54 protein-coding genes, 1 tRNA gene and 7 pseudogenes are annotated in these 57,671 nt (G+C 44.0%); 9 read left to right on the top strand and 53 right to left on the bottom strand.

The genetic code is table 11. From position 1 onward, the window contains the following. Positions 1–322: 322 nt before the first annotated feature. Positions 323–395 (top strand) — tRNA-Lys (locus RUMTOR_RS12300). Positions 396–542: 147 nt separating this feature from the next. On the opposite strand, the gene RUMTOR_RS12295 is transcribed toward RUMTOR_RS12300, so the two are convergent. The 10 genes and pseudogenes from RUMTOR_RS12295 to RUMTOR_RS12250 form a co-directional block, all read right to left on the bottom strand. Further along, positions 543–2,483 carry a dockerin type I repeat-containing protein gene (locus tag RUMTOR_RS12295; protein ID WP_009243691.1) on the bottom strand — a complete coding sequence of 647 codons (1,941 nt, stop codon included), beginning with the start codon at positions 2,481–2,483 and terminating at the stop codon, positions 543–545. Positions 2,484–2,684: 201 nt separating this feature from the next. Further along, positions 2,685–5,279, bottom strand: coding sequence for an FAD-dependent oxidoreductase (locus RUMTOR_RS12290; protein ID WP_004848452.1), 2,595 nt, complete (start codon positions 5,277–5,279; stop codon positions 2,685–2,687). Next, the gene (locus RUMTOR_RS12285) at positions 5,276–7,282 is read right to left on the bottom strand and encodes a transglutaminase domain-containing protein (RefSeq protein WP_004848450.1); all 2,007 of its coding nucleotides are present in this window, start codon (positions 7,280–7,282) and stop codon (positions 5,276–5,278) included. Before RUMTOR_RS12285 ends, RUMTOR_RS12290 begins: the two co-directional genes overlap by 4 nt. 334 nt (positions 7,283–7,616) lie before the next feature. Then, on the bottom strand, positions 7,617–8,426 hold the full coding sequence (locus RUMTOR_RS13825; protein ID WP_022003115.1) for a GNAT family N-acetyltransferase: 810 nt from the start codon (positions 8,424–8,426) through the stop codon (positions 7,617–7,619). Positions 8,427–8,484: 58 nt separating this feature from the next. Next, complete coding sequence (locus RUMTOR_RS12275) at positions 8,485–9,051, bottom strand: TMEM175 family protein (protein ID WP_009320141.1); 567 nt, start codon at positions 9,049–9,051, stop codon at positions 8,485–8,487. Positions 9,052–9,074: 23 nt separating this feature from the next. Next, the gene (locus RUMTOR_RS12270; protein WP_004848443.1) at positions 9,075–9,914 is read right to left on the bottom strand and encodes a pirin family protein; all 840 of its coding nucleotides are present in this window, start codon (positions 9,912–9,914) and stop codon (positions 9,075–9,077) included. Continuing rightward, positions 9,914–10,333, bottom strand: coding sequence for a MarR family winged helix-turn-helix transcriptional regulator (locus RUMTOR_RS12265; protein ID WP_009243480.1), 420 nt, complete (start codon positions 10,331–10,333; stop codon positions 9,914–9,916). Before RUMTOR_RS12265 ends, RUMTOR_RS12270 begins: the two co-directional genes overlap by 1 nt. Positions 10,334–10,452: 119 nt before the next feature. Next, complete coding sequence (locus tag RUMTOR_RS13335) at positions 10,453–11,631, bottom strand: hypothetical protein (protein ID WP_004848432.1); 1,179 nt, start codon at positions 11,629–11,631, stop codon at positions 10,453–10,455. A gap of 5 nt (positions 11,632–11,636) precedes the next feature. Then, entirely contained in the window at positions 11,637–11,939 is a 303-nt protein-coding gene (locus RUMTOR_RS12255) for a phage tail family protein (protein ID WP_207634942.1), read from the bottom strand. Further along, positions 11,929–12,156, bottom strand: a pseudogene (locus RUMTOR_RS12250) (phage portal protein); the annotation flags it as partial. The gene RUMTOR_RS12255 and the pseudogene RUMTOR_RS12250, both read right to left, overlap by 11 nt. A gap of 270 nt (positions 12,157–12,426) precedes the next feature. Here RUMTOR_RS12250 and RUMTOR_RS12245 point away from each other — a divergent pair. Next, complete coding sequence (locus tag RUMTOR_RS12245; RefSeq protein ID WP_004848428.1) at positions 12,427–12,948, top strand: type III toxin-antitoxin system ToxN/AbiQ family toxin; 522 nt, start codon at positions 12,427–12,429, stop codon at positions 12,946–12,948. A 50-nt stretch (positions 12,949–12,998) separates the two neighbouring features. On the opposite strand, the pseudogene RUMTOR_RS12840 reads toward RUMTOR_RS12245, so the two are convergent. Next, positions 12,999–13,365 (bottom strand): annotated as a pseudogene (locus tag RUMTOR_RS12840) (terminase TerL endonuclease subunit); the annotation flags it as partial. Between the two features lie 182 nt (positions 13,366–13,547). Here RUMTOR_RS12840 and RUMTOR_RS12240 point away from each other — a divergent pair. After that, a pseudogene (locus RUMTOR_RS12240) lies at positions 13,548–13,832 on the top strand (hypothetical protein); the annotation flags it as partial. Next, complete coding sequence (locus tag RUMTOR_RS14025) at positions 13,756–14,172, top strand: helix-turn-helix domain-containing protein (RefSeq protein WP_082241039.1); 417 nt, start codon at positions 13,756–13,758, stop codon at positions 14,170–14,172. The pseudogene RUMTOR_RS12240 and the gene RUMTOR_RS14025, both read left to right, overlap by 77 nt. A gap of 191 nt (positions 14,173–14,363) precedes the next feature. Here RUMTOR_RS14025 and RUMTOR_RS12235 read toward each other — a convergent pair whose 3' ends face one another. The 3 genes and pseudogenes from RUMTOR_RS12235 to RUMTOR_RS12225 all read right to left on the bottom strand — a co-directional run. Continuing rightward, entirely contained in the window at positions 14,364–15,803 is a 1,440-nt protein-coding gene (locus RUMTOR_RS12235) for a glycoside hydrolase family 1 protein (RefSeq protein ID WP_004848415.1), read from the bottom strand. Positions 15,804–15,807: 4 nt separating this feature from the next. Continuing rightward, positions 15,808–17,613, bottom strand: a complete 1,806-nt coding sequence (locus RUMTOR_RS12230; RefSeq protein WP_004848414.1) for a beta-glucoside-specific PTS transporter subunit IIABC — start codon at positions 17,611–17,613, stop codon at positions 15,808–15,810. A 23-nt stretch (positions 17,614–17,636) separates the two neighbouring features. Then, positions 17,637–18,185, bottom strand: a pseudogene (locus RUMTOR_RS12225) (recombinase family protein); the annotation flags it as partial. Between RUMTOR_RS12225 and RUMTOR_RS12220 the strand changes: the two are divergent. Then, positions 18,182–18,403: pseudogene (locus RUMTOR_RS12220) on the top strand (IS110 family RNA-guided transposase); the annotation flags it as partial. The pseudogenes RUMTOR_RS12225 and RUMTOR_RS12220 sit on opposite strands and share 4 nt — an antisense overlap. A gap of 433 nt (positions 18,404–18,836) precedes the next feature. Here RUMTOR_RS12220 and RUMTOR_RS12215 read toward each other — a convergent pair. From RUMTOR_RS12215 to RUMTOR_RS13655, 15 genes are all read right to left on the bottom strand, one after another. Continuing rightward, the gene (locus RUMTOR_RS12215; protein WP_004848409.1) at positions 18,837–19,358 is read right to left on the bottom strand and encodes a type II toxin-antitoxin system PemK/MazF family toxin; all 522 of its coding nucleotides are present in this window, start codon (positions 19,356–19,358) and stop codon (positions 18,837–18,839) included. 275 nt (positions 19,359–19,633) lie between these two features. Beyond that, positions 19,634–19,855 (bottom strand): UPF0175 family protein, encoded by a 222-nt coding sequence (locus tag RUMTOR_RS12210; protein ID WP_004848407.1) that lies wholly within the window; start codon positions 19,853–19,855, stop codon positions 19,634–19,636. Continuing rightward, positions 19,842–20,039 (bottom strand): hypothetical protein, encoded by a 198-nt coding sequence (locus RUMTOR_RS12205; RefSeq protein WP_044998327.1) that lies wholly within the window; start codon positions 20,037–20,039, stop codon positions 19,842–19,844. Before RUMTOR_RS12205 ends, RUMTOR_RS12210 begins: the two co-directional genes overlap by 14 nt. 542 nt (positions 20,040–20,581) lie before the next feature. Beyond that, positions 20,582–21,370, bottom strand: coding sequence for a class B sortase (locus RUMTOR_RS12195; RefSeq protein WP_004848401.1), 789 nt, complete (start codon positions 21,368–21,370; stop codon positions 20,582–20,584). Beyond that, the gene (locus RUMTOR_RS12190) at positions 21,348–25,730 is read right to left on the bottom strand and encodes a SpaA isopeptide-forming pilin-related protein (RefSeq protein WP_004848400.1); all 4,383 of its coding nucleotides are present in this window, start codon (positions 25,728–25,730) and stop codon (positions 21,348–21,350) included. The genes RUMTOR_RS12195 and RUMTOR_RS12190 overlap by 23 nt, the downstream gene beginning before the upstream one ends. 54 nt (positions 25,731–25,784) lie before the next feature. Next, on the bottom strand, positions 25,785–26,282 hold the full coding sequence (locus tag RUMTOR_RS12185; RefSeq protein ID WP_004848398.1) for a gamma-glutamylcyclotransferase family protein: 498 nt from the start codon (positions 26,280–26,282) through the stop codon (positions 25,785–25,787). Between the two features lie 10 nt (positions 26,283–26,292). Further along, complete coding sequence (locus RUMTOR_RS12180; protein WP_004848397.1) at positions 26,293–27,252, bottom strand: amidoligase family protein; 960 nt, start codon at positions 27,250–27,252, stop codon at positions 26,293–26,295. A gap of 6 nt (positions 27,253–27,258) precedes the next feature. Next, entirely contained in the window at positions 27,259–28,548 is a 1,290-nt protein-coding gene (gene dcm / locus RUMTOR_RS12175) for a DNA (cytosine-5-)-methyltransferase (RefSeq protein ID WP_233434787.1), read from the bottom strand. Positions 28,549–28,628: 80 nt separating this feature from the next. Beyond that, positions 28,629–28,988, bottom strand: coding sequence for a hypothetical protein (locus tag RUMTOR_RS12170; RefSeq protein WP_044998323.1), 360 nt, complete (start codon positions 28,986–28,988; stop codon positions 28,629–28,631). 156 nt (positions 28,989–29,144) lie between these two features. Further along, on the bottom strand, positions 29,145–29,420 hold the full coding sequence (locus tag RUMTOR_RS12165; RefSeq protein WP_018593901.1) for a hypothetical protein: 276 nt from the start codon (positions 29,418–29,420) through the stop codon (positions 29,145–29,147). Beyond that, positions 29,417–30,325 (bottom strand): ParM/StbA family protein, encoded by a 909-nt coding sequence (locus tag RUMTOR_RS12160; protein WP_004848388.1) that lies wholly within the window; start codon positions 30,323–30,325, stop codon positions 29,417–29,419. The genes RUMTOR_RS12165 and RUMTOR_RS12160 overlap by 4 nt, the downstream gene beginning before the upstream one ends. A 116-nt stretch (positions 30,326–30,441) precedes the next feature. After that, positions 30,442–30,753, bottom strand: coding sequence for a DUF5720 family protein (locus RUMTOR_RS12155; RefSeq protein ID WP_044998319.1), 312 nt, complete (start codon positions 30,751–30,753; stop codon positions 30,442–30,444). A gap of 144 nt (positions 30,754–30,897) precedes the next feature. Further along, on the bottom strand, positions 30,898–31,599 hold the full coding sequence (locus tag RUMTOR_RS12150; RefSeq protein ID WP_004848385.1) for a hypothetical protein: 702 nt from the start codon (positions 31,597–31,599) through the stop codon (positions 30,898–30,900). Positions 31,600–31,768: 169 nt separating this feature from the next. Beyond that, positions 31,769–32,035, bottom strand: a complete 267-nt coding sequence (locus RUMTOR_RS12145; protein ID WP_004848384.1) for a hypothetical protein — start codon at positions 32,033–32,035, stop codon at positions 31,769–31,771. 3 nt (positions 32,036–32,038) lie between these two features. Continuing rightward, complete coding sequence (locus tag RUMTOR_RS13655; RefSeq protein ID WP_267897866.1) at positions 32,039–32,170, bottom strand: hypothetical protein; 132 nt, start codon at positions 32,168–32,170, stop codon at positions 32,039–32,041. A 117-nt stretch (positions 32,171–32,287) separates the two neighbouring features. On the opposite strand from RUMTOR_RS13655, the gene RUMTOR_RS12140 reads away from it, so the two are divergent. Beyond that, a complete protein-coding gene (locus tag RUMTOR_RS12140) occupies positions 32,288–32,524 on the top strand; it encodes a helix-turn-helix domain-containing protein (protein ID WP_004848380.1) in 237 nt (78 codons plus the stop codon). A 301-nt stretch (positions 32,525–32,825) separates the two neighbouring features. Here the strand turns inward: RUMTOR_RS12140 and RUMTOR_RS12130 are convergent. From RUMTOR_RS12130 to RUMTOR_RS12030, 23 genes and pseudogenes are all read right to left on the bottom strand, one after another. Beyond that, positions 32,826–33,599, bottom strand: a pseudogene (locus tag RUMTOR_RS12130) (type IV secretory system conjugative DNA transfer family protein); the annotation flags it as partial. Continuing rightward, positions 33,586–33,783 carry a hypothetical protein gene (locus RUMTOR_RS12125; RefSeq protein ID WP_004848373.1) on the bottom strand — a complete coding sequence of 66 codons (198 nt, stop codon included), beginning with the start codon at positions 33,781–33,783 and terminating at the stop codon, positions 33,586–33,588. The pseudogene RUMTOR_RS12130 and the gene RUMTOR_RS12125, both read right to left, overlap by 14 nt. A 15-nt stretch (positions 33,784–33,798) precedes the next feature. After that, on the bottom strand, positions 33,799–34,659 hold the full coding sequence (locus RUMTOR_RS12120) for a hypothetical protein (protein WP_004848371.1): 861 nt from the start codon (positions 34,657–34,659) through the stop codon (positions 33,799–33,801). After that, positions 34,659–35,477, bottom strand: a complete 819-nt coding sequence (locus tag RUMTOR_RS12115; protein ID WP_009320304.1) for a PcfB family protein — start codon at positions 35,475–35,477, stop codon at positions 34,659–34,661. Before RUMTOR_RS12115 ends, RUMTOR_RS12120 begins: the two co-directional genes overlap by 1 nt. Then, positions 35,419–36,894 carry a relaxase/mobilization nuclease domain-containing protein gene (locus tag RUMTOR_RS12110; protein WP_011528013.1) on the bottom strand — a complete coding sequence of 492 codons (1,476 nt, stop codon included), beginning with the start codon at positions 36,892–36,894 and terminating at the stop codon, positions 35,419–35,421. Before RUMTOR_RS12110 ends, RUMTOR_RS12115 begins: the two co-directional genes overlap by 59 nt. After that, positions 36,831–37,163 carry a plasmid mobilization protein gene (locus tag RUMTOR_RS12105; RefSeq protein WP_004848366.1) on the bottom strand — a complete coding sequence of 111 codons (333 nt, stop codon included), beginning with the start codon at positions 37,161–37,163 and terminating at the stop codon, positions 36,831–36,833. The genes RUMTOR_RS12110 and RUMTOR_RS12105 overlap by 64 nt, the downstream gene beginning before the upstream one ends. Next, the gene (locus tag RUMTOR_RS12830) at positions 37,156–37,275 is read right to left on the bottom strand and encodes a DUF3789 domain-containing protein (RefSeq protein WP_004848364.1); all 120 of its coding nucleotides are present in this window, start codon (positions 37,273–37,275) and stop codon (positions 37,156–37,158) included. Before RUMTOR_RS12830 ends, RUMTOR_RS12105 begins: the two co-directional genes overlap by 8 nt. 99 nt (positions 37,276–37,374) lie before the next feature. Further along, a pseudogene (locus RUMTOR_RS12100) lies at positions 37,375–37,947 on the bottom strand (hypothetical protein); the annotation flags it as partial. A gap of 56 nt (positions 37,948–38,003) precedes the next feature. Next, a complete protein-coding gene (locus tag RUMTOR_RS12095; RefSeq protein ID WP_004848360.1) occupies positions 38,004–38,207 on the bottom strand; it encodes a hypothetical protein in 204 nt (67 codons plus the stop codon). Further along, positions 38,200–38,409: a hypothetical protein gene (locus tag RUMTOR_RS12090; RefSeq protein WP_009320319.1), complete on the bottom strand. Its 210-nt coding sequence runs from the start codon at positions 38,407–38,409 to the stop codon at positions 38,200–38,202. Before RUMTOR_RS12090 ends, RUMTOR_RS12095 begins: the two co-directional genes overlap by 8 nt. A 13-nt stretch (positions 38,410–38,422) precedes the next feature. Then, positions 38,423–39,118 (bottom strand): hypothetical protein, encoded by a 696-nt coding sequence (locus RUMTOR_RS12085; protein WP_004848356.1) that lies wholly within the window; start codon positions 39,116–39,118, stop codon positions 38,423–38,425. A gap of 1 nt (position 39,119) precedes the next feature. Beyond that, positions 39,120–39,722: a hypothetical protein gene (locus RUMTOR_RS12080; RefSeq protein WP_004848352.1), complete on the bottom strand. Its 603-nt coding sequence runs from the start codon at positions 39,720–39,722 to the stop codon at positions 39,120–39,122. Further along, positions 39,715–39,864, bottom strand: coding sequence for a hypothetical protein (locus RUMTOR_RS13200; protein WP_167528110.1), 150 nt, complete (start codon positions 39,862–39,864; stop codon positions 39,715–39,717). The genes RUMTOR_RS12080 and RUMTOR_RS13200 overlap by 8 nt, the downstream gene beginning before the upstream one ends. After that, positions 39,848–40,120: a hypothetical protein gene (locus tag RUMTOR_RS12070; RefSeq protein ID WP_004848348.1), complete on the bottom strand. Its 273-nt coding sequence runs from the start codon at positions 40,118–40,120 to the stop codon at positions 39,848–39,850. Before RUMTOR_RS12070 ends, RUMTOR_RS13200 begins: the two co-directional genes overlap by 17 nt. 10 nt (positions 40,121–40,130) lie before the next feature. Then, complete coding sequence (locus RUMTOR_RS12065; protein ID WP_004848347.1) at positions 40,131–40,433, bottom strand: hypothetical protein; 303 nt, start codon at positions 40,431–40,433, stop codon at positions 40,131–40,133. 150 nt (positions 40,434–40,583) lie between these two features. Beyond that, complete coding sequence (locus tag RUMTOR_RS12060; RefSeq protein ID WP_009320320.1) at positions 40,584–44,729, bottom strand: SpaA isopeptide-forming pilin-related protein; 4,146 nt, start codon at positions 44,727–44,729, stop codon at positions 40,584–40,586. A 188-nt stretch (positions 44,730–44,917) separates the two neighbouring features. After that, positions 44,918–45,853, bottom strand: coding sequence for a ParB/RepB/Spo0J family partition protein (locus tag RUMTOR_RS12055; protein WP_009320321.1), 936 nt, complete (start codon positions 45,851–45,853; stop codon positions 44,918–44,920). Further along, the gene (locus tag RUMTOR_RS12050) at positions 45,807–46,634 is read right to left on the bottom strand and encodes a ParA family protein (RefSeq protein ID WP_004848340.1); all 828 of its coding nucleotides are present in this window, start codon (positions 46,632–46,634) and stop codon (positions 45,807–45,809) included. The genes RUMTOR_RS12055 and RUMTOR_RS12050 overlap by 47 nt, the downstream gene beginning before the upstream one ends. Positions 46,635–46,753: 119 nt before the next feature. Continuing rightward, a complete protein-coding gene (locus RUMTOR_RS12045) occupies positions 46,754–47,089 on the bottom strand; it encodes a hypothetical protein (protein ID WP_004848338.1) in 336 nt (111 codons plus the stop codon). Positions 47,090–47,098: 9 nt separating this feature from the next. Beyond that, on the bottom strand, positions 47,099–47,275 hold the full coding sequence (locus RUMTOR_RS13195; RefSeq protein ID WP_009320322.1) for a hypothetical protein: 177 nt from the start codon (positions 47,273–47,275) through the stop codon (positions 47,099–47,101). Positions 47,276–47,604: 329 nt separating this feature from the next. Beyond that, on the bottom strand, positions 47,605–49,107 hold the full coding sequence (gene rlmD, locus RUMTOR_RS12040; RefSeq protein WP_004848335.1) for a 23S rRNA (uracil(1939)-C(5))-methyltransferase RlmD: 1,503 nt from the start codon (positions 49,105–49,107) through the stop codon (positions 47,605–47,607). A gap of 64 nt (positions 49,108–49,171) precedes the next feature. Next, a complete protein-coding gene (locus RUMTOR_RS12035) occupies positions 49,172–50,116 on the bottom strand; it encodes a 3'-5' exoribonuclease YhaM family protein (protein WP_004848334.1) in 945 nt (314 codons plus the stop codon). 170 nt (positions 50,117–50,286) lie between these two features. After that, positions 50,287–51,570 (bottom strand): S1C family serine protease, encoded by a 1,284-nt coding sequence (locus RUMTOR_RS12030; protein WP_004848332.1) that lies wholly within the window; start codon positions 51,568–51,570, stop codon positions 50,287–50,289. A gap of 139 nt (positions 51,571–51,709) precedes the next feature. Between RUMTOR_RS12030 and RUMTOR_RS12025 the strand changes: the two genes are divergently transcribed. From RUMTOR_RS12025 to RUMTOR_RS12015, 3 genes are read left to right on the top strand one after another with little or no spacing between them, the layout of a single operon-like run. Then, positions 51,710–54,085, top strand: coding sequence for an endonuclease MutS2 (locus RUMTOR_RS12025; RefSeq protein ID WP_004848330.1), 2,376 nt, complete (start codon positions 51,710–51,712; stop codon positions 54,083–54,085). Between the two features lie 29 nt (positions 54,086–54,114). Then, positions 54,115–54,816, top strand: a complete 702-nt coding sequence (locus RUMTOR_RS12020) for a response regulator transcription factor (protein WP_004848328.1) — start codon at positions 54,115–54,117, stop codon at positions 54,814–54,816. A 24-nt stretch (positions 54,817–54,840) separates the two neighbouring features. Beyond that, positions 54,841–56,247, top strand: a complete 1,407-nt coding sequence (locus RUMTOR_RS12015; RefSeq protein WP_004848327.1) for a HAMP domain-containing sensor histidine kinase — start codon at positions 54,841–54,843, stop codon at positions 56,245–56,247. Between the two features lie 87 nt (positions 56,248–56,334). On the opposite strand, the gene RUMTOR_RS12010 is transcribed toward RUMTOR_RS12015, so the two are convergent. Further along, on the bottom strand, positions 56,335–57,588 hold the full coding sequence (locus RUMTOR_RS12010) for a substrate-binding domain-containing protein (protein ID WP_004848325.1): 1,254 nt from the start codon (positions 57,586–57,588) through the stop codon (positions 56,335–56,337). Positions 57,589–57,671 lie beyond the last annotated feature (83 nt).

Raw genomic sequence — 57,671 nt, 5'->3', positions numbered from 1 at the left:
GAGACTTAACCGAAAACTTCTTATTATCAAAAATTCTTTTGATGAAGTGTACAAAATCTTAAATTCAGACTTCTGTTCCCGCAAACACTCCTGACAAACAACTTTTTATTCTCATGTACACACAGCCGGTGACAACCGCAAATACAGACAAAAACAATACTATTTTTTAACAAAAGATGAAAAGTAAAAACAAATCGGTAAAATAAAGACGAAAATAAAAGAAAAAATAAAGAAAATCGAATTTTTTTGTTAAAAAGGGTTGATTTTTCATAAATTTTAAATTATAATCTTTCTTGCGTTGTAAAACAACATACTATTGCATGCGCGATTAGCTCAGTTGGTAGAGCACCTGACTCTTAATCAGGGTGTCCAGGGTTCGAACCCCTGATCGCGCATTCTAATCACTGTTTTTGCGGACTTGAGAGCCGCGGGGACGGTGATTTTTTTGTACTTTAAATTCAAATATCCGTCTCTTCCCCATTACAAAAAGCGGACAGCTCAATCACCATCCGCTTTTCTTATCGATTTACTATTTACATCACTTACAGGCTTTCTACTTTTCCGCAAACAACTCTCAGGATTGTTCTCAAGTCTTCGATATCAACAGTTCCGTTTTTGTTTATATCTCCCGCCTGTTTCTGCGTTTCTGTCAGTTGTGTCTTTTTACAAATACTTCTCAAGGCTTCACGGACATCGCCGATTTCAACCTTTCCGTTCAAGTTTACATCCCCTTTGACAACTTCAACTTCATCTTTTACAAACTCGACTTTTACAATGCCTGATGAAGCTGTAATCGCATATTTCATAGTAGTACCAGTATAAACCTGACCGTTTTCTTTGTACACTTCTCCGTTAATCGTCCAGTTTTTCACAGAATAACCTTCGTTCGGAGATGCCATAAATTGAACTTCTGTATTCGGAAGAATCTGCGCTCCATTTGATAAATTTTCTCCTGTTGCCGCATTAACCGCTCTTAAAGAACCGTTTGAACCGGATTCATACTGAAGCGTGATCTTCTGTTCTGTGCTTGAATCACCTTTGACAATAATTTTTACATCTACCGAGCCTTCCAAATAGTGATCTGTAGCTGTCGCATGCACAGTTACAGTCGCTTCACCCGCCTTTTTCGGGATCAGCTTACACGATCTGTCTGCGTACGCCTCTTCCACGTCACAAATGTCAGGGTTGTTCGCTTTAAAAGTCACGATTCCCGGAGCTGCCCCCTGCAGGAATACCTCTTTTGCATTTCCTCCCAGTTCAACTGTCATTACCGGACTTGTCACAGCGATCGGGTGTTTCACTTTCTGATAGTTTACATCAATTACATACTCCCGCTTTTCTTTCTCATTCTTTTCGTAAAGAGACGTCTCGTAATAAACTTTGCCGTCCGCTACATGCAAATACCAGATACTGCCCGAAACATTTTCTTCTAACTCAAAAACTTTTTCCGGCTCTGTATTCTTATCAAAGTTCCATTTCCATACAGCTTTCGGAGTGTTGTAGTAAAGCATCCCGTCATAATATGCAATTTCCATACAACCCTTGCCTTTATTATACTGTGACACCGGCCACTCATCCTCGATCTCAACGACCAGTTCTCCCTTCTGAGTCGGGTCTTCCGAATCATACCTCCATATTCCGCTCTTTATCACTCCGTCTCTGGGGAATGATCCGGCAACATATAAACCGCCTTTATATGCGGCCATTTTTCTGGAAACCCATTTCCACTCTACGTTGTCATAAGTTGTATCGTTACAAATTTCATAGCCTTCTCTGTTCCATGTGTGATCTGAAAATTCCGTCTCACTTTTCAGGAAATATTCATGTTTTACAGGGTGGCTTTTTTCCTCCAACACACAGCTTCCGTCATCCCATGTCGCGTCTACAAAATACCATTTTCCATTAATTTTAATCTGATTCCACGCATGAGGCTGGCCTTTTGAAACTCCACTCACTACTTTACACGGAATATTCAGGCGATTCATGTAATACTTATACGCCAATGCATATCCTTCACACACACATTTTTTCTCAAAAATGGCACCTTCAATATCATGGGCCACAAAAGCGCCCAATGACGCACTGTACTGAATTGTTCTAACCAGATGATCATGCACTACAAGCGCTTTTTCCAGATCAGTCGTACAGTTTTCCGTCATCTCTTCAACCATTTCCCATTCCCGTTCCAATTCTTCCGTACGGTCAAAAGGACTTCCTGTCTCGCCGGAATAATAAGGATAATAAGTTTTCAAAAGTCCTGTTTGCGGATCTGTATCGGTTATATCGTTTCGGATCGTCCAATAATATTCCGGTTCCTCATAGTGGATACCGAAAATCACCTTGTTCAATTCTTCATGCGTTATTTTGTACGCGGTTAAATCAATCGCCGTCTGCTTCTTTGCCCAGCAGTCTTTCAGATATTGATCTAACGGAAGCAGCTTCTCTTTAGAGTTTGCTTCTGCAAGCTGTACTTCTGACTGCACTGCCGCCTGCTACGGGTTTTCCTGTGCTCCTACGACGGACGTCCCCGCAATCAATATTCCGCCGCAAAGCGCCAGTGCGCCCGCTCGTTTTTTCCAACCTCTTTTCCATGCCTCATAGTTTTTGTTCATTTTTCTTTTTCCCCTTTACCTTCAATCTGTCTTATGAGTCGCTATGCTGCACTCTATCGTTTTATAAAATTCTTAACAAGTTGCTCCGCCTTTCAAATGTTTCTGCGCTCTTATGTTTTCATCTTTGCGGGCTAACAGTCCATCTCCCAAAAGCTGTTCCTGAACATTTTCAAATCCGAGTCTTTCAACCGTATCCGCAAATCGCTCTCCCGTGATCCCCTGTTCCCGGAACAAAAGAATTGCTTTTTCCACAATATCAAGCACTTCTTCTTTATCTGTAAACACTTTTTCAAGGTATCTTCCCCGCGCTACTTTCTTGCCCCAGCGTCCGCCTATATATACGCGATACCCCGAAACAAATTCTTCAGTCACACCAAACGGACATTTACTGATGCACCTTCCACAGTGATTACATACATTTTCGTCGATCACAATCTTTCCGTCCACCATTTTTGCCGCATGGATCGGACAATTTTTTTCTACCTGGCAAATCCGGCAGCCACGGCACTTTTCAAGATCGACCCACGGAACTTTCTGACCGATAATTCCAAGATCATTCAGATCCGGTTTTACACAATTATTCGGACATCCTCCTACCGCGATCTTAAATTTATGCGGCAGCTTCACATCGCTGTATCCATGGAAAAATCTTTCATGAATTTCTTCGGACAATGCAAACGTATCGATCAGCCCGTACTGACAAGTCGTTCCCTTGCACGATACAACCGGACGGACTTTTGAGCCGGTTCCTCCCATCTCAAGTCCTGCCTGCATCAGATATTCCCGCAGCGGTTCTATATTGTCATAAGGAACGCCCTGAATCTCCATCGTCAGACGAGAGGTCATTGTCACTTCTCCGCTTCCGTATAACTGCGCCGCCTCGGCAATCGTGTGCGCTTCTTCGGCTGTAATCTTTCCGTTTCTTGTGATCACACGTCCGTTAAATTTATCCGGCGTCCTTTTATCCTTTAAAAATCCAAGCGCTTTTACTCTCGTCTCGTCTTCTTTAGAGACAGCTTCTTCTATATTATTTTTCACTTTTACATCATTGAAAAATGTTGCTCCTTCAAGAACGACTGTATTCGTATAGCCGTAATGACGCAACCGGTTTTGAAGAAAATATCCTCTTTTGCCCTTTGCACAGACAAGAAGCAGTTTCTCCTCTTTTCCAAGTCCTTTGATTTCGCCGTTTACAGCTCCTAAGTTTACATATACCGCTCCTCTGATCGACGGCTCCGGCGCAACATCGACAACCGTATAGCCTTCTGCTTTTCCTGCGGCATACTCCGCAGGAGTCATGCTGACGATCGTACCGTCCAGTTTGTTCATCAATACATAAACAGCCTGCACAAACGGATGGATTGCTGTTGAGAACGGCGGTGCATATGCGAAATCCGCATTTTCAAAATCATCCAGAACCGCGCCCATATTCAATCCCATCACTGCGATATCAACCATCTTATCAACAGAGCCCGGACCAAACACCTGAACGCCAAGCAGTTTTCTTGTACTCCGGTCTGCAATCAGTTTCGTAATGAAAAACGAAGCGTCCGGATAATAATGCGCTTTATCATCCGTCGGAACAAGCGCCGTAACTACATCGTAGCCCGCTTCTTTTGCCTGCGCTTCTGTCAGTCCTGTTCTTCCGGCATTCAGACCCGGAAGCTTCACAACGCCTGTGCCGAGAACTCCCGGATACGACTTCTGCGCTCCGGCAAGTACCTGTGCCAATGTACGTCCTTCCAGATTCGCCGAAGATCCCATCGGTGACCACTGACGTTTTCCCGTCAGACGGTTCTTCACCATCACACAGTCTCCTGCCGCATATACATCATCCAGATTCGTTTTCATCTGATCGTCTGTAAGAATCGTTCCTTTGAACATCTCTATACCGCTGTCATTTAAAAACTCCGTATTCGGACGGATTCCCGCAGCCATGATGATCATTTCACACGGCAGATTTCCGGCAGACGTCTTAATTCCCGCCACACGGCCCTGTGTACCTCTTTCATATATCTGCTCCGCTTTCGTTCCTGTAAGCACGCGGATTCCCTGCCGGATCAGATGTCTTTTCGCATAGAGCGCCATCTCAGGATCAAAAATATTCGGCAGGATCTGATCCGCAAAATCAATGACGGTCACCTGGATTCCTTTTGCCTGTAAATTCTCCGCAGCCTCAAGTCCGATGAAACCAGCTCCGATCACAACCGCTTTTTTCACATTGTTTTGTTCTGCATATGTACGGATTCCTTCTGCATCGTCAGGCGTTCTCATCTTAAATACGCCTGCCAGTTCTTTTCCTTCTATCGGAAGGATCGCGGGAGATGCTCCTACTGCAACTACTAATCTATCGTAGGAACAGACTTCTTTCTCGCCTGTCTGTACATCCTGCACCGTCACTTGCTTTTTTTCTGCGTCGAGTGCAACCGCTTCTTTCCCCGTTCTTACTTCAACCCCGGTCAGCGCGGAATATTTCTGCGGAGTATTCACGATCAGCTCGTCCCTGCCCTCGATCAGTCCGCCCACATAGTACGGCAGACCACATCCCGCATAAGAGATATCTTTATCTTTCGTAATCACAGTCACATCAATATTTCTGTCTTCCCGTTTCAATTTCGCAGCAGTTTTTGTTCCGGCAGCCACTCCGCCGATGATTAATATCTTCATTTTGACGCCCCGCTTTCTTCCATATTCAGTTGATCGATCTTTCCGCAGACAAATCTTAAGATCTTCCTTAAATCTTCTATATCAACGTTTCCGTTTTCATTTACATCCGCCGCCTGCTTCTGAAGCGCTGTCAGTTCTGTCTTTTTGCATATACTTCTCAAGGCTTCACGAACATCGCCGATCTCGACCTTCCCACTTAAATTTACATCGCCCTTCACAAATGCCGGCTCATCTTTTACAAATTCAACTTTCACGCTGTCAGATGAAGCGGTGATCGCGCGCTTTAATTCCATGCCTGTATAAACGATGCCGTTTTCCTTATATACTTCTCCGTTTACAACCCAGTTTTTCACAGAATAACCGGAATTTGGAGACGCCGTAAACTGAACTTCTGCATTCGGTTTGATCTTTGCTCCGTTTTCAAGTATTTTCCCTGTTGCCGCATCAACTGCTGCTATACTTCCTCCGTCTCCGGCTTCATATTGAAGAGTGATCTTTTCTTCAATATCATCCCGCTCTTTAACGATCACTTTTACATCTACCGCACCTTCCGCATAATGATCCGTCGGATCTGCATGAACCGTTACGATCGTCTCCCCGGCTTTTTTAGGAATCAGCTGACAGGACTCGTCTTTCCACACAACTTGAACGTCGCAGATCTCAGGATTCTTCGACGTATATGTTACGTTCCCCGGAGCCGCCGACTGCAGGAACACATTTTCACCGCCCATTACAACTGTCATAACCGGTTTGGTTACTGCGATCGGATGCTTTGCTTTCCGGTAATCTTCGTCAAACACATATTGCCCCTTCTGTCTCTCTCCTTTTTCATAAACGCCTGTCTCGTAATAAATCTTCCCGTTTGCAGCCTCTGCATCCCATATTTCGCCCGGAATACTCTGATCCAGTTCAAATACTTTCTCAGGTTCTGATTCAGGATCGAAATTCCATCTCCATACAGCCCGCGGCGTATTGTAGTAAAGCATTCCGTCATAATAAGAAAGTTGTGAATATCCTCTTACTACATTGACAGAGTTCAGCTGCCACTGATCTGTGATCGGAAGCACTAATTCCGCTTCTTTCTCTATATTTTCCGCATCGATCCGCCATATACCGCTCACTTCTTTTCCGCCGACGATCAACGATTTAGAGCGGTACAGTCCGCCCTGATAAGCGTACATTCCCTGAAGATCATTTTTCCAGTCTAAATTGTCATACGTCGTATCGCTGCAAGTTTCATGCAGTTCGCTTTCCTTGTTCCATACATGATTCGGAAACTTATTCTCACTGCACAAAAAATACTGATGCTTTACGTCATGACTGTTCGCCACATCATCCCATGTCGGATCTACCATGTACCAATTCCCGTTAAGCTGAATCTGATTCCACGCATGAGACTGACCATTTGACGTTCCGCTTACGATCTTGCACGGAATTTCCAAACGATTCATATAATATTTATACGCAAGCGCATATCCCTCGCACACAGCTTCTTTCTCAAAAATTGCGCCTTCAATGTCATGAGCCGCCGCCTGCAGTCTGGAAGAATACACGATTGTATCGCACAAGTGCTCATGTACTACCAGCGCTTTTTCTATATCCGTTTTACAATATTTCGTTTTTTCCTTTACAACTTCCCATTCCCGTTCCAGTTCTTCGCTCCTGTCAAGAGGTTTTCCCGTCGTTCCCTCGTAATATTGATAATACGTTTTTACGAAGCCTGTTTCCTCGTCTTTATTAATAGCAGTGTTGCGCAACACCCAATAATACTCCGGATTTTCATAATGTATCCCGAAGATGACCTTATTCAGTTCTTCTTCATTCAGTTTATACGCGCTTACATCAATCACCTCTTGTTTGTTCTTCCAGCACTCCTTCAAATATTCCTCGATAGAAAGCTGCACCGTTTGCAGCTCCTCCTTTGCCAATCGTATCTCCGTTTGATCCGCCGTAAACTGCGGATGCTCCTGTGCTCCGGCGACAGACGTTCCCGTTATTATCATTCCTGCACAGAGTGCTAGCGCTCCAACCCGCTTTTTCCAGTCCTTTTTCCATAATCCATATTCATTTTTCTTTTTCCCTTTTCTCTACGCTCTTCCGCTTCTGTTTTACAGACCGATATTATACAGACAGGCTAACATTTAGGAATATAATTGTCAACCATATTCCGCATATTTTCACCCTTTTTTCTGACGATTATTTTCCCCTCTTTTATTCCTTTTCTCCTTCGGTTCTCCGAACTGTTTTCCTCGTTTATGACGGTGCAAAAATCCCCCTCTCCGGATGATCCGAAAAGGGGGATTTTATGTTTTTATTTGATTCTATTCTGATGAGCCGCTATCTTAACACGGTTACTCTTTTATCTATATCTTCTTTTTCTTTTTTATCGGGTTCGCTGACTATGCCTCCAAACGGCATCTGAGCTACCAGTTTAAAGTTTTCCGGTATATCAAAAATTTCCTTCACCCGTGCATCTATTACCGGATTATAATGCTGCAGCATCCCGTTTGCCTGATTTGCCCAAACAGGAAAATTATCCGCATATGTACTGAACTGTTCCTGCATTTTCTTAACAGTTGCCTCGTCATATAAAAACAGCACTGTTCCGGCTCCGGCTTTAAACGAATCTATTTTTTCCCGAGGTACTTTTCCCTCAAAAACATTGTAAATTTCATCCCACAGCCGATCGTGTTTTTCACCAAATGCAAGCACGATTCTTGCACTTTTCATATTGAATGCATCCGGCACTAATTCTGTAACTTCCTTTATCTTTTCTTCAATCTCTTTTTCCAAAACCGGCAGATTCTTATCAATGTTATAATATGTTCTTCTGTTTTCTAATGATTTTATGATGCCCATAACTGCCTCCTCCTTTAACAGTACGTCTAAATATTCTTTCTTTAACTTAAATTCCCTTTTTGCGAAAGAACATAAAGGAATAATTTTTATATCGTTTTTTCTCGCTTCTTCAACCAGTTTAGCAACTAATCTGCCTGCGATTCCCTGTCCGCCATAACTTTTTTCCACAAAAGTGTGGTCTATGATCCATACTTTATCCGACTTAGCATATGTGCTTTCTCCAATGAATTTTTCATCATCGTATGCGGCCGCTCTGTTTTCTTTTTGTTCATATATAATTTTTATCACTGTCGATTACCTCCTGCTTATACAATACATTTTTTCATTTACGTTTGCGCCTTTTTCATCATGCTTTTTCCAGCCTGCTGTCCGGTACGATCCAAGTCAAAGCGATCGCAATATATATCAAATACGAAATGACCGGAAAATAAAAAGCAAAAATAATAGCGGCGGCATATGCGATAATAGAAAGCTTTCCTTTTAAATCATTTCCGATATTTCGGAAAATTTGAGAGTCCTTTCCATTAATCTTTATAACTTCAGCCTGGACTATATTGTAAGAGACAGCACACATAAAGAGTATGATTCCATAAAATAAAGCCGGTAAACTTTTATACGGATTTAGTCCCATCCATTCCGTTGCCATCGGGATCAATGACATCCAAAAGATCCAATGTAAATTTTTCCATAACAATCTACCTGATACTGAATCTGTCATATTAATTAAATGATGATGGTTTGCCCAATATATCCCCACATAAATAAAACTTAGAATATATGCTAAAAATGTCGGGAAAACCTCTTTTACCGCATCCAAAGTTAAATCTTTCGGTGCATTAAGCTTTAGCACCATGATTGTTATAACAATCGCTAATACGCCATCACTAAAGGCTTCCATTCTCCCTCTGCTCATTATACTTTTCCTTGTAGTTCGTATTAATACTCTGCTGTTTCTTTGATGAATGTATTGCTTCTAAGTTCTAAAAACGCCTTTTGAAGCTCTTCCTGCGTATTCATTACAATCGGACCGGCCCATGCAACCGGTTCATTCAACGCCCTTGAATTCATATATAAAACTTGAGCCTTCTCATTCCCGTTCTTAATTGTAAGACTGTCTCCTTCCGTTAATTTGACGGCTGTTTTTTCCTCTATGTGCTCGCCGTCAATATAAACGTCTCCTAAAAGTGTAAAGACCATTACCGAATCATCCTCTTCCATCGTAAGTGTAACTTCTGCATCAGCATTTAGATGGATATCGTAATAATCCATAGAGAGATAATCGCCTTTATAGCCTTCATGTTCCCCATATTTTCCGGCTAAAAGTCTTATCTTTCCTCCTTCTATTTCAATCTCCTTTATATCTTCGTTTTTAATACTATTGTAACTTGGCTTACTCATTTTATCTTTTGCCGGTAAATTCAGCCACAACTGTACTCCTAAAAGCCTTTCTGCCGCCGGAACCATCTCCTCATGCATAATTCCGGAACCCGAATTCATCCACTGAACTTCTCCGTCTGAAATACCCGCTTCATTCCCAAGACTGTCTCTATGAACCATCTTACCTCTCGATACATAACTGATCGTTTCGATCCCTCTATGCGGATGCATTGGAAATCCTGCTGTATAATCGTCGGGATTAATGCTATCAAAAGAATCAAGCATTAAAATAGGATCAAACTCTTTTGTTGTCAGATTCCCCAAAACTCTTACTAATTTTACGCCTGCGCCATCTGTTGTTCTGAATCCTTTGACTTTAGTCTTCACTTTTCTTTTCATTATAATTTTCCTCCTATTTTCTTCAAAAGATACAGCAGTTTTTCCTTTTCTTCCTGATCTAAAACTTCCATGCTTTCTGCTATCATCGCTTCATTTCGAGGTACGATTTTACTAATTACATCATATCCTTCTTGCGTCAGATGCAGTATGCACACGCGTCTGTCTTTCTCGTTACACATTCTTTCGACATAGTTCATTTTTACTAAATTGTTCACTATAAGAGGTATCGTTCCTACACTGCTTAAGATTCTTTCCCTTACCTCTCCTACACTCATATCTCCCTTGCTGTAGAGAGCCTCTAAAACCATAAACTGGCTAAAGGTTAAATTGTACTCCGCTGCTATCTTGGATGTCTTTTTATCCAAGGCGTTTACATTTCTGTGAAGTCCGATCAATATCTTCATCTCAGTTCTTCCCAAAAATCATTCACCTCCTTAAGCATTTTATATCTAACTAGATAATATCTATATAGATAGATTATATTATTTTTTCACATTTGTAAATAGCCAATCAGTATTTCTCAAAAACGCCCTTTAGATTAAGGATTATACAGATTACTCCAACAACAAACGCCTGCAAAGAACTCTCGGAAGTTTAACACCGATGGAAAAACGCGAAATTTACTTACAAGCCGCACAAAAAAACTCCTGCCGGAAGATAATCTACCGGCAGGAAAAAATTTTATATTTTTCAGTTGTCTACTTGACAGAGAGCAGTTCCATTCCCACTTCAGCCTTGATTGTGTACCCAAACTATGCTCCATAATAATACCCGGCGTTCCTACCGCATTTGCTCCACGAAGCACACCATAATATTCTCCGTTTGTACCCCGACGTGTTGCGGTTCTTCCATTCTGGGCAGTTCCCATCACTGATTCCACAACCTTCGCCAGCTTCAGCCCAATATCCGTGCTGCTTCCATTTAAAAGGACATATGCAACTGGATAGTCCACACTTTCGTTTACACCATTGCCTACAGCGTTGGAATGGACAGAAATAAAGAGGTTACAGCCTTTGGAAGCTGCACCTCTTTCATACAATGCTCTGTCCGTATTCTGATTTGTCCTTGTTGCCCAGTAGGAAGGGTTCAGTTCCCCGGTAAAAGAACGGATTTCTGTCTGAAACACATCTCCTGTACTTCTGTCACAGACAAGGCTCTGTACGGTCTTTTCTTTCAAATCAATAACCGTTCCACTAAAATACGCACCATTGTTTTGCAGCACCACCTCCATCGGGTCCGGTTCAATAACGTCATAAATCAGCGTACCGGAAGCATCATAAAGCATATTTCGTAATCTTCCTGAACGAAGGGAAATATAAAACAGAGGATTTCCCGGACCGCTTCCGGTACTGAAAATAGGAACAAACGTTGTCCCTACTGAATAAGTAGTTGGGTATATCCACCCTCCTGCCACGATTCTTTTTCCTAATTCAGTGAAGAAATCTCCTGTATTCGTAGCCCTCAGATGTGACTTTTCTGTTTCCGGGTTTACAGTATTGAATCGAAAATATTTTCCAAGTTTTCCGTCACGGGTAGATGCTGTTGTTCCCGACCAACCATTGATGGTAAAATTTCTTGCATGACCGGACGAATCGTGTAGAGTTGTATCATCACCACTCGGTGAATCATTCATTTTCCACTGTGCCTGTGTATTGGCTGTTTTCCGAAATTCGCCAGTGAAATCCTCGGTTGCATTTACAAGCAATTTTAATCCCATTACACTCACCTGCTCCTTCCCCGTATCGTAAGTTCTGTAAAGACTGCACTACTTACAGAAACCAGAACCTCATTGCCTCCTGGATTCAATTCCGGGAACACTAACTCATCAAGCTGTGAAAGACCATTTCTTATAGTTTCTCCCGTATCGGAATCCACCACTTTGGCTGTCAGCTTTGCCGTATCAAGCACAAAGGTTTCTCCTTCCGCAAGTTTTCCTTTTACACGAACCAACTCTCCATTTACTTCGATATCCACATAGGCAGACGTGTTGTCCATGATTGCTTTTAATTCAAATTTCCTCCCCACCGTCTTTGTATCTGTATACATGAATTGGAAACGATGCAACCGCCTCTGACAAAATCCTCACACATGCATAAACTGCAGTAGTCTGCATGGCTGTCATTTCATTGACACTCTTTCCGCTGGTGCTTCGTCCGAAATTGAACGAATACTCACCATTGCTGTAATTCCGTACCGGCTTATCCCTCGCCTGACCGAAACCAAACAAACTTTTTATTCCCATCTGCTATCCCTCTCTTTCCTTTTGTGCCTGTCTGTGATAAAATCAATTCTGTAACATCGAAAAAAATTCATAAAAATTTAGCAATTAAAGGCATTGATTTTTTGCAGTAAATTGCATATACTAAAGACACAGATAGAAATATCTGTGCAGCGGTTAGAGCGTCCAGTTAAAATGCTCGGTTAAAAGCGGTTAGATTGTCCAATTAAAACAATCGGTTAATAGCAGTGGGTGGAGTAATCCACCCGCTTTTTTTACTTTTTAGGAGGCTCTATGGATTGGTACGTTGTCGATAAAAAATACATAAATTACCTGACACAGTTTGATTCCCGTGTCGGATATGTGGAATATGGGGAACGTTTGAAACTCCATGTAGGAATTCTTCTTACTGTCGGAGATTTCCACTACTATGTCCCTATTTCCTCTGCAAAACCAAAACATCAGAAGATGTCCAACAGTCTGGATTTCCACAAACTCCAGGATGAAGCCACTGGATATCTTTATGCTGTATTGAATATCAATAATATGATTCCGGTTCCTGATAACTGCCTTACGCAGTTAAAATATAATCAGGTAGAAAGTTTCCGTTTTTTCAGCAATGAAAAGGAAAAAACTGACTATGTTTACCTTCTTCAGAAAGAAAAAGCACTAATTGACAGTGTTCAGGACACTTTGCAGAACAAAGCCCTGAAATTATATCAGAAATGCATTGCCAAGCCGGATTCTTCCCTTGCCGCAAGATGCTGTAATTCCAAAATGCCGGAAGAAAAATGCAGTTCTTATTCTGATACATAAACACAACCATACTCATTCAAACCTCTCCATCTTCCGGAGAGGTTTTTTTCTTAAAAAACAAGAATTCCCCTGCCATCATATACGCTTCCCTCGCTACCCTGATTACGAATTGCACGGTCAAGCGCCATAACGGTTGCTACTGCTGCATCGATTTTCTCTGTAGATTTTTCTTTATCCATTTTAATATTTCCAGCGGGGTCTTGTCTGACATACACGTTATCCATCATCCAACGGAGAACCTTATGCCCACCGTGGCAATTCGCTCCTCAAGAGTAAGTTTCATAAGTTCCTTTGTTGGCGGACTCATATCCTTATATCCCTGTCCGAAAGGAACAACGGTAAATCCATACCTTCCAAATCCTGTACCATCTGTGTTGCGCCCCAACGATCAAAAACAATTTCTTTTATAGACAACTTATGGAAGTTATGTCACGCCTTGATGCTGTGGAAAAAGACCTTCGTGATGAAAAAACAGAACACAAAGACGATGTTGATCGTTTAAACAAAAAATAGATAGTTTGGAGCAGGAAAATCAGCTGTTACGAGATGATAATGCAAGACTGAAAAGCATCCTAAATAATGATAGCTCTAATACAGCGGAAGGAAACGATAAAACAGTTGCCATCCGCACTGGCTATGAGATCATAGAACGTACCATTGATAAATACGGGCAATTCCTACTGCCATCCGACCTAGAAGTGAACACATGGTGGACTAATACAGGGATGGCAGATTCTGAAGTTATCCAGAATTACCATGCACATGGTGAGTGCGAACAGTTCCACAGTGAAATCAAGACGGATATGGATGTGGAACGGCTTCCGTCAGGGAAATTTGATACCAATGAATTGGTACTTGAACTTACCATATTGGCGTACAGTATTGGTCACCTGTCCCATCCAATCACTTTATCCACATATTTGCAAGCATACTGAACTGAACCAAATCATTTTTGAATTATTGACCGAAAATTATACACAACTTTGCAATCAAATTAAGCGACTGACTATCAACGATAGTGCCAAGCGAGTGGCGGATTATCTAGTCGATTTAACAGAGAATGACCACTCAGAGCTTGGAATTATTAATCATACGCTTCCTTATACTCAAGAAGAATTAGCCATATGTTTGAATCTGCACCGCACCACAGTTTTCAGAGTACTTGCTGATTTTTCCAAAAAAAGGACTTGTTCGATTACAATATCGAAAAATACAGGTCATTAATATAAACGAACTGCGAAATTTGCTATAAAAAAGGCGCCACAACAGCGATAAATAACCGTTATTGTGACAGCCTTATTTAGATTATTTTACTGGATTTCTTGCTTGACGCACAGCTCTTATAGCAGCTTCCAGGATCTGGTTTTCACAATTCACCAGAGTCCCGTCTACATCTAAAAAATGATTTTACTCATTTACAGTTTCTCTCCGTTTGTACGAATCACATTCTGATACCAGTAGAAAGATTTCTTTTTCAGACGGGCAAAATCCCCAGTTCCGTCATCAAAACGACGCACATAAATCATTCCATATCTCTTTGCATATTCGCCGGTAGTTGCAGAAACAAGGTCGATACATCCCCATGGAGTATAGCCCATGAGATCTACTCCATCTTCTACCGCAAGCTTCATCTGTTCAATGTGCTTTCGCAGGTACTCAATTCTGTAATCATCATTGATTGATCCGTCTTCTTCCACTGTATCTTTCGCTCCCAGTCCATTTTCCACAACCATAAGCGGAAGCTGATAGCGGTCACTCAGATCATTCAGTGCATAACGCAGTCCCTTCGGGTCAATCTGCCATCCCCAGTCTGATGCCTCCAGATATGGATTCGGTACACCACCGAGAATATTCCCTTCTCCACTTTTCTGCTCTGGATCTGAGCTCTGGCAGGAAGACATATAGTAAGAGAATGTAATAAAATCTATCGTTCCCTTCTTTAAGATTTCATCATCTCCAGGCTCTTTTACGATTTCAACGCCGATTTCTTTCAAAAGGCTATCTGCATAAGCCGGATATGCTCCACGTGCCTGTACATCTGTACAATAATAATTATACATACGGTTGTATCTCTGATTTAAAACCACATCGTCCGGATTGCAGGTCATCGGATAACTTGCAGAATAGATCATCATATTTCCTACTTTGTATTCCGGATCGATCTCATGCGCCATCTGTACCGCCAGAGCAGAAGCCAGAAACATGTGATGCAGTCCCTGATATCTCTGCTGTGGGATATCCGGCTGCTCCATAAATATCGTCGGATTCTCAAGCTCATTTAAGATTCCCTGATTGAGCAGTGCTCCCATCGGAGCTGCCGAACTGTTGATTTCGTTAAATGTCAGCCAGTATTTTACTTTTCCTTTGTATCTTGTGAAGATTGCACGGCAGTAATTCAGATAATAATCGATCATCTCTCTGCTGACCCATGCATTACATTTCTTTGTCAGACCAAACGGAACTTCATAATGAGAGATTGTAATCAGCGGCTCAATGCCGTATTTCAGACACTCGTCAATAACTTCCTCGTAATGTTTCAGTCCTGCCTCGTTCGGTTCTTTCTCATCCCCATTCGGGAAGATTCTTGTCCAGTTGATGGAGAAACGATAGCATTTAAATCCCATCTCGGCAAACAGGGCAATGTCTTCTTTGAAGCGATAATAATGCTGGATTGCCTCGTGGCTTGGATAAAATGTTCCTTCTTCAATCACCGGCGTGATTCGTTTGCTCTGTCCGAATTTTCCGCCTGTACAGATATCAGATACGGAAATACCTTTTCCATCTACATTCCATGCACCTTCACACTGATTTGCCGCTGTTGCTCCTCCCCATAGGAAATTTTCTTTGAATCCCATCTTCTTAACCTCCAATCACGATTCTATCTTTTTCTACTGTCAGATGCTCATACTTATCTGCATTCGCTACAATAACCGGCGTCTGGATCTCACATCCAGCTTTTAGAATTGCCTCGATATCAAACTCAAGAAGCAGATCTCCTTTTTTGAAATGCTGTCCGTTTTCTACATGAACTGTAAACGGTACTCCCTTTAAGCTCACTGTCTCCAGTCCGACATGGATCAGAAGCTCTACTCCGTTATCAGATATAAGTGCCATTGCATGCAGCGTATCAAAAATACTGTCGCATGTACCGTCAAATGGTGCATATACTTTTCCTTCTGCAGGAACAACTGCGAATCCTTCTCCGAGGATTCCTGTTGCGAACGTCGGGTCTTTTACTTCTGTAAGCGGGATCACCTCTCCTTTAATTGGTGCTGTAATCTCTGTTGGCATTCCTGCTCCCTGTTCTGCAACTTTCTCTGACTCCTGAACTTTTCCTCTGGAAGCTTCTGCCTTCACTGTTTCTAACTGTACATTATTATTCTTTGTCATAATAAAGGAAAGTACAAAAGATAATACTAATGATACAATTAAAACAACTACTGCACAAATCATATTTTTTCCACTATCAGGGGAAATAAACTGAACAATTGCTGTCAGACATGGAGTTGCAAATGCATATGCTTTTAATGACGTAATTCCCATAATCAATCCACCGATACCACTTGCAATACATGCAGCAATCATAGGTTTTCTCAATCTTAATGTAATTCCGTACATTGCTGGCTCTGTAACACCTGCAAGAAGTGCAGAAATACCTGCTGGAATTGCCATTTCTCTAAGTTCTTTATCTTTTGTCTTTGCTGCCACACCAAATGTTGCACCTGCCTGTGCAATATTACTTGTAAGCATTGCTGGAAGAAGCAACAGGTCATATCCCGGATTGGCAAGACCAAGCAGACATGCTGGAACAAATGCCCAGTGCATACCCGTCATAACAATGAACGGCATCGCTGCTGAGAAAAGCATCATTGCAAGCCATGGAGCAAAATTGTAAATTGCATCGATCACAAACTGAAGTCCATTTCCAACCATCAGACCAAGTGGTGCAAGGAGACAGAGTGTGATTGGTGCCGTAATAATTACAATCAGTAATGGTTTCAAGAAGTTCTTGGACCAGTCCGGTACAATCTTATCTACGATAATCTCTACATATTTCAGAAGGATCGTTGCAAGCATTGCTGGGACGATGGAAGAAGAGTAACTTCCATGAACAACCGGAATTATACCAAACAGGTGTGTTGCCTGATCACTTCCAAGCAGTGTAATCACATCTGGATAAATCAAAACAGAGGATACCATAACTGCCAGAAATGAATTACAGTTTAATTTCTTAGATGCTGTAAATGCTACCAGTACAGGCAGGAAATAAAACGGTGCATCACCAAGTGCGTTCATTAAGATATAAGTGTCACTCTCAGAAAACAATACCCCGAGCAGTGTTGGACCAAAGATTACAAGTAATACTTTAATCAGACCACCTGCGATGATTGCTGTGAACAATGGTGTCATGCATCCTGCGATAAAATCAAGTGCAGCTACAATCGGATTCACTTTCTGTTTTTCCTGTTCTACTTTGTAATCTGCAGTTGTATCAGATATTCCGCTCATTGCCACCAGTTCTTTGTACACATTTCCTACAGAGTTTCCGATGATGACCTGATACTGACCTCCGGCGATATTTGTTCCCATAACCCCTTTGATAGATTCCAGTTTCTTCTGATCCGGGACACTCTGATCCTTCAATACAAAACGAAGTCTTGTCATACAGTGTGTCACTGATACAATGTTTGCTCACTGATAATTGCTTCGTGATGGTCACGGATATAAAATTTATCTTCCTCTCCAAAGTTTTCCAACCGCCTTTTAGAAATAGGATCAACCGTAAATGTTTTACCTAACAGCAAATCGCCTTTATATTTTTCATTTTTAATAATACCGATTACTGTGGATTGCACCCATCGTGAGCTTCCATATTTTGTCTTATAGCCAAGATTCTCAAGCTCATTGGCTATCACTGTACACCCCGCCCCTTCTATATACCGATTAAAAATATATCTCACAATTTCAGCTTCTTTTTCGTTGACAGATATGCTTTTTGTGTCTTTATGATAGTCATATCCCAAACATCCTTGAAAACCTACAAGTTCTCCTCTCTGCATTTTCATTTTCAAGCCCTTTTTGACATTGGAAGATATATTCTCAACTTCCTGCTCTGCAACAGAACTGAGTACCACCAAAAGCAGTTCTCCATCCATTGTTAAAGTATTGATATTTTCATCCTCAAAGAAAACAGCAATGCCTTTCTCTTTCAGCATACGAACATATTTCAGAGTATTCTCACATGGAAAAGCGTGGTTCCCGTTACCTCCGCTATGCGCTGTTTAATGCGACAAAATTTGTCTGCATTTGGGATAATCAGTTCTCTGCTTATCTTGCAAAGAAGCGTTCCGAAGGCAAACACTATAATGTTGCCATATCCCATGCTGCCAAGAAACTGGTCAGGGTTATTTACCAACTAGAAAAGTCAGGGCAGCTTTATCATAGAGCAGCATAAAATTTAACTTCATATCTCCTTTTAGAGCACCTGCAAAGATGCTCTTATTGTCATGCAGTTTTCAAGGTTCAAATATATCTGAAAAGCATTTCTGCAATTTACTCAAAAAATCTTCATTTTAACCTTGACTTTTAATAGTTAGACCTTCATGCAAAAAAGGCAGGATACCTTCCTTTTCACGGGAACATATCCTGCCTGATGTTTTGTCTCTATTTTTCTGTTATCACAAATTTTTCCAAAGAAAAACTCCCCAGATAAAACTGGGGAGCCTCCAGAAGCTATACCTTGCGGTCCTACGGCTTCGTTTAAACATTTATAAAGCACCCACTGTATCTTGATTGCTCAAGTGTGGGACTTAATCATAGTATCTCTCTTCTTTTTTATTATATGCAACTACCTTCTCTTTGTCAACAAATTTTTAGCAGTCACATTTTTACAGGTTGTATGCTCTTTTGAATTTTCCTTTTACAAGATTAAAATCTTCCGGTGTTAAAGTACCAATACATCCTCGGTTCGCATCCAGCCTTGACTTACTAACTGCACGTATCTCTTCACATTGAATCATACTGTCTTTATCCAAAAATTCATAAGTATGCATAGACGCGGGTATCGTTCTTCCCGGAATCACTTGTTTTTCTTCATCTTCTGTATCAGAATATAACAAAAACCATGAATCCTGAATTGGTAGACATCGTGCATTTACCTTTCCTTTTGCATCGGTAATACATACCACTACCACTTTTTCGGAATTATTGATTTTATTATTAGACATCACCAATACCGGACGCATTTTATTCTTTTCCGTTCCTACGTTATAGCCTAAATCACAAAACCATATTTGTCCATGTAAAACCTGTCTGTGCTTATTCGTATTAAATTTTGATATCCGATTGTAATTTACTTTATCCTTTGTCCAACTGGCAATATTATAATATTCCTGTGCTTCTTGATTCATTCGTATCACCTACTCATATTTGATAAGATTCATTATAATTCGCCTCATGTGTATCTTCAACTATTTTTTAGACTTTCCAACGAGTTTCCATGCCACAAAAAGTCCTCTCTCATCTATCCCTTAATAACGAAAAGACCCCCGTAGGAGTCTCCCCGGACTACGGGCTTCGCAAGTTTCCGTAGTGCGATCACTAGGCATAGTGTAATCGCTTCTGACACACTTGTCAAGAACAAATGCTTCTGTATTTCACATATCGGCTTTGGCTATCATACAGATTAATGTTTCACTTCTGACAGAAATTCTTCCTCTGTGATACCAACAATCCGAGAACACAATTCCACAGATACTCCATACTCTTTATAAAATCCCAATGCAGTTGCTCTTTTTGCAAAGTCTGTTGCTTGTTCTATTGTTTGCTTTGTATCGTACAATACTTCTTTGGGTATCTCGATGACAACCTGCATGCTCTTCCCCCTTTCACCTTTATCTGACTTCATATCTCTGTCGAAATTCTGTAAAAGCCTCCGATGCTTCCCGCACTCTTCCTCTTTCCATATCCTTATATCCTGCTTCCAGCTTCTGATGAATCTCTTCCACAGTCATGAGATCGGCATTAATAGCACCGTTCATTTTCTGCATTCCATCGAAACCCATACACTCTGTTTTTTCTTTCTGATTCATGGAACACCTCCCTGTCTTTCTGAAATGATTGTAACGCTTTTTCAGACAAATGAACAGAGCTTTTCTATTTTTAAATACTTCTTGAAAATATATTTCAGATAACTGGACGCTACATCCAGATAGCTGCAAAAGTTCCCATCTTTGAACACATTCCGACACTACACCTGTCCACGTTCCGTTGCACATCCCGCAACCTTGAACACTTTTAGGTTATCGTTCTGTCTTTTGCTTGCAGTTGCGTCTCACATTCCGCACTTTTCGGGTACTTTCAAACACTCCCCGGAATATACGGTTCGGGAAAGCCACCAAAGAGCTGGAAAAGCACCTGCCTTTGAACACTTCCCAATATTACAAGATGCCACGACCTGTTGCACATCCCTTAACTTCGAACACTTTTCGTTCCGCATCGCCACTTCCCGTTGCACCTTGTCTCACATTCTGCACTTTTCGGGTACTTTTGAACACTTCCGGCAGGAGAGTGATCCAGAGTACCCCATGATACATCCAGAGAGCTGAAGAAAGTACCCATCTTTGAACACTTTTCACCTTTCAGGTTCTGCTTTTACTGCCACAAGGATGTTCCGGGCCTCCTTCCACTCATAAGAACAGGTTACCAGCGTCAGGGTTGTCTCACAACCTGCACCAGCTACCCCTGTTTCAAACAGCGACAGCGCTTTCGCCTGCGCTACATAAGCCTCCAATTCCTTCGGAATGTGAAAAGATGCCTGCTGGAAGTCGAACATGGACACATCAGCTTTCAATACTGCCGCTATCTGGTACTCTTCCATGCCTTCCGGCGTCTGAAAGAACACCCTGGGATGTGCTTTCCAGTAATCATAGGCGGCGTACCGGTCCAGATTCCCGAACATCGCCCCGCTGTTCATGTTGTGACCGTAAATGGTCAGATTCTTTGATTCTCCCAAAATACAGTCTGCCTGGAGGAACAAACTCCCATTGATGTCGTAGTTTCCCCGGTAATCCCTCCGCAGATAATACTCCGGCTCTTCCCGGCTGCTCTGCATGACCGGATAATCGATCCCAACCTCTGGGATCGTAAGCCAGCCACGAACACCCGGATACCGGCGCTGGAGGGATTGAAGGTCAACGGCAGACACTTCCGGTTCTCTTCCAGCCTGTTCCTCTTTCTCTCCTGGAGAGCCCCCGCCCGGAGGGATGTCCTCCGGGAAGCAGGTTTTTAACTCTTCCACCAGTTCTCGGTTCTGCCGGGGAATCGCCACATAATCATGATAAATTAGTGCCGCACTGAGGATACAGACAGCACACAAGACTGCCTGCAGCATCCACAGCTTATTCTTCTTTTTTCGCTTCATCTGCTTTTTTATGTCTCTTCTTATAGAGCATGGTTGCCATGAGTCCGGCTGCTGATACACCTAAAAGTGCAAACAGAAGGATTGGTTTCCAGTGGTCATCTCCTGTCTGCGGTACACCCGGAGTTTCCGGTGTCCTTGCATCCTTCATTTCCACCTTCTGGACTTCCATGGTATCTTCCAGTGTAAACTTCACATCTTCTGCGATCTCATAGCCTTCCGGCGCTGTGATCTCACGCAGGATCAATTCTTCCCCTACCGGAAGTTTCTCTACCAGATGCGGTTTGCCATCTGTTACCCACTCTTCCAAAACTTCACCATCCTTATTTAAGATCTGAAGCTTGGCTCCTTCCAGTTCCTTTCCGGTGGTGAGGTCTGTTTTGGAGATTTCCACTTTGGAATAGGTATCCTTCATTTCCACCTTGGTCACACTGCCATCTTCCTTTACTTCAAACTCAATATCTTCCGCAGACACATACCCTTCTGCATAAGGCGGCAGTTCTTCATGGAGCGTATATGTTCCCTCTGGCAGTCCATAGACTACGTGCGGTTCTTTTGTGCTGATCCACTCCTCTACAATGTTGCCATCCTGGTCGATGCTCTGAAGCTTCACCCCTTCCAGTTCTTCCCCGGTTGTGGCATCGGTTTTTGTAAACTGGCTTTTCGTTGGCTGATTTTCCACTTCTTTTGTCAGCTTGATTTCTGCAAGGTTCTGGTCTGTGTAAGAGGCATCGATCTCCCAGATTTCCTCATTTGGAAGATACCCCGGCTTTCTCACTTCCTCTTTCACATAATATTTTCCATGATAGAGGTCGCTGTCAAAGGTAAGCTGTCCCTTCTCATCCGTTGCTTTCTTCTCCAGCATCGTGTCCTTTTCTACAAGAACCTCACCCTGCTGGGAGAGGATATCTTCTTTTGCATACAATCCAAAGATCACGCCTTCCAGCTTCTCTTCTGTGACTGCATCCTTCTTTTCTACAGAAATGGAAATCTTCTGTCGCTCATTTTTATAAGCAACCCCTTCATAAACCACTGCCTGAGTATCATCCTCTGCGGTCAGGGTAAATTCTTTCTGTTCCGGGTTCAATACGAAATGGTCGCCTGCTATGGTTTCTTTCAGATAATAAGAGCCCAATGGAAGATTGTTCACCACTGCTTTTCCTTCCTTATCTGTGACCAAAGTTGCCACCAGATCGTCTTTTTCATAACGGATGACCGGATTGCCCTGCTCATCCTTTGCTCCGTCCGGGGAATAAATGGTGTCCTTGGCATACAGTTCAAAGGTTGCCCCTTCCACACCGGATTCTTCATAGACAAAATCATGGAACACTCCGGTATCGGTATCCTCTCCGGTCACTGCATCTTTGATCTTTCCTGCCAGTCTCTTTGCCTTTACAAGCAGGGAATCCCCCTTCACTTCCACTGGCTGTTCTCCGGTTTTGGTCAGTGTCAGGCTGCCCACCTGCTCATCGTTTGGCTGCTCGACTTCCACGATGACTGCCCCGGTATCCGGATCGATCTGATGGGCGGTATTGGAAGAAACCGTGATCACAATTCCCTCTTTTGGGTTCTCTTTGTAACTGCCTTTTCCGGTCACTTCCAATGGAGAAATTATTGTTTCCCCTTCATACAAGGAACTCTCATATCCCTGTCTTACAAACCCTTCCGGTGCTTTTACTTCTTCAATCCGGTAAGTAGAACATTTCAATTCTTCCGGTGTTACCAGATAGCCTTCCTCATTGGTCTTAAAAACGCTGATGGTCTCTTTCTTCGGATAGAATACCGTCTGCTCTACATATTCCTCTTTTTCCATGTCAAAGATTTTATAGGAAGCGCCTGCTTTTAAAACCGGATTGCCTGTCTGTGCATCCTTTTTCACGATCTTTAACAAAAACTCAAATGGACGGTCATCGAAGATCCTCCATACCATCGGTTCTCTGCTGTCCTCATCAACCTTCACCAAAAACGGATCGATGGCTTTCAAGTTCTCCGGTACAGTGCTTTCCTCTACCACATAAAGACCATACGGAAGCTCCGGACTGAGGGCATATCCTTTTTTATCTGTAATAAGCTCCGGTACCGGGACAGCCTTGCCATCCACATAGGTCACTGCCACCTCTTCCTTACTGAAATCATAACCTCGGAAATCTTCCGCAGTAAGCTGCTCGCCATTGGATGGCTGTAGTTCCCCACTCTTTACTTTGGACAGGTTGCTGACTAAATACACTTTAAATCCTGCCCCTTCCACAAGGTCTGTTTCTGTCTGGTCTCCATCTTCGCTGATCTTGATCAGCTGGAACGCCTGCTTTTTCACCTGTTCCTGTACCGTCAGGTCCCTGGTTACCTCTGCCACTTCCTGTCCTTCGTAAGCAAGGTCCACCTCATACTCTATTGGATCTACCGTATAGCCTTCCGGCGGAGTGATCTCTTTCACATACATTTTTCCCAGATACAATTCGGAAAAATCTAAGGTACCATCCTCCTTGATCACGCCCTGTGCGATGAGGCTGTCTTTTTTGAACAGAACCCTCGTCTTTCCATCCGGGTGGACGATATCCTCTCTGGCATACAGACCATACACAGCCCCGGCAAGGGAACTATCCCCCTGGGGAAGAAAGGCCTGTGTCTCCTTATCGAACTTTTGGATATGGACAGCGCCTCGTACCCTCTCATCAGTTGCTGAGATGGTGACCGTCTTTCCGGCTTCCACATCCACCTTATGGATCACATCACTCTGTGCATACTTGTCCGGAGCCTTGATCTCTTTCACATATACTGTTTTGATGGCTACCTCAAAATAATCACTGACTGCTTTTCCCTCTTCCCCAGTGACTGGCATTTCCATCAAAAGATGCTCACACTTGCTGTCTGTATAAATGCCATACACTGCACCGTCTAAAGGATTCTTGGTATCCGCATCCTGTTTGAAAAGCTCGATCCTTGTCATCTCCAGCCAGTCTACCGTAAAACTTACTGGATTGGCTTTCTCCGATTCAAAGACTCCAATGTCCTGATTGCTGTTTCCTGTGGATAATATCAGTGTTCTCCAGGTTTCCCCTACAGAACCATGCAGCTCCCCGGAGGAATATTTTCCGGTATGAAGCATTGGGGCAGTCAAATAAAAGGTATCCCCGCCATAGATCTTCAGCGCACCATTCTCTGCGGAAGTTCCCTTTGTCTTGTTATAAATGGTGATGTCTTTTGGTACATGGACTGAAATGTAGTTTCGGTGATCCCCGGACAATGTGATATCCGGTGTTTTCTGTACATTTCCATTTCGGACTGCTTTTACAGAAGTCTTGGAAAGAGAAATTTCTCCCTTCGGCGGCTCTTCCATAGCAAACAGGTGGTCAATATAGGCGATCACGCCTGCGTTTACCAGGTCTTCATACTTACATCCTGTAAATCCTGCCTCACCTGCATAGGCATAGCTGGCTGCGATGTGGGTATATACATATTTCTCTTCTGCACTTTTCCCGGACAGATAACTACCTGTAATATCCCCGGCACCGCCATAACCATAATACAGCACCTTCTGCAAGTTCTTATTGCTGTCCAGTACCTGTGCCACATAGTCACCACTCGGCGGTGAGAAACGATGGGATTCCAGACAGTAAGCGATCTTTCCATTGACCGTAAACCAGCAGGTTAAGTAATTTCCAATATAACTTGGATAGTAGATGGTCTCTCCTTTTTCCAGATGTACGGTTTCCCTTGCTCGGAAAGTATTTTCCGCACCGGAAAGCATCATCACTTCCCCATCCTCAATCTTTTCTTCCAGTTCCCTTGCTGCCTGTGCATCCGCATCTTCCCCGGATACCGTCACTTCCACATCCGGGATTTCCTGCACAGGCGTCTCCGAATCTTCTTCAGAATTCGTATCCTCCTTCTGTTTCTGACCGCCATTTTCTTCTGTATGAGCCTGCCCTTCCGTATCCGTCAGGATGATCTTTCTGCTCACAGAATAGCTGTCACGCGCATCCTTTGGCACAACCCAGTAGGTTGCGATATAAGTTCCTTCCTGGTCAGGATGGTAGCTCCCTCCATCTTCCGCTTCAATACGCTCTAACGTAACATCCTCTTTTTCCGGATTGTAATGGATGCCTTCCATACAAGTCTCTACCATAAAATCCTTGTCGGAAATATCTTTCGTGATATCTTCTGCTGTTACCAAATGTTTCGCAGCTTCTGAAACTTCCTCTGTCTGTTCCGTTTCAGATATTTCTGCGCTCTCCGTCACTGGCTCTGACGGATTTTTTGTTTCTGCCGCATGGACATCCGCTAAGTTCCCCAGCGGACTATGCCCCATAAGCAGTGCGAGCCCAAAAGCTGCAAGTCTTGTTTTGATATTTCTGCTCTTCATTGCATTCTCCTTTTTTCGTTAAAAATACCGCAGAGGCTTTCCCCTGCGGCTTTGTTATCTACTGACTTCTGTTTTCTTGTGACTGGCTTTTTGCTTTCCCACTTCCTGTCTGGTACGCTTTAGCGCATCGGTCACAGATCGGCTGGAAATCCCATTCTGATGGCAGCCTTCCACGATCCCCATAAAATAAAGATCCGAGGGGATGGCAGGCTGATCCTTATAGGGTGCATTCATGGTATATGCCATGACTTCCCGTTTCACACCATCCTTTCCCTGAACAAAAACAGGCTCCTTCCCATACAGGTGGGGATACCCTTCATAAAAGTCCAGGCTTTTTTCACACTCCGGTGTGATCTTCCAAAGCACCCCTTCCACCTGGCTGCCCTCTTCCGGCAAAATAGTGGCAACACCGCATCCTTTTCCCCTGCCACAAAAGATCAGGCGGTATCCCTCCAGCTTGACATTCTCCACTACGGAAGCTGCCGGACAGCGGTACGCCATCTGGTCTAAGTTCATGTTGCTGCCATAGGCAAAATAATAGGTTTCTTTCATCTCTTACCTCCTAACGGGCATCCTCTGCCCGATGATTTCGATTCAAACATTCATAGGTACTGCGGTCATATCTCCATGCTCTGTCACCCTCCAGATTGGCAAGCAGATGTTCCCGGACATTCTTATATTCCGGTCCAATGAGTCCCAGCCGCAATAAAAAAGTACGGAAGGTAAATGCCGGATTCTCTGTAATCTCCGTTTTCCGCATCTGGGTACATTTCTGATTGATGGCCTGGGCAGAGATGGCAAGAGCCAAAGTGATATTTGCCCGCACTTTTCCTGCATGGAGGGTACTCTCAAAACATCTCCACTCCAAAGTTCCTTTGGAAAATACTGCATGAAGGTTCAACGCATAGTACCGGGTGCTGTCATAATGACTATTGCTTCCGTCCCTGCCCTCATACCATACCCGTTTCAACTTTTCCATGGAAATGGTGTTGTTTGGCATCCGGCGGATCTTCTCCAGCACAATAGGGCGTACCTTCTGGCAATACTCCTGTTCTCTTGATGTCTGTACCTTCAATGCCTTGAACAGGATATCCTCTTTGGAATACATAATGGTCATAGCATTTTTGAGGCTTCTTGGTGTGTGATTGGAAGCGTCCACATGCACATGCTGCCCGCAGGATGCATTTACCTTCGCCCCATGATGCCTGAGACACCGCACCACTTCCTGCAGCTTTCCCATTTCTCCATAGGACAATTTCGGACTGACCATTTCGGTGCTGTATTCACTTCCAGCACGAACCATGCGTCCACGCTCCCTGCGTTCCGTATAAATGCTTCCATCATACATGAACTTCCATTTCTTTCCTTCCTGATCTGTCACAGACCAGACCCCATAATATCCACCGTCGCAAACTGCCCTTGTTCCAAACAGTTCTGCTACTTTCTCCGCAGCCCTCTGCCTGGTGATCCCTGTCATCTCAATCTCTGTACCGAAATATTGATCCTGAATTCCAATTGCCATACTGCCTTACCTCTTTGTCTTTTCATCCTCTGCCCGGATTTCTGCATCTGCCTGCCGAAGAAGCGTTCCGATGGCTTCGATCACGTTGACGGTCACTCCATTTCCGGCCTGTTTATACAGCTGGCTGTCCGAAGTCTCCTGTTCTATGCGGTCAATCTGCCAATCATAAAAACCCTGCAGCCGCAGACACTCCCTTGGCACCAGCCTCCGGATTCTGCCCCGATAGGCAACTCCATGCCGGTCTGTGGCAGTAATAGTGAACATCGGCTCTTCCGGCTCCTTCATCCTCCGGCCATTCTGCCGGGTTTCTTCTCTTCCCGGAGTCAGAACTGCCCTGGCACCTTCCTCTTTTAAGACACCAGAGCATTCCCCTTTATGATTATGGATGCCGGACTGTCTGGTATTCAGACACCTGCACTGCTCTGTGACAAGAGGTGGCACAGACAGATCCACAAAATGAAGCGTTCCCTGCTGGATTCCTGTAGTAAGGGTATGGGCGATCTGATGCCCCACACGCCCTCTTCTGGTATTCATGCCTGCATATCCTAAGTCAATGCTGTCTCCCGGATACGCCATCTTATATCCCTGCTTGGTATTCTCCTTGATGGGAATACCCATCTCATACAATCCAGTTTTTCCACCCATACCGCCTGCCAGCGATGTCAAAGTACAGCTTAATCCTTCCGGGCTGTACACTCTTTTCCCCTGGCTGCCTGTTCGGATTTGTATAAGAGACGTTCCATTTGCTGCTGGGAAAGGTAATATTTTTCCGGCACATCTTCGATCAAGATATCCGACAAGATACACCCGTTTTCTGGATTGGGGGACTCCAAAATCCTTGCTGTTAAGCACTTTCCATTCCACACCGTACCCCAGCTCAGATAAGGTACTGAGGATGGTGTGAAACGTCCTGCCTTTGTCATGCGAAAGCAGTCCGGGAACATTTTCAAGGATGAAATACGCAGGTCGCTTGTCTGCAACCAGTCTGGCAATCTCGAAGAACAGAGTTCCTCTGGCATCTGCAAATCCTTCCCGCTTTCCGGCGATAGAGAATGCCTGGCAAGGAAATCCTGCACACAAAAGATCAAAGTCCGGCATTCGTTCAGTTTCGATTGTTCTTGCGTCATTGCAAAACCACTCCCCTTCTGTGTCGAACAGCAATCGGTAGTTCTTATCCGCATAAGCATCCACCTCGCAGTGTCCCACACAGGTAAAACCGCCTGCACGTCTTAACCCTTCCCGGAATCCCCCGATTCCGCTGAATAAATCAAAAAATCGAATGGTTGCGGCTATCAACCTCCTTTGCTGAAAAAAAGCAGGCGGCATGGTTTTTCTCCCACACCGCCTGCTGGTTTTATAGTTCTATGTGTTTGGCATTATGCGATCTCTTCGGTTTCTTCCAGATTATCTATTTCTTCCGGCTGTTCCAGTTCCTGCCATTTGGCTTCTACCTCTTCCACCGCTTTTTCGATGATGCGGATGATAAAATCTTTCTGTTTGATGCCTTCCTTTGTGACTGCCCATTTGACTCTCTGGAATAATTCCTCTGTGACCTGTACTGCTAATGTTCTTTTTTCCATGCTTTCTTCTCCTTTGCCTTCCAGCCTGTTAAAGTGTTCTTCGATCACCTGCCGGATAAAGATCTGTGTACTTGTTTCCTTTTCTTCGATCTCGGCTCGTACCTTCTCATGTAATTCCACCGGGATCTTTCCGCATATGTTCTTCATCTCTGCCATAAGCGCTTTCCCCTTTCGTTTTGTTATACACAACATACTCCCAAATTTGAAAGAAAGCTATTCACAATACCCACTAAAGAAACCATGTCAAATGTATGCAAAACCAAAGCATATCCAACAATGCCATGCTTTCCTTGCCCATAGGCCTCACCCCCTTTACTCCTGCTCCATCTGAAATAAAAAATCCAGCATCTGACCGGGAATTTCTTCCTTTTCCTGTGCTGGCGTCCGTTCCACATCGCCACATTTTAACTCTTCCCGAACAGCCTCCTGAATGAGTCTTTTTAATGTTTCTCTCTCTTCTTGTTCCAGAATCACATCCACCAGATACTGATTCCTCTGCCCTGCCGGAATTTCCATCAAAAGCTGCCACGCTTTTTCATGTTCCGGGTTCTTAAGGTTTGGGCGGAAGGAAAAGACCGGGCGGCTCACAGCGTCCTCATCTGCCCCACAATCCGTTCATATCCGGCAGCGTTGGCATGGATATCCGTCAGGTAAATCGGGCGGCACAGGCGGTCCTGCTCGCTTACACGATGTTTAAAAATAGCAGCACCGCCTCCCATGAAAACGGAAGGGACTGCCCGCAGGTCAAAGCCTGCCTCGGTGATCGCAGACAGGATTTTTTCAATATAAAGCCTGCCCTGCCTCTCAATCAAAGACACCACTTCCGCAGGCATGCTGCTGGGTTTTCCATGTAAGACACGCTCGATCTGCGTCTCCGTTACCGACAGCCCTGTATTTCTCCTTACCTGTTCCCTGATCTCATCCATACAGCGGATGACCCCCAGTTCCAGGCTTCTACAGGTAGCTGCGTTAGGAACAGCATTATCAAGCCGCATCAAGTCCACCGTCCAACCTCCGATATCCACAAGAAGCACAGAAGGCTCATCTTTTAAATACTCTGGATAAAGAGCCAGGGCTGAATATCCCTGGGGGAACAGTTTCACATCCTCAATCTGGATCTCATAGCGTTCCCCTTCGTAGAAAAAACGGATTGGCTGTTCCTTCCGAAACAGATACTCCTTGAATTTCTGTTTTTCCCTTCCAAACCCGGTAAGGGGAAGTCCGGCTGCAAGAACAACCTTCGCTGTCCTTTCCCCCTTTCGCTTTCGGATCTCCTGTGCCAGTGCTGCCAGCGTCAACAGATAATAATTGTCGTTGGCGGTCTTGTCCTTTACCAATGTCTGTCTCCCAGTCCCACACACATAATATTCTCCCCTGTACTGGAGGACATTCTGCATGGTATAGGGTTCATACTCATACCGGATGATCCCTGTGGGGAAACACACCTGCTTTGTTTTAATGGCGTAATATCCATGATCGATTCCGATAATCATTGCTTACCACTCCCTTCTTTTCTATTCTATGTTAAGTTTCCGGTGAAAGAGCCCTTGCCCCCGAAGGCGCGCCCCGGCAGACATTCTTTTCTTTCCAGCCTGTTTTTTCCCTACTTCTAGTCTTGAAAAAATGTTTGGACTGGAAGATAATGCAGTGTTCCTTCCAAAACAAGCGCCTGTCTTTGAAAACGAAAGATTCCTTGGTTCTGTAACTCCACCATTTCGTAATATGCTTTCTTTGTTAAAAAGTAACGATGATATATTCCCGCGTCTCCAAACTGCTCCGTCTGCTCCAACACCAAAAACTCCACCATATACCTGGTATCCGGTGCAAACCGTTTTTCACATAGCATGGCATCTCCCTGGACTGCCTTCACACCCTCCGCCTCTCTGGCTACTGCCAATAATTCATGGATACTGATACTCACGTTTGCTATCACCTCCCTTCGAAGCCTTTTTCTTCGTATTTCTATACTTAATTTTCTGCGAAAAAAAGACAGGCACCTACACGATGTCTGTCTCTGTGGGATCTTCCAATCCCCTTTTATATGATTTTTATATAATTTATCTTTTTATTTTGCTATTTTCAATTCCATAAATTCTCTTTTTGCTCGATTCACGCTATCGAACTTTTTATCCCACTTTTTTCGTACTTCTGATTGTTTTAATACCTGTTTCAATGTATAGTCATCAAAATATGTAATCTTCTTAGAAGTATAATATTTTTTACAATAACTTTCATATGTAGAAATTAGCCTCGCTTCACATTCATCTGGTTCATAATCAGGATCATATTGTTTAAGAACATCCTCCAAATCTTCTGATAAATAAAATAAATCTGGTGGATACTGCGTAGCAACCACTTCTCCCTCATATTCAATCGGGAATGGTTTAGTATTAATTCCTTCTTTTTCTAATTTATATTCAAAGTATGAAAATAAACTATTCGCATTTATTTGTATATCATTATAGACACTAATCTCTTTATATGCTTCTAAAAGCGAATTCAATTTTTTTAATTCTTTTTTCTTGAAATATCTTACACTATATTCTCTTGCGATTTCTTCTATCTTCTTGTAATTATTTCTTGAATAGCTGTCATTTAATATACTAATAATCGGATGAATGACCGACATTTTCAGATTATTTCTATTCCCTTTACGGTAATAAGCTGCCGAAATTATCAAAGAAATTATACCAGATAATAAAACCGTAAATAAAGTAAATATATTTGCATTCCAATTCTCTAAAAACCACTTTATAAACTCTTCCATATTTCTTACCTCATGTATTTTCAATTCTTTCTCAATAGATAATATACCATAAATCCCTTTCCTTTTCCATTTAATACCATTACCGCATTATCTAATCAAATAATCTCTTTTCTTTTATTTCTAAATTTAAGCATCCTAAAAATACATCTTTAATCATAAAGACAGGCACCTACACGATGTCTGTCTCTGTGGGATCTACCATCTCTTTTTCCTGATATTGTTGTTTTATAATTTGTTCCAGCTGTTTCCGAACTTCCTCATCCAATATCTGTGTGCAAAATTCCTGTATCCATCGTTCATGCAAATGCTCATCTGCTTCTGTAGACTCCAAGGACACGATGCTGCAGGTTTCATCATATAATAATTCCAACTGGCGAAATTGTTCGCCAAACTGCCCTGCAAATTCATTCCAGATTTCTAGGTTATATAATTTCAAGCCTTAAAAATCAGTCACATATGTCAGCCTGTCCAAATCTGAAAATGTCATTTTTTCTATTCCCATCAGGATTGCCCTGTCACGCTTTCCACATAAAAACAGGAAAGCAAACCGTTCTATATCGCTCTGATACATAATCATTCCCCTTTGCATAAATAATTCCTTATTACGAAACATTATAAAAAGTGAACTCAGTAAAATCAATATAAAGTTTCTTTATTACGAAACATCAAGGAATGAGAGGACTCTATCATGCAGAAGATCAGACCAGACATGGATATCGGCAAAAATATCCAAGCCATCCGTTATCAAAACAAACTTACGCAAGACCAGGTCATTGCAAAGTTAAACCTGATGGGTATCTCCATGTCCAAAAGTACCTATGCTAAACTGGAGACCAACCGTATGAACATCAAGGTATCGGAACTTGTTGCCCTTGCAAAAATCTTCCATACCGATATCAACACATTCTTTTCCGGGCTTCTCTAAACCGGAAAAGAAACATTTCCTATAATTCTTCTCCCCTCTTCTTTTCCCCCTCTCCTTTATCTTTGTTCCCTCCACTCTCTCTTACATTGGGATTGCTTTTGAAATAATTCCTCATATCGAAGAAGTATATCCATACTGTCTTGTGTAAAATCAAAGGACTGAAGCACAAGGTATCGCGGCAATGCACTTGGGACATATGCCAATTGTTCCAACTGCTTAGATGTGTATTTTTTTTTTCTGGCTTCACTATATGGCAAAAGACCGCATTCCGTCTTATACGCTGGAATACGGTCTTTCTTCATTTCCTGTCCCTTGGTGCTTCGTATTTGAGATAGAATACCAAAGACAAAAGCAGCATACTTGCCGCCGTATCCCAGAACGGGTCTTGCGACTGGCTGCCTTTCGGGGTCGTTGCCTTAAAAAGATTGGTCACAAGCCTTTGCACATCGTTATCGTTCTTCAGATAGACAAAGGGATTATAACAATGGCTCTTGTGCATATTGATAAGGTCAAGGACACGCACCTCATATCCTTTCTTTTCAAGCAGTCCTCCCACATCTCGGACGATTTCTCCCTTTGGGTCTAAAACCACCATAGATGTGTTGCATTGCATAGCGTTGGGCTTGCAAAAGAAGCGGGTTTTTCCCGCCCCAGAACCGCCGCAGCAAAGAATGTTCAAGTTTCGGCGGTGCTTTTTCCCATCCAGACCGATACGGACATTCTGTGTCAGCAGCTTATTCGCAGACGGGTTCTTGTCTTGATATTTTTTGTTGATAGCACTTGCGTTGCCCCATTTTGCAGAACCGTGTTCCTCACGCCTGCGGTAATTCTTTCGTGTGGAAAGATAGATACCGATCCCCATCCCGTAAGCAAGCAAAAAAAGAAGGACAGTTTTTACGCTGTCCTCACACACCGTTATGTGAAACGGGTTGTTCATTGCTATGGGTAGGTTTTCAATAATTTCCACCAGACCGCCATCTACATACGGGGCGGTCAAGAGAGCAAACCACACGATGGGAAGAATACCGCAGACGGCAAGGATCAGGCTCGTTTTCTGATCGTTATCGTTCCTCACGGCACTTGCAGGGCAGCACCCTGACCTTTCTGCTCGGAGCTTCGGACACCTTGATAATCAGTTCATCCACAGGGTCGGTGGGGCGTTCCTCCTGTAACTGCTGTGTCCGCAAGGTGTTTAAGGCACGGATGACAATATTTTTATCATAAGCGTCCAATGCCAGATGGTAGCGTTCTTCTTTCATAAGCAGCACCTCTCCTTAGCGTTCCTGCTCTTTGCTTTTTGCAGGCTTATTCTTTTCAAGGCTCTTATACATCTCGCTTTGAATTTCTCCCAGAACATCACGCATAGAACCAAGTTCGCCTTTGAGTGCCTGTGCGTCCATTCTCTCATACTCTTTGGGGAGCTTATCGAAACGGAACGCCCTTGTATCCACACCGTAACGGGAGCTTACCATATAGGCAACGCAGAACGATTTAAAATCAGACGCATCTCGGCTCTCGTTATACTTAAAATCAAAGACTGCCGCCGACACTTCCTTTGCCATACTCACAAAGAGCTGTTCCTCATTAAGCCCTGTCTTAATAAAAATGGTCTGCTGTCCGCTGTCATAAAAGGCAGGCAGTTCCAGATCGTCCACAGGCTGAAAACCAACAGGGCTTGCGTCAATCATTGCTGATACAAGCTCACGCATTCCCTTCTTTTCCTGCGGCGGCTGTCGGTTTGCTGCGGAAGTATCGGAAATATCATAAACTTCTTTTGCATTGTAACCGACTGCCTTTGTCCCGTCCTCACGGGTGTACTCTTTTCCTGGCTCAAGAATGATAACCTTCTGGGCGTCCTTATTTACATAGACACGGCTCTGCTTCCAAGCATTTTTATCCTTCAAAGAAGTCGCTTCAGGCATCTGGGCAGATACTAAAATCGCATTGTTGACAGAGTAACGGTCAAAACGCCCCTGTACCTCAAGATACTGCCCAAAGGCATCTCCGTCCGCAAGCATCTCGGCACAAGTGTTGTCAATCATTTCATAGGCTTCCTTACGCTGTGCCTGTTTTTGTGCCGCCCATTCCTCCTTATTAAATGGCTTACTGCCGCCAAATACATCGTAAATACTCATTATCTTGCTCCTTTCGATTTTTTCGGTTTCTTCCGTCTGGCAGGCTGCTTATGCTCTGTCTTTTTCACAGGCTGCTTTGCCTGATTGGAAGATTTTTCCTGATTGAGAGTCGGAGAAACTTCTGTTTCCTGTTCCTTACGGCTCTCTTTGATTTTCCGCAGTTCTTCCTTGACGGATGGTTTCTCCTTATTCAAAGTAGCCCCCTCTGCGGACTTGCTTCGCTTCTCTAAGGTAGGCTCGGACAGAGGGGACTTTTCTGTCTTTGCCACCGAGGGGTTTGGGGCATTGTCCTCTTTCTGGACAGGCTTCCCCATCAGGGCATCTAATAATTGATCCTTCTGTGCTTTTTCCTGTACCCCGATGTCTGGCTCTGGCTGCCCTGTCTTTGCCGACTTACCGTCTTTTGTCCTTTCCGCTTCCTGTACGATGGTAGCGGTATCCACAGACGCCAAGCTGAAGCGTTCCACAATTCGGCTGATTTTCGATGCGTCCTCTGCTCTGGCGATCACATCCACAACCGCATTGGGGTCTTTATTTTTTCGGTCAGCCAATACACAGTAAAGAACTCCGTACCGTTTGGCTTCCTGCGTAAATTTTTTCAGGTCGCCACGCCTGACCGTAAAGACTTTCAGTTCCTTGCCAGAACGGAGCATATTGGTAAGCCTTGATTTTCCTTTTGTTTTCTTTTCTTCCTTGAGAATGGTATAGAGCAGGATGGCAATATTCTTCGCCCCTGCCCCTGTAATTTTGGCAGCGACCTCAAAGCCCTCCAAGCTCATTCGGACGATCTGTTCTGCCGCTTCGCCGCCTGTGTTCATTCTTCATCAGCTCCTCTCGTTTGGTTTCCTGTTCTTCTGTCCGAATGGTTTGCAACTTCTCTTTTAAGACACCGCTTCGGACTTCGATGCCCTCACACAGTCTGACCTCCTTTCGTATCGTGTTAAGCCGCCCTGTAATCTCGGAAATCTGAGCCTTGACCGCCTCTTTTTCTTCGCCGCTTGCTTTGCGGGAGAGGGAATAAAGTCCCTTACGCTTTGCGGTCAGCTCTGCCATCTCCGTTGTCAGAGAAGCCTGATATGACAAAAGCTGCTCTGCGGTGTCAATATGACAGCGGCAAAGCAGCCTTGTTTCCTTTGCGATCATCTCCATCTTCATAAGGTCGTCCTTCAAAAGATAATGGAGCTTCGCATAATCTTGTTTTCTGCCTTTTGGCAGGATGCCGAGCTTATAACAGTAATGAAGATACAGCCCCCGCAATCCGCCTATCTTTCGGGCATTTTTCATTGTCCCTCGGACACGGAAAACCTTAACTTCTTTTGTGGACTTGGCAAACTGTGAAAATCTGACGGCATAGGAATTTTCCTTGATACGCTCCACAATGCGGTCATTGGTATAATCTTCGCCCAGCTTGTAAAGCCGTTTGGGTCTTTGCCATCCTTTCCCGATGATCGTCCAATACTTACGGTTTGGGTCAAAGTTAATGCGGTAGCCCATCTTTAACAGCTCACGGTCAAAGTCTTTCAGCGTAAACGATTTGCTGATGGCTTCGTCCACCGCCTGCCTTGCCACCGTATCTCTGGTAGGAAGTCCCTGCTTCTCCGCCTGATAAAGAGCGTAAGGCTTCTTCCTGCCGCTTGGCTGTTCAATCACGGACAGGGCATACTCACGACTCAGCTCATCCGACCGCTTGCGGAGCAGACGCAGGTTTTTCTTATTGTCGTGGTAATGCTTCCCGTCCGCAAAGGATACGGAATTTAACACAAAATGGTTATGCAGACAGTCCGTATTCAAATGAGTGGCGACAATCACTTGAAATCGATCGCCCCACATACGCTCGGCAAGTTTCACCCCGACCTCGTGAGCCTGCTCTGGCGTGACCTCGCCCTTCTTAAAACTCTGGTAGCCGTGATAGCAGACAATCTCACTCTCATCCTGCCATTGCCCTTTCGTTATCATCATTTCATCCCTTGCGGTGGCGGGATCACAGTTGACGCCTGTGACAAAAAACTGCTTCTCCGTTTTTTCTCCGTTAGTAGCGTATTTCATCACATCACCTAATGCCTGCAAGTCTGCTTCCGTGTATTTGGGATTGACGGTCTTTTCTGGATTTTTGGCGTAGTCGATAGGGTGGTCAAGCCTGCCTTTCACATCCCATATCTCACAGACAGCCATTACCCCGATCCCTTTTTCGGAAGCAGATACTTCTTGCGAATGTCCATCTGGAACTGCCGCCACTTAACTGCTTCTTCCGTAAGCATCGGTGCGTCCACAAAGTTCAGGGCATTGGCTTTTGCCGCAAGCTGATTGATACGGTTGCCAATGGCAGACAGCTCACGCATCATCTGGTAAAACTCTGGGGCAGGCTTTTCACACAGACGGTAGCCTTTCACCATCGCCCTTAAAAACGCTTCTTTGGAACGCCCCGACTTTCTCACAAGCTCATTAAGTTCATCGGCTTCCTCCTCCGTCAGCCGAAAGAGTATCTGTACATTTCGTTTACGCATCGGTCACACCCTTTCTGTCGGAAAGCCTTCCTATCTGCAAACAGCACATCAGCACAACACCTGTCAGACTGCCGACCATTGTGCCGATGATAAAAGAGATACACTCACTCATTCTTAAAAATTCCTTTCTTTGATATTGGGGGTATTAGGGGACAGCCCCTAACAAGCGAATTTGGTATCCGTCGTAAGATGGATAATCAAATTCAGTGCATGCCACGCTGTTGACCGCAAGCCTCTTATACAGCACTTCAATGTTGTATTCATCCAGTCCCTCTAAAAAACTGTCTTGAGTTACGCTTTTGAGCTGTGACAGGTAATCGGGAAGATTGTCCTCCACAGCGTTCTCAGCAGTCTTAAAAAGTGTTTCCGCCAAGTCTGTTTCTTCAATCTCTCCGAAACGGTCAGAAAGCCTTTCCTTTACTGCCTGCTCATATCGCTCATCCATCTGCCAGATCGGAACAGGACGACTTCCATAATAACCCTCGTGGGTATCGGATATATCAAAGTAGTATTTCAGCGTGTTCCTACGACCTTTTGGGTCGAACACGGCAATCCCTTTGCTGTCTTTATTTACCCACCGCTTAAAGAGTTTATTCCAAGTGCCAAGCTCTGCCACAGCTACGGCATCGGGGCGTTGAGCATAGATTAAGAGCTGTTCGTCAAAGCGGCACTTATAGTTGCGGCAGGCAGAGGACAGAAAACTCTGCCACGCCTGCGGACTTTTCGCAACCGACACGCCTGTACGCCGATACAGCTCCGTGATTAGCTGATACTTTGCAGCCATTTTCTTTACACCTCCTTGTTATCTGCCCCTGCGATCAGGCAGGAGCGTAACTGATTTTATTGTGTTTCATTCGTCTGATAAAGTCTTTGGTGTCCATACAGAACACCGTCAATCTCTGTGTGGTTTTCATCTACATAGCGGCAAAGGACACATTGTGCATCCCCGTTTTCAGAAAACAGCCGAAGCATACCTCCGTCTGGAACAGAAACTTCAATCCCGTTTTCTTCATTTTTGAAATGGATCATTCTTTTTTCACTCATTCATACCACCACCAAGAAAGGAAATGACCTTGTTCGATTTGATACTCTTTTGCAGGTCGTTGATCAGGGTAATATCTGCCACCGTAATGCCCTGCATGGAAAGAATATCGTCCATTGTCATAGAAGCGATTGCCTTTTCATCTGCAAAGCCTGCTTCAAAGACTTTATTCAAAACCTTTACCGCTTTCTGGTTGACTGCCATTGTCCCATCCCTCCTATCGTTCATAGTCTTTGTGCTTCGGTGCTTTTGTTGCCTGCGGCTCTTTACTGATCGGATCACAGGCTGCACCGTTTTTGTGCAGAAACTCGGCAAACTCACCGATATGATACAGGTTGTTACCGACCTCCGTATGATATTCGTCAATAAAGCGGCAGGTGTATTCCCGTTTTTCGCCCCAAGCGGTCGTTACCATAATCTTCCCACCGTCTGGGATACGGAACAGTTCTTTATACTGCGTATCAATAAAACGGATGCCCTGCTCAGCTTTTTCCATATGCTGATTCAGCCATTCCTTCACATAGCAATAACAGTAAAAGTTATAATCGCCTTTGGTGGGATTGCACCGAAATAGAAAAGCGTGCTTTCCTGTGTCCACACGAAAACCATATTCCGTACAATAATTCCCTTGCATCGCACTTTCAGGATATTTCCTTGCAAAAGCACCCATATCATAACGGTTGTGCAAAAGTCCCTTATCCTCCCGCAAAGCATTGATGACGGTATCAAGGTCTGCCTTAAATTCGTCCGTTTTCCATTGGGGTCTGGTATCAAACCAAGTGGTATAAAAGCCATAGCCTGTTGTTGCAAAATCTCCACGCAGATGTCCGATTGTACCTGTCTGCCCCTCAATCTGCATACTTTGGGCATAAGTGTATTTCTGTTCTGTCGGGGTTAATGGTCGTATCTCCATATCAGCGTTCCTCCCGACTGTGCGTTTTTTTCTCTTTCTGCTGTACTTTCAGTTTTGTGAGAGCTTCCTTTGCCCACTCTGGCATTTTTTCTGGCTTGATTTCCCCAAGCACATCATATCTTTCCCATCTGCCACGCTCACCTGTGGCAAGGCAAGTGCCAAACACCGCCTGCCCTCTGCCGCCTGTTGCACCGTGTCCACCGTCTGCCAATACAAGCTGATAGGCAGCGTGCTGATATTCATATCGTTTCGGCTCGGCGTTGATAACCACCACCTTGCCGACGATATTCGAGCTGTGATTATCGGGAATACAGTCGGAAACAGTAAACGGTGTTTTATCAAAGCGGTATTGTTCCTGCTCCGTTTTTACAAGCTCGATCTGTGCCTGTACTCGGTCTGTAAACACCTGCATCGCTTCCAGATAATCGTCCGTACCAATAGCTTCCGTACACCACGGGGCAGACAGGGGATTGTTATAAGAACAGTAACAGACCATAAAGGGATATTCTTCCGCCTTATTTACCCCAAACAGCACTTCCTTTTCGCCGATATAAATGCTCTGCTCAATCTCATAAGAGCCTGCCATTCGTTTTTCCTTACTCATTCCCATCCTCCTGTCGCTGTTTTTCTTTCTTCCTGTCTAAAATCTTCTGCATACATACATCGCAGAAAATAACCGTCCCTTCCTTATAGCGGGGATAAGGGCAGGTCGCACAATCATATTTTTTCTTAGCGTTCTCGGTCATTGTGATTCCTCTGTTTCTTTTCTGGTTGGTTATAGGGCATCCTGCACTCGTTCTGATAGCGTTCATTCAGCTTATCCCTTGCTTCGGAAAGCTGATTGCAATAATACCCCCAGAAATAATCTGATCCGTCCTTACAGTACCAACACACATAAGGGTTCGGGGCTTTGGAGTTATGCCCGATAACAAGCTCTGTACGCCCGATTTGACAGCTCTCAATAATTTCATAACCGCCGTTCATTCGTTTTTCTTCGTTCATAAGCCACCTCTCATTCTTTGGCGTAACGCCTGTAATTCTGTTCCTGCTTGGCACGGATCTTCTGGATACGGATGCTGCCTAAAAGCTCTGGATGTTCTGCCTGCAGCTTTCGGCGTGTCCTGCCCACGCTCTCAAAGCTCGGCAGTCCCAGATAACGGTACTGCGACATCACTTCCGCAAAGGGCATCGCCCCTGCGTCCTTAAAATAGCTGTTACATACTTTCAGATACAGCACCATATCGTCATTTCTGGCTTCCTCGTCCTTTTTCAGAATGGCTCGCACCTTATCCTCAATGGTTCTCAATTTCTGCATACATACCTCCGTATATGGAAAGGGGACAGCCCGAAAAGGCTGCCCCCAGACACTTTACTTCTTCTTTCGGTTACGGATGTTCAGCCAGATTGCTCCGCCCACAATGAACATCACAAGCACAATGGCGATCACCGTCTTTACTTCCATTCCTTAGTCCTCCTTCTTCTTCTTTTTCAGCCCTGCGATCAAGAGCGTACCTGCACCAATGAGGGAAACTGCCGCCAGTCCTCCCCAGAGGAACGGATTGAAGTCATCCCCTGTTTTCGGGGTGTCACGCAGTTCATTGTGCATCTGAACAACCGTAGTTGATCCCACTTTGACCGTAATCTGTTTTTCGGCAGGCAGGATATAGTTTGCCGATGCCTTATCGCTGACCTCGGAAATGGTGTATTCTCCGATACGCAGGTTTTCAATCACGATTTCTCCATTTTTGTCGGTCTTAAAAGTCTGGTCATATCCATTTGCACCTGTCACTCGGAAAGAGAAGCCTTCCACCTTGCCATCGGAAGATGTTTTGACAATTTTAAGACTGCCTGACTGCGGGGCATTGACAAAGCCTTTGCCTGCTTCATTTTCCACCACATAGGTCTTGCCATTTTCCTCAATGAATACGGTGTAGACATTTTCATCAAGAACAAAGCCCTCTGGTGCTGTCTTTTCACGGACAAAATATTTTCCGTATCGAAGCTCGCTCATCTGGTAGATGCCGCCGCCAAGCTCAGACATTTCGCCAAGCAGCTCATCTTCCTTGTCGTACTCGCCGTTTTTGTTGGTATCCGCAAAGACTTCAAAAGCTGCACCTGTCAGCTTATTGTCAGGATAATCCTTATCAACTTTGGTAAGCTCAATATTGCCTATGATAAATTCATTCACAAGCTCGATTTCCACAACTTCATCCACCTTGCCGATCGTAACAGGAATTTCTTCCTCGGACAGTACAAAGCCTTTCGGACTTTCTACCTCTCGGATAATCCAAGAACCATACGGCACTTTGGCAAAAGAAAAACTACCGTCATCCTTTGATGTGGTAGTTAAAATCGCATGTTCTTTTGTAAATTCTTCTGTGCCGGTCTTAAAGATGCCAATGACAGCACCACCTAAGCCCTTGCCGTCCTCATCGGTTTTCTTTCCGCTTACAGAACCATAAATCAGCTTGTTTTCAATGGGTTCGCCGTCATTGACTGCAAGGTGGACGATGGCGGTATCCTGTCCTGCATATTCAAAGTTTACAGGGTATTTCGTATCACTTGTAAGATACGCTTCGTTTGCTGCAATCTCTTTCACATAATAATTGCCCATCGGAAGGTCAGTCTTAACCTTGCCATTTCCGTTCTCGTCAAGAGTAATAATCTCAATCAGTCCGTCAGCAGGAATGACCGTACCGTCTGCGGCAGTCAATTCCTTTTCTGCATACAGCCCAAAGGCAACATCAAAGATCTCCCCGTTATTGCCCACACCAAAATGCTCGTCGGTTTCAAGGTTCTTTACAAGGTCGATTTCCACACGCTGACGCTCGTTGTAGAAACTCGTTTCTGTTTCTGTTACCGAAATTTCCTGTCCTGCATAGACAAGCTCGACGGAGTGAATTTCATCATTCAGCACCATACCATTCGGTGCTGTCACTTCCTTCACTTCATATTTTCCAAGATATAATTCCTTTGATTTTGCCGTACCGTCTGCACCTGTGGTCAGGGTATCTACCACCTCACCTTTTTTTGCTCTGACTGTTCCCTCTAAGGTTACAATATCCTCGGCTGCGGTAATCTCATAAACCGCACCCTCCAGATTTCCTACGGCAAAGTTTGGCTGATACATTCCGTTGTTTTCCGATACACTTGAAAAAATCTCTCCAGACTTTTCTACGGTAATCCTACCTTTTTGTGCCAGATTGGATCGTACTACCTCAATCACGGTAATTCCGCTTTCTTCCTCCGAATTTTCCTGCACTACATCAAAATACACAGGCTCGGAGTCAAGCACATAGCCGTACGGGGCTTGTACTTCCACAAGGGAATAGCCTTTTCCGTATTCCAAAGCCTGCGGGGTGATCAACTCGCCATCTGCGGTAGTATAGAAAGTATCAATGGTTGTCACTTCTGGATAAGTGAAAGTCATTGTCACAAGGTTGCCGTTCGGGTCGTAAATCTGGAAGCCTGCCCCTGCATACGGGATGGTTTTCCCTGTTTCCGCATCTTTCTTCACAACCTTGATATAGCTTTCAAAGTTGGCATTGTTGATAAGATAGCGGTAGGTCTGACCGTCGGAACTGATAAACACATCAAACGGCTTCATCAGCTCACGCCCTTCCCATCCAGAAGTCTGTTTTACCGTATAAATGCCATAAGGCATATCTTTTGTCTGGGCAAAACCGTTCTCATCACAGACGAGCTTGTCACGCTCGCTTTCTTTTGCCTGCTCAAAGCTGCCTGCCGATTTAAGGAATACCTCAAAGACAGCACCTTCTTCTGGAGTTTCGATGCCTGTTTCGCCGTCATCGGTATGCTTGATAATAGCGATATTTCCCTTGATAACCTGCTCATTCACATCATTTTCGACAGAATTATATTCCACCTCATAAAGTTCTGGCTCTGCACCGACTTTATGAATAGTCGGGTCAAGAAGATACCCCTCGGACGGACTGATTTCTCGGATTGTCCAGTCATCGCCGCACACATAATACTTGGTCGTAAACTGACCGTTTTCGTCGGTGGTGTAGGTGTCAATCAGTTCTTCGCCCTTGTAAATGCCATAAACCGCACCTGCCAAAGATGCGTCCCCCTGCGGTGTTCCTGTTTCTGCATCGGTCTTAGTTACCGTCACATTGAATTTCTTGAGAATATTTTGGAAACTGCGGTTTGTAACCTTATTCCATTCAATCGGTGCGGTCTGGGATGCAGGAACAACATAGCGGATTGCTGTATCCACTTCCTCAAGCACATACGGGGTGTCGCCGCTGATCAGGACATCCTCAAACTTGGCTACACCTTTTCCATCGGTGACAGCATACTCATCGACTGCAAGTCCGCTAAGAGATGTGCCGTACAAATGGAATTTCACGCCCTCCACCAGATTGTCCTCGGAAGTCTTGACTACTTCAAGGCTGCCACGCTTTAGGGTGTTGTTGAAGTTGACTGTGGTTGTCTTGCCGCCGATGAGTGTTACCGTCTGAGTCTGCTGTGGTTCATAACGGTCAATGGTCTGCTCTGTGATGGTATAAGTGGCAGGGAACAGACCTTCTACTGTGATATTTCCATTTTCATCGGTCGTTACCGTCTTATTGATACCCTCACCCTTGATGGTAAACTGAATGCCTGCTACAACGCCGTCCTCAGAAGTCTTTTTCAGGGCAATCGTGCCTGTCGGTGTTTCCACATTGAGATAGGCAGATACAGGAGAAGCGTTTTCTACACCTGTAATAACATCCTGCAAGTTCGGATCACCATAAGCAATCAGTTTGGCACTCTGACTGACCACAGGCACTCCGTTTCGGGTTGCTGTAATCCTTACAGAACCATGAAAGGCTTTCTTTGATGTGAGCGTGAGCTTATTTCCAGATTTTGCTACGCTGACTGCATCGCTGGAACTTGCAAAGGAATACTCGGACAGCACACCGTTTTTATCTGTCAGCGTTAAACTGTATTTCCCGTCTTTATAGACAAGCTCCTTTGTAATATCGTCTTTCCCGCCTGACATAAAGCTCGGAATGGTATTGTGCTTACTCATCAGCGAAACAATCTGGTCATAGACTTTCTTTGCTCCGCTGTTTGGATAATGAGAACCAAAGTGCAGGCTGTACACGGTGCTGCTTGTCTGGCGGTATGAGCCTGTGGCTTCACGGCATCCCGTAACAAACTCCCATACAAGAGTCTGGGTCGCAAGCCATTTCTCATCGTCTGATCCAGACAGATTTCCTCGGTTTCCCTGATACCCATAGAGCAGGGCAAGCCCAACTGCTTTTTTCTGGCTTCTCGAAAGAGCGTTCCATGCTTCGGAAGATGCTTCTTTCAAGGTGTTGCCCGTTTTTAGCGGCACACCTGGCTGTAAACAAAATGCTGTGTCGCCATCCACAAACATACGGTATTTATAGTTACCCGTACCGCCTGCGATATAACCGTTGATGTTGGCACTTGAATTGTACCTCATTGCATTTCCGTTCCCGTCATAAGTGTGTGAAAAGGAAATCGTACCAACATCTCCTACGGCTGCAAAGGCTGTGGTGGCAGGCAGTACGGAGAATACCGTAACCGCAGCCATCACAACAGCCGCAGCCTTTTGGAATATTTTTTTGAATTTCATCATTTACCTCCTGTTGATATTGAAAATAGATATTGCCTGCTAACCGAAAAAAGCCGCCCTCTGGCAGCTTATTGTTTTTCTTTTCTCGGATAGTAACTGGCAGTATTAAGGGGGAGAGGTGTGGAGAGGGGGAAAGCGAAAAAAAAGGCTATCCCCCCAAGCAGACAGACCTGTCCCTTGATGTGTGGCTATCGTTCCTGTGCCTTGCTTCTTTGCAGATGGCGGTTATAAAACTCCAACGCCTTGACCACAAAATCGGATTCTTTCCCTTTGGGTACAGATTTGGGAATGAGCTTGGTTATCCTTTCATCACGGAAAGCAGGCTTTTCTCTCTGGTTCGGTTTTTCTTCTTCCATAATGGAACTGATCACCCCGTCTGTCAGCTTTCCCTCCTGCATATACTTTTTCATTTTGATAGCCTGTGCAAGTGAGGGCGTGGCGTCATTATATTCCATCGCTTCAAGCAAAGTATATTGCTGTTCCTCGGAAAGATAAGAGATTTCTACCGCAGGACGAAACGCAATCTGACGCTCATCCACCATTTGCAAAATTTCAGGTACAAGCTCAGTTAAGCGGATATAGCGGCGTATCTGTTCACGACTTTCGCCAACTTTGTCGGCAAGTTCCTCGTTTGACCGTGACTTTGACACCATTGGTGTCGAAGTTAAATCTAATCTTTGTCCTTGTCTGTTCATCGCTTCCAACCGCATCTTATAGGCAAACGCCTTTTCACTCGGCAAAATGGTCGTTCTTTGCAGGTTACTTTCCACCATTACAATAATGGCTTCATCACGGGAAAACTCCTTGACCTCACATTTCAGCGTATCAAGCCCCGCAAGCTCACAAGCCTTTTTTCTCCTGTGACCGCTAATCAGCTCATATCTGCCGTCCTCCTTCAAACGGACAGTCGCAGGTGTCATTACACCGTTTCTTTTTATGCTGTCAACAAGCTGTTCCATATCCTCATCCATTAAAACCTTAAAGGGATGGTCTGGAAACTCATCAATTTCAGAAATGGGAATATCCCTTATCTTACTTAATGCCGCTTCTGCACGGCTTTCGTCTGTCTGAAAAAGGTCATCGTATGCAGTCAGCTCGATGCTGCTTTTTCTGCTTCTCGCCAATATGTGCCACCTCCTTTCCAAACTGCTCATAAGCTGCGGCAACCTTACCGCCTTTGTCGTAGGCGAAAATGCTCTTTCCCTCTGCGGTAGCTTCTACTGCACGGATAGAATGTGGTATCTGAGCATCAAAAACTTTGATATTCTGACCGTATGCACTCCTTACCAATGCAGTCACTTCCTTAGAAATGTTCGTGCGTGGCATTACCATTGTCATTAAGATACCGTCAATCCGAAGATGGGGATTGATCTGCCGTCTGACTTTTGACACAGAGCGAAGCAATAACTCCAGACCTTTTGCAGAAAGATAATGCGGCTGTGTCGGGATAACCACGCTGTCAGCCGCCGCCAATGCGTTGATTGTCAGCATACCCAAGCTCGGCATACAATCAATAAGCACATAGTCGTAATTCTTTTTGACCTCGTTAATACAGGTCGTCAGAACACGCTCACGGCTAATTGCATTGATAAGCCTTACTTCCAGACCTGATAACTCAATATTTGAGGGTAACAGATCAACACCCTCGCTGTGATGCAGGATGCCTTTTTGAACATCAAAGGGTTTATCGTCGATGATGTCCTGCATAATCGTCGCAAGGGATATGGGCAAATCATCTGGTCGTGGATAGCCAAGCGACATTGTAAGATTCGCCTGTGCGTCTGCATCCACAAGCAGGACTTTCTTTCCCTGCTTTGATAGACACACGCCCAGATTGACGGCTGTGGTGGTCTTACCCACACCGCCTTTCTGATTGGTCAGAGCGATCACTTTGCAATTTGACATATAGCGTCCTCCTTTCGCTTTTATTTAGCCGCTTTGTCAAAGGCGGCTATGTACTTCGCTCTGAACGCAAGAAAGCCGACTGGCTGTTACACCAATCGGCTATGTATCCATTTCTATATTCAGTTTTCAATTAAGGATAAGGCTTTCTGTATCTGCTCCATATCCCACCTGTCAGGGAAAATGACCGCCATGATACGGAACGCATCATATAAGCCTGCCAAATAGGAATAATCAGAGTATTCCAAGCTCTGCCTATCTCTGTAATCTAAAAAAATATCACAGACCTTTCTCTGTTCCATTGTCAAATCAAGATTTTCATAGTTTCGTTCCGCCTTATCCCTTGCGTCGCTTTCTTTTTGATAATCCTCGCTGCGTGTGAGCATTTTATAAACGGTATCTTCTTTTAATTTCTCCGCTGCAATTTTCACAAGCTCGGCAAAATCTTTGTCATACATCACAACCTCCTACACCAATACTTTTAGTTTCTTCACAGGGGCGTTTATGACTTTGACAATCAGCTCGTCAACACAGTCTGTATATCTGCCTTGCTGAATAAGTTGATTTTTCAATTCCACAAGGCTATGTAAAAGGATTGTTCTTTCCTCACTATCCAGATATGCATGGTATTTTGTTTCTCTCATTGTCAGCACCTCCGTTCTTGACTTCATTATATAGAAGAATGGGTAGGGTACTCAAATGTGTAATAGGGGTAAAAAATAAGCGTACCACTATTTCTAATGATACGCTTATCTGCCCTTATACAAATGAATGTCGCCTACATTTTTGTGGCAAGGTGGACACTACATAGATAAATATATTTTAAAAAACCTTTATTTTTCGTTTGTGTTCCCACACCCGATATCTATTACCACCGAAACATCAAAATAGTTTTTTAGGTGTTTATTGCGTGAATTTTTGCCCTCTGAAGTAAAGGTAAAATGTTTCGCAAAGTGCCTAAAATAAAGGATTTCTACGAGTTTTTCTTTTGTATCAACACAATAGTCTCCACATGTGTCGTCATCGGAAATTGATCAACCGCTCTCCATTTCTCAATCTGATACCCTGCTGTTTTTTCGTCTTCCTGTGCCCCTTCGCACAATATTTTCAGATCTCTTGCCAATGTTGCGGAATCGCAGCTTACATAAACAATCCTCTCCGGCTGCATCTTCAAAATGGTATCCAGCAATTTGGCATCGCACCCTTTCCGAGGCGGATCTACGACGATCACATCCGCGTGTGCCTTTTCTCCTCCGTGCTGTTCTTCATAATCTTTATAGTATTTCGGAAGGATTTCTTCAGATTTTCCCACAAAAAACTGTGCGTTTTCTATTCCGTTTAACTGTGCGTTTTCTCTTGCATCATCAATCGCAGGGGGCACGATTTCCACGCCGTAAACCTGTTTTGCCTTCTGCGCAAGAAACAAAGAAATTGTTCCGATGCCACAGTACAAATCCCAAACCGTTTCATCTCCTTTTAAGCCTGCATATTCAAGCGCCTGAGAGTATAATTTTTCCGTCTGTACCGGGTTTACTTGATAAAACGACAAAGGAGAAATCTGATATTTCACTGAGCCGATATAGTCTGTAATATATCCTTGCCCCCAAAGCACCTCAAACGTATCTCCCATAATTACGTTTGTTCGCTTTGTGTTGGGACTTGCCGTTATACTCGTCATTCCGTCAATTTTAGCAAGCTCTTCCACCAACTCTTTCTGATGCGGAAACCATTCTCCGCTTTTATCCGCTTTATCTTTATTCACAACAAAACACACCATGATTTCTTTTGTCGTAAATCCATAACGAAGCAGCACATGACGAAACAGACCCGTTCCTGTTTTTTCATCATAGGAACGGATCTTATATTTTTTCATAAAATCAAGAATGCTCTCTAAAATATGTTCATTTACCGCTGCACCGAGAATGCAGTTTGTATTTGCTATAATGTCATGTGTACGGCCTGCGTAAAATCCTGTTACGGGATTTCCTTCTTTGTCTGTTCCAAACGGAAACTGCGCCTTATTTCTATAATAAAACGGAGTTTCCATCCCAATGATCGGCTCTTTTGTGCGCTCCAGAAGTTCAGATGGAAAACCACCGATCCGTTCAAGATTTCCCCTGACTTTTCTTTCTTTAAACTCAAGTTGCTTTTCATAGGACATTTCCTGAATCTGACAACCCCCGCATTTTCTTGCGAAAGGACACTTAGGTTCAACCCGGCTGTTTGACGGTTCAAGCACGTTTATCAATCGGGCGTATCCATAATTTTTCTTAGCCTTGATCACTTTAACTTCTGCAACATCTCCTATTACAGCGTCTTTTATGAACAGCGTATATCCGTCTATCTTTCCGATTCCTTCTCCGTTGACACCGATATCCGTGATTTCAACAACTACAGTATCATTTTTCTGCATACACATATCTTCCCTTTTCTTTCTGTTTTCCTGCATTTTTTGCACATCCGCATCTGCGCACATATTTCCCCACCGGAAATACCGTATAGTTACGATCTGTCCGCCGCCTACAATCGGCTTTTTCTGTTTACGCTCCTGACGTTCTACGCAAATTAGAATCGAACAATCGGTTAAATCCTAACCAGTCTGTACCTGTTTTCCCTTTAAATATTTCCGTCAAAGTCTGCATTTTTGCATCTGCATTATCCGCAAGATTCAGCGCTACCGCCTCCGCAAGCGCCGGTTTTTTCGGAGAACCGTATTCCAACTCTCCGTGGTGGGCGATAATACAGTGTTTCAATTCATTTGCAAGGCGAACCGGAAAATCCGGTATTGTCCTGATTGCCTCGTCGAGCATTTCCACTCCGATCACAATATGCCCTATCAACTGTCCTTCATCTGTATAATCATTGTCCGGAAATGACGAAAGTTCCCTTGTTTTTCCGATGTCATGGCACATTGCCGCTGTCAACAGAAGATCTTTGTTTAAAATTCCATATGATCCGGCAAAATATTCGCACATCCGAAGTACGCTCAACGTATGTTCCAGCAGTCCTCCCGAAAATCCGTGGTGTACCGTTTTCGCTGCAGAATGTGACCGGAATTTTTTAATAAATTCCTGATCGTTCACAAAGAAATATTCTAACAGACTTTTCAGATACGGATTGGAAATGTGACGGATAAACTCTGTCAGCTGTTCATACATCCCGTCAACGCTTTTCTCTGTGGTAGGCATGTAATCTGCCGGGTTGTATTCCTCTTCACCGGCTTTGCGGATCTGTTTTATATTAATCTGCAGATTTCCGTTATAATTGATCACTTCTCCATATACTTCTATAAAATCTTTTTCATCATAGTCCGCAATCCCCTGCGAATTCGGGTCCCATACTTTTCCGTCAAGCGTTCCTGTCTTATCCTGCAAAAGCACGTTGTCATATGGTTTTCCGTTTCTTGTTTCAGCCGAACGTTTTCCCTTACACAGATAAATATTTCTGATTGTTTCTCCTTCATGTAACCCACTGATATATCTCATGTCTCGCTATTCCTCTTTCTATTTTTTCTTTATTTCTCTATGTTCTATTTCTTTTAATCTGTTTTCTTATTTTTTCATTCCTGCTTCTTACTGAACTTCTTCTTTTCTTATTTTCTCATTCCTGCTTCTTACTGAACTTCTTCTTTTCTTATTTTCTCATTCCCGCTTTTTTACTGAACTTCTTCTTTTTCTGTGGTCACGACAGAAAATTTTATATTGACATATCCGTCTGAACCGAGCCGTTTTCCGACAAACTCCATCGTTTCTCCTACAGACGAGCCTATCACAATGTTTTGGTATGCGGCAATATCCTTTATCTCTTCTCCCGATGCTTCACATATAATATCTCCGATTTGTATTCCCGCCGCCATCGCCGGTGAATCCGGATCAACATCTGCCACATAAATACCTGACGGCATTTTATGTTCTTCTGCAAGCTGCTCCGTCACCGTTGTTCCGTAAATTCCGATATATGGAACGCTTTTCCCATTGATGAGCAATTCTATAATCGGCTTCAAATCTGAAATTCCATATGCATTCACAACATTTTTTCCTGTGTCGTTCCATACGGATGAAGAAATCATCCCTACCACTTCGCCATCCATGTTAAACAACATGCCTGTTCCTTGTTCCTCTGCCGGAATGTCTGTCGCGATCACTGCGCATTCTCCGTCGAAAAATGTCGCCTTATAATTCGATGCGCTGACAACGCCGTAAGACATTCCGTCTGCATATCCAAATATATTTCCGAGAGCGATCACTGCATCTCCCTGCGCCACTTTCTTTGAATTACCTAAAACGGCTACTTTGATCAATCCGCTGTCATCCTCATCTACGACATGTTTCCCGATGCCGAACACTGCTATCTTTCTGTTATTATCGACCTTTTTCAGCGCTGCATCGAAGCTTTTTCCATCGGAAATTGTCACTCTCCATGCAGAAGCGCCTGTGCAGATCGAACTGTCGGCGATAATCAAAAATTCCCGGCCGTTATCTCCGGCGATAACACCTGTAACACTCTGCAAAATTCCTGTCATCTCTCCGTCCCAATCTGCCTTTTCAGATACAGAAGATACAGAAACAATACTTTTTCTCGCCTCTTTTACACGTTCATTCAACCCGGCGGTCATCTCTTCATAACTTTCCGCATCGAGCGCAGGATCTTCTTTTCCCTCTTGATTTTTCTCAGAATCTTCCGCTGCCTGTTCATCTTCGGGGATCATCACAGTCTTTGCATTTCCCGCAAACCATTGCTGCATCCACGGTTTAAGCGCAAAAAAACCTAAGCAGGCAAACATCCCCAATATCAGACCATAGATCGCAATTCGGATAAATTGTTTTATAAGCGTTTCCCTGCTGCCCTGTTTCCCTTTTATCTTTTCTTGTAAAAAAGAATATTTCTTCTCTTCCGCCTCTTCTTCGGGCGATTTTTTTTGTTCTTTATCACTCGGCATGGACTTATTTTCCTCCAAATTCTAGTATACCTGATTCAATCCTCTATGAAAAGGTTTTTCTTACTTCCTGAAAGTCCTTTTCTTTATACGGATAATAGAGTAGAATGAGGATACAAACATTACAGACAGGTGAAGATTTATGAATAACAAAACATTAATAAAACTTGAATTTGATAAAATTATTTCCATGTTGGAAAATGAGGCAAGTTCTTTCCGCGGAAAACAACTTTGCCGACGGCTGAAACCGGTAACGGATCTTACGAAGATCGATTTGCTTCAGGAACAGACCGCCGCCGCTTTTACAAGGATCATTAAAAAGGGGCGGATTTCTTTCGGCGACGCAGCTCCTGTGGAAGAATCTCTCAAACGACTTGAGATCGGAGGCGCTCTAAATACAGCGGAACTTCTCCGCATCTGCCGTCTTCTTTCAAACACTGCGCGGGCCAAGTCATACGGACGGCATGACACGCAGGAAGATCTTGCCGACTGTCTTGATATTTATTTTGACGGACTTGAGCCGCTCACACCTCTTTCAAATGAAATTGAAAGATGCATCATTTCCGAAGATGAAATCAGTGATGACGCAAGCAGTGCGCTAAAGCATATCCGAAGGAGCATAAATAATCTCAACGACCGTGTTCACACAACACTTTCAGGTCTTGTAAACGGTTCTTTAAGAACGTACCTGCAGGATGCTCTGATCACAATGCGCGGCGACCGCTATTGTATCCCTGTCAAAGCCGAATACCGCAGTCAGGTACAAGGGCTGATCCATGACCAGTCCGCATCCGGTTCTACATTATTTATTGAACCTATGGCTATTGTAAAACTGAACAATGACTTAAAAGAATTATATGTACAAGAACAGGATGAGATCCGAAAGATTCTTGCTTCTTTAAGCGAAGAGGCCGCACAATATATCGAAGAGATCCGAACAGACTACCGATCTCTCACCGATCTGGATTTCATTTTTGCAAGAGGCGCTCTTGCTCTTACTATGCGCGCAAGTCGTCCGATTCTAAATGAAGAAGGACGTATCCGTATCCGGGAAGGACGCCACCCTCTTCTCGACCAGAAGAAAGTTGTCCCGATCACCGTATCTCTCGGCGATGAATTTTCTCTTCTCATCATCACCGGACCTAATACAGGCGGAAAGACCGTCTCTTTAAAAACGGTCGGACTTCTCACCCTCATGGGGCAGGCCGGACTTCATATTCCGGCAGGCGACCGTTCGGAAATCGCCGTATTCCGACAGGTTTACGCCGATATCGGAGATGAGCAGAGCATAGAACAAAGTCTGAGTACATTTTCTTCACATATGACAAATATTGTTTCCTTTTTGAAAAAGGTCGACGATCGTTCTCTCGTTCTTTTCGACGAATTAGGCGCAGGAACCGACCCGACAGAAGGAGCGGCCCTTGCCATTGCTATTTTATCGCATCTCCATAAGCGAAACATACGCACTATGGCAACAACCCATTACAGCGAGCTGAAAATCTATGCCCTTTCTACCCCGGGCGTTGAAAATGCCTGCTGTGAATTCGATGTGGAAAGTCTCCGGCCGACTTACCGGCTTCTCATCGGTATTCCGGGTAAAAGTAATGCTTTTGCGATTTCCGGAAAGCTCGGACTTCCCGGCTATATTATCGACGATGCAAAAAAACGTCTGAGTGAACAAGACGTCTCTTTTGAAGATCTCCTAAGCGATCTTGAGGCAAGCAGACGCACGATCGAAAAAGAACAGGCTGAAATTGCCGCTTATAAAAAAGAGGCCGAAACTTTAAAACGGCAGGCTGTGCAAAAACAGGAAAAGCTCGAAGAACAACGTGACCGCATCATCCGTGAAGCAAATGAAAAAGCAAATGCAATACTAAGAGAAGCGAAAGAAGTTGCCGACGAGACGCTCCGCAATTTTCACAAATTCGGAAAGGAGAATATCTCCGCCGCTGAAATGGAAAAAGAACGGGAGCGTCTGCGCAAAAAGATCAAAGATACTTCCGCTTCTGCTTCACTGAAAACAAACAAACCGAAAAAGACTTACAAACCGTCTGATTTCAAACTCGGAGAATCTGTAAAAGTATTAAGTATGAATCTGACCGGCACCATCGGCTCTCTCCCCGATGCAAGAGGCAACGTCACAGTTCAGATGGGAATCCTTCGGTCACAAGTCAATATTTCCGATTTGGAAATTATCGAAGAAGTATCGCCTTACGCACCGAAGCGGATGAACCGTACGGCAAAAAGCAAGATCAAGATGAGCAAGTCACTTTCTGTAAGTCCTGAGATCAATCTGCTCGGAAAAACAGTAGACGAAGCGGTCGCCGAACTGGATAAATATTTAGATGACGCCCTGCTCTCGCATCTAAACAGCGTACGCGTAGTTCACGGAAAAGGAACCGGAGCTTTAAGAAAAGGAATCCACGAATATCTCAGAAGACAAAAACATGTAAAATCATACCGCCTTGCCGAGTTCGGAGAAGGCGATGCCGGAGTCACAATCGTTGAGCTCGGATAACGGGTTCACCCATAAAACGGAGGAAAAATATGATCGGAAAACAAAGAATACTAATCGTTGACGATGATGAAAATATCGCAGAACTTATCTCTCTCTATCTTACAAAAGAGTGTTTTGACACAAAAATAGTATTTAACGGAGAAGACGCCTTGAGCACATTTGAAACATACGAACCGAATCTGATTCTTCTTGACCTTATGCTTCCGGGCATCGACGGCTATCAAGTATGCCGGGAGATCAGGGCAAAATCAGGCGTGCCGATTATTATGCTTTCGGCGAAAGGGGAAATATTCGACAAAGTACTCGGTCTGGAACTCGGTGCGGACGATTATATCTTAAAGCCTTTTGATTCAAAAGAAATGATTGCGCGTGTGCGCGCCGTTCTTCGCCGTTATCATCCGATAAAAAACGAACCGTCCCAGGCGGAAAAGCCAAAGTGTGTCGAGTATGAAGGACTGACCATCAACCTGACAAATTATTCTGTTCTCTGTGACGGAAACACTGTTGAAATGCCGCCAAAAGAACTGGAGCTTTTATACTGTCTCGCCTCATCTCCGAATCAGGTATTTACAAGGGAGCAGCTCCTTGACCGTATATGGGGTTATGAATATCTCGGTGACACCCGCACTGTCGACGTCCATATCAAACGTCTCCGGGAAAAACTTAAAGATCATCCTCATTGGAAATTAGGAACCGTATGGGGCATCGGCTATAAATTTGAGACAAAATAACAGATAAACAGGAGACTACCGCGTATGAGAAGCACTCTGCACATTAAATTTATTGCACTTTATATCATATTTGGATTTTTATGTCTATTCTCAACTGCAACGCTTACAGAGCAGCTTGTGACAGATAAGCTTACCGAAGACACTTCTCATACGCTTTACAGAGAAGCTACTTTTGTTGCCAATGATTATCTCCCATCTTACTTCTCCGGCGATTCTTCCATCTATAACGTCCAGTCACAGTTGTCTGCAATGAGACTGTACTTCAACGCTTCTATCTGGTTCGTAGACAGTACCGGAAGAACACTTACCTCTTCCAGTTTAGAAGACACTGTATGTCCTGATAGGATCAAAGACTTCAACCCTGCCGAAATCGGCGGAAACCGCTATATTACAGGTACATATCACGGATATTTTGACGAAGATATGATCACCGTTATGGCGCCTGTGACACAAGGTTTTTCTACAAAGGGATACCTTCTGATCCACAGTCCCGTCTCTGCCATCGAAGAGAGATGCGCTCCGATCATGACTCAGGTATACATCTCCACAGCAGTCATTTTCGCACTTTCTCTTATCTTTCTCCTCGGCGTGCAGTTTTTCATCCATCGTCCGCTCAGGCAGATTTCCGAAGCGGCAAAACAATACGCTATCGGAAATCTTGACTATGAGATTCCGGTACACACTCATGATGAACTCGGATATCTCTCTGCTTCACTGAATTACATGGCAGTCAGACTGAAAGATATGGATGACTATCAAAAAAAAATTGTCGCAAATGTCTCTCATGATTTTCGTTCTCCTCTCACGTCCATAAAAGGATATGTTGAGGCAATGGCCGACGGAACGATCCCGCCTGAATTGTACGGAAAATATTTAAATATTATTTTGTTTGAAACAGAGCGTCTCACCGACCTCACGCGAGATCTGCTGACATTAAATGAATTCGATACAAAAGAACTTCTTCTTAACAAGTCAGATTTTGACATACAGGAAGTTCTGAAAAGTACCGCCGCATCTTTTGAATCTGCCTGTACCCAAAAACATATTTCCATCGAACTGCTTCTCATGCCTGATGCTGTTTTTGTTTTGGCAGACAAACGTAAGATCCAGCAAGTCCTCTATAACTTGATCGATAATGCAATTAAATTCAGCGAAAACGATTCTTTGATTACTGTAGAGGTTAGTGAAAAGAACGAAAAAGTATTTATTTCCGTAAAAGATCACGGAATCGGAATCCCGCGGCAAGAGCAGACTAAAATATGGGAGCGTTTTTACAAATCAGACCTTTCCCGCGGCAAAGATAAAAAAGGGACAGGCCTTGGCCTGTCCATCGTAAAAGAAATTATTCAAGCTCATGACGAGCATATTAATGTAGTAAGTACCGAAGGAGTCGGCACTGAATTTATCTTTTCACTCAGTCGGAGCGGGTAACTCTTTACCCGCTAATGGAAAACAGAGTTTCCTCGCTTACGCCTGACGAAAACTATTTGTAAAGCATCCGCTTACGCCTGACGAAGACTATTCGTAAAGCATCCCCTTCACGTCCGGGTCGTCCATATTTTCTTTATCCACCCAAACATATCCTGTATCGACGGTTGCCTCATTTCCGATCTCAAGCGCAGCCCGCGCCGCCGCCACAACTGTCGCATATCCCATGCCGAACGGATTTTGCACAATAAGACCATCTATCGTTCCGTTTTTCAATGCCGCGATCTGTTCCTTTCCGGCATCAAATCCCATCAACACGATATCTTCTTCATTTTCTGCTGTCTCAAAAGCATCCATTGCCAGTAAAACCGCATCGGCATTTACCGCAAAACAGCCCTTCAGGTTCGGGTATTTTTCCATATAACGGGCAACCACATCCGCATCTGTCATCCCGTCCGCGACAGCGCGAATATCTTCCAGTTTCGTGCGCACCTCTTCCGACATCGCTTCTTCCCCTTCATCTGCCGGAGTCTGACCGGACGATTCCACCGTCCACTCGGCAAGCTGCTCTTTCGTCACCCCGAGTTCGTCCGCTGCAGCCTGCATCTTAAGATCGTCAAACTGATCCATATAGATCGTCTCTACAACCTTCACATTCGGATAATTTGCCGTAATTTCTTCTGTCACTGCCTTTGTTCGCTCTTTTGCCGTTCCCGAAACAGAATCCTGTGCGATCAACAGAATCTCTCCTTTTTCTTCGATCGCCTCGCTCATTTTCCGAGCCCCTTCTTTTGCCGCCGCCACATTATCCGTCATGCAGGTGCACTGAATTCCCTGATAATTGTTCCTCGAATCAAATGCCACGACTGCAATTCCGTTTTCTGCCGCAAGATCGAACTGAACAGCCGACGCATCTTCCGCTACGCTTGCAACAGCGATCACATCCGGATATCGCGCCAGCTCCTCGTCAAGGATATTCACCTGTTCGTCAATATTCTCACTGTCTGCCGGAGCGTTATAAAGAACTTTTATCTTGTCCTCCCCTTTATATCCCAGATGCTTATTAATGTCTTCCGCCGCCTGCTCAACTCCGGCCTGCACTTCGCTCCAGTAAGCCGTTCCCTCTCTCTTTCCGATGACTGATATATACGTCCCCGGCTTCAGGTCAAGATTACTGATATCTGCATATACTTCAGGGGAAATCCGGTCAAGATTCGGCTGCCACGCAAGCTCTTCCTTTTCCTTTCCCGTAAATGTATCTTCCTTTTCAGACGGACTGCATGCGCAGACTCCCATTGCCACACACAATGCAAATGCCGCCGCTGCTGTAATTTTTCTCTTCATTATAATTTATCCCTCCGCTTTTATCCTTTTATAATACACCATATCATACAAAATAAATGTGAATTTTTACTAAACTTTTATTT

The sequence above is a fragment of the [Ruminococcus] torques ATCC 27756 genome (genome assembly GCF_000153925.1).
Taxonomy (GTDB): Bacteria; Bacillota; Clostridia; order Lachnospirales; family Lachnospiraceae; genus Mediterraneibacter; species Mediterraneibacter torques.
Note: the sequence above shows the minus strand (reverse complement) of the source record. Positions and strands in the feature narration are given on the sequence as shown.

What these genes read in the sequence shown, in the direction of transcription:
- RUMTOR_RS12290 (WP_004848452.1), bottom strand. Translation starts at nt 5,279, where the DNA reads ATGAAGATATTAATCATCGGCGGAGTGGCTGCCGGAACAAAAACTGCT.
- RUMTOR_RS12285 (WP_004848450.1), bottom strand. Translation starts at nt 7,282, where the DNA reads ATGATAATAACGGGAACGTCTGTCGCCGGAGCACAGGAGCATCCGCAG.
- RUMTOR_RS12275 (WP_009320141.1), bottom strand. Translation starts at nt 9,051, where the DNA reads ATGAGCAGAGGGAGAATGGAAGCCTTTAGTGATGGCGTATTAGCGATT.
- RUMTOR_RS12270 (WP_004848443.1), bottom strand. Translation starts at nt 9,914, where the DNA reads ATGAAAAGAAAAGTGAAGACTAAAGTCAAAGGATTCAGAACAACAGAT.
- RUMTOR_RS13335 (WP_004848432.1), bottom strand. Translation starts at nt 11,631, where the DNA reads ATGGGATTAAAATTGCTTGTAAATGCAACCGAGGATTTCACTGGCGAA.
- RUMTOR_RS12245 (WP_004848428.1), top strand. Translation starts at nt 12,427, where the DNA reads ATGGATTGGTACGTTGTCGATAAAAAATACATAAATTACCTGACACAG.
- RUMTOR_RS14025 (WP_082241039.1), top strand. Translation starts at nt 13,756, where the DNA reads ATGTGGAACGGCTTCCGTCAGGGAAATTTGATACCAATGAATTGGTAC.
- RUMTOR_RS12235 (WP_004848415.1), bottom strand. Translation starts at nt 15,803, where the DNA reads ATGGGATTCAAAGAAAATTTCCTATGGGGAGGAGCAACAGCGGCAAAT.
- RUMTOR_RS12230 (WP_004848414.1), bottom strand. Translation starts at nt 17,613, where the DNA reads ATGACAAGACTTCGTTTTGTATTGAAGGATCAGAGTGTCCCGGATCAG.
- RUMTOR_RS12215 (WP_004848409.1), bottom strand. Translation starts at nt 19,358, where the DNA reads ATGAATCAAGAAGCACAGGAATATTATAATATTGCCAGTTGGACAAAG.
- RUMTOR_RS12210 (WP_004848407.1), bottom strand. Translation starts at nt 19,855, where the DNA reads ATGAAGTCAGATAAAGGTGAAAGGGGGAAGAGCATGCAGGTTGTCATC.
- RUMTOR_RS12205 (WP_044998327.1), bottom strand. Translation starts at nt 20,039, where the DNA reads ATGAATCAGAAAGAAAAAACAGAGTGTATGGGTTTCGATGGAATGCAG.
- RUMTOR_RS12195 (WP_004848401.1), bottom strand. Translation starts at nt 21,370, where the DNA reads ATGAAGCGAAAAAAGAAGAATAAGCTGTGGATGCTGCAGGCAGTCTTG.
- RUMTOR_RS12190 (WP_004848400.1), bottom strand. Translation starts at nt 25,730, where the DNA reads ATGAAGAGCAGAAATATCAAAACAAGACTTGCAGCTTTTGGGCTCGCA.
- RUMTOR_RS12185 (WP_004848398.1), bottom strand. Translation starts at nt 26,282, where the DNA reads ATGAAAGAAACCTATTATTTTGCCTATGGCAGCAACATGAACTTAGAC.
- RUMTOR_RS12180 (WP_004848397.1), bottom strand. Translation starts at nt 27,252, where the DNA reads ATGGCAATTGGAATTCAGGATCAATATTTCGGTACAGAGATTGAGATG.
- RUMTOR_RS12170 (WP_044998323.1), bottom strand. Translation starts at nt 28,988, where the DNA reads ATGGCAGAGATGAAGAACATATGCGGAAAGATCCCGGTGGAATTACAT.
- RUMTOR_RS12160 (WP_004848388.1), bottom strand. Translation starts at nt 30,325, where the DNA reads ATGATTATCGGAATCGATCATGGATATTACGCCATTAAAACAAAGCAG.
- RUMTOR_RS12150 (WP_004848385.1), bottom strand. Translation starts at nt 31,599, where the DNA reads ATGGAAGAGTTTATAAAGTGGTTTTTAGAGAATTGGAATGCAAATATA.
- RUMTOR_RS13655 (WP_267897866.1), bottom strand. Translation starts at nt 32,170, where the DNA reads ATGTATCAGAGCGATATAGAACGGTTTGCTTTCCTGTTTTTATGTGGA.
- RUMTOR_RS12140 (WP_004848380.1), top strand. Translation starts at nt 32,288, where the DNA reads ATGCAGAAGATCAGACCAGACATGGATATCGGCAAAAATATCCAAGCC.
- RUMTOR_RS12125 (WP_004848373.1), bottom strand. Translation starts at nt 33,783, where the DNA reads ATGAAAGAAGAACGCTACCATCTGGCATTGGACGCTTATGATAAAAAT.
- RUMTOR_RS12120 (WP_004848371.1), bottom strand. Translation starts at nt 34,659, where the DNA reads ATGAGTATTTACGATGTATTTGGCGGCAGTAAGCCATTTAATAAGGAG.
- RUMTOR_RS12115 (WP_009320304.1), bottom strand. Translation starts at nt 35,477, where the DNA reads ATGAACACAGGCGGCGAAGCGGCAGAACAGATCGTCCGAATGAGCTTG.
- RUMTOR_RS12105 (WP_004848366.1), bottom strand. Translation starts at nt 37,163, where the DNA reads ATGCGTAAACGAAATGTACAGATACTCTTTCGGCTGACGGAGGAGGAA.
- RUMTOR_RS12830 (WP_004848364.1), bottom strand. Translation starts at nt 37,275, where the DNA reads ATGAGTGAGTGTATCTCTTTTATCATCGGCACAATGGTCGGCAGTCTG.
- RUMTOR_RS12095 (WP_004848360.1), bottom strand. Translation starts at nt 38,207, where the DNA reads ATGAGTGAAAAAAGAATGATCCATTTCAAAAATGAAGAAAACGGGATT.
- RUMTOR_RS12090 (WP_009320319.1), bottom strand. Translation starts at nt 38,409, where the DNA reads ATGGCAGTCAACCAGAAAGCGGTAAAGGTTTTGAATAAAGTCTTTGAA.
- RUMTOR_RS12085 (WP_004848356.1), bottom strand. Translation starts at nt 39,118, where the DNA reads ATGGAGATACGACCATTAACCCCGACAGAACAGAAATACACTTATGCC.
- RUMTOR_RS12080 (WP_004848352.1), bottom strand. Translation starts at nt 39,722, where the DNA reads ATGAGTAAGGAAAAACGAATGGCAGGCTCTTATGAGATTGAGCAGAGC.
- RUMTOR_RS13200 (WP_167528110.1), bottom strand. Translation starts at nt 39,864, where the DNA reads ATGACCGAGAACGCTAAGAAAAAATATGATTGTGCGACCTGCCCTTAT.
- RUMTOR_RS12070 (WP_004848348.1), bottom strand. Translation starts at nt 40,120, where the DNA reads ATGAACGAAGAAAAACGAATGAACGGCGGTTATGAAATTATTGAGAGC.
- RUMTOR_RS12065 (WP_004848347.1), bottom strand. Translation starts at nt 40,433, where the DNA reads ATGCAGAAATTGAGAACCATTGAGGATAAGGTGCGAGCCATTCTGAAA.
- RUMTOR_RS12060 (WP_009320320.1), bottom strand. Translation starts at nt 44,729, where the DNA reads ATGAAATTCAAAAAAATATTCCAAAAGGCTGCGGCTGTTGTGATGGCT.
- RUMTOR_RS12050 (WP_004848340.1), bottom strand. Translation starts at nt 46,634, where the DNA reads ATGTCAAATTGCAAAGTGATCGCTCTGACCAATCAGAAAGGCGGTGTG.
- RUMTOR_RS12045 (WP_004848338.1), bottom strand. Translation starts at nt 47,089, where the DNA reads ATGTATGACAAAGATTTTGCCGAGCTTGTGAAAATTGCAGCGGAGAAA.
- RUMTOR_RS13195 (WP_009320322.1), bottom strand. Translation starts at nt 47,275, where the DNA reads ATGAGAGAAACAAAATACCATGCATATCTGGATAGTGAGGAAAGAACA.
- rlmD (WP_004848335.1), bottom strand. Translation starts at nt 49,107, where the DNA reads ATGTGCGCAGATGCGGATGTGCAAAAAATGCAGGAAAACAGAAAGAAA.
- RUMTOR_RS12035 (WP_004848334.1), bottom strand. Translation starts at nt 50,116, where the DNA reads ATGAGATATATCAGTGGGTTACATGAAGGAGAAACAATCAGAAATATT.
- RUMTOR_RS12030 (WP_004848332.1), bottom strand. Translation starts at nt 51,570, where the DNA reads ATGCCGAGTGATAAAGAACAAAAAAAATCGCCCGAAGAAGAGGCGGAA.
- RUMTOR_RS12025 (WP_004848330.1), top strand. Translation starts at nt 51,710, where the DNA reads ATGAATAACAAAACATTAATAAAACTTGAATTTGATAAAATTATTTCC.
- RUMTOR_RS12020 (WP_004848328.1), top strand. Translation starts at nt 54,115, where the DNA reads ATGATCGGAAAACAAAGAATACTAATCGTTGACGATGATGAAAATATC.
- RUMTOR_RS12015 (WP_004848327.1), top strand. Translation starts at nt 54,841, where the DNA reads ATGAGAAGCACTCTGCACATTAAATTTATTGCACTTTATATCATATTT.
- RUMTOR_RS12010 (WP_004848325.1), bottom strand. Translation starts at nt 57,588, where the DNA reads ATGAAGAGAAAAATTACAGCAGCGGCGGCATTTGCATTGTGTGTGGCA.